Here is a 57671-nt window from a genome sequence, read left to right as displayed (position 1 = left end):
TTGGTACTCCAGATACATTCACAATCGAGGTTCCAAGAGATACAGGTTCTTTATTGATTCGCGCTATAATTAACTGATTAAAGTGTTTTTCCTCTATGAAGTTAATCCCCTCTATATTCTCTACTTGAATTAATTCAGAAAACTTTGCAATATTCTTTGAAATTTTTGTATCTCCATTGGCTTCGTACCACACATGTATTTCAAATTGGCCATTTACGCTTACATTAATGTTTTTTCTATTGAAATTTTCAAATTTACTATCTATAATTTTAGCATTCGTAATGGTACAACCTAAAACACGACTAGGGTCTGCATTTTCATCGCCTGTAATATGAATGGTTGTTTGATATATATGACTGGCATTTCCACAAACAGCAGTAGTTATAATTGTTCGCATACTTCCTGCATTTTTTTTGTCCATCATTACCCTCCTTTACATCAAAACATTTTCTTTTATGTTCATTATATTCACCATTTTGTTAGATGTGCTATTTCATATCATTTATTTTATTAAAAAACAAAATTCTTCATCTTATCAAGAAGGTACACTTTAAAATCATCTCTTATATCATCTCTTTTTAAAGCAAATTCAACAGTTGCTTTGATAAATCCTAACTTATCTCCCACATCATATCTTTTTCCTTCAAAATGAAAAGCATACATATCCTCATAACGAACTAGCTCTCTTAATCCATCTGTAAGTTGTATTTCTCCACCTCGACCCGGTGGTGTATGTTCTAAAATATCAAATATTCTAGGTACAAGGATATACCTTCCCATAATTGCAATATTTGACGGTGTTGTCTTTACCTTTGGTTTTTCTACTAAATCTTCTATCTTTACAAGATCCTTTGTTATCTTTTTCCCCTTAACGATACCATATTTATTGACGTCCTCTCTATTAATTTCTTGCACACCTAAAATCGTTGAATCATATTCTTCATACAATTTAACCAGTTGACTTAAACAAGGGATTTTAGAATCGATGATATCATCACCCAACAACACTGCAAAGGGTTCATTTCCGATAAAGGTTTTTGCACAGCAAATCGCATGACCTAATCCCTTAGGTTCTTGTTGCCGTACATAGTGAATTTTTGCCATACTTGAAATTCTTTTGATTTCTTTCAGCATTTCTATTTTTCCTGTTTTTTCTAACTGTAGTTCCAATTCAACTGCTTTATCGAAATGATCTTCTATTGATTTTTTATTTCTTCCTGTAATAATTAAAATTTCATCTATTCCGGAGGCTACAGCTTCTTCAACAATATACTGCAGCGCCGGCTTGTCAATTATAGGAAGCATTTCTTTGGGTTGTGCCTTTGTAGCAGGTAATAGTCTTATTCCAAGTCCCGCTGCCGGAATGATTGCTTTACGTATTTTCATTTTATTTCCCCACCCAACTCTTATTATTTATTAGTTCATTATATGAAAAAATGAATATTATGTATTAGGTCAAAACATGAAAACTTTATATTGACTTTAATTCATAATCAAAGGGAGATAGCTTATGCGAAAAATAGCTGTGATAGGTTCAGGATATGTAGGTTTGGTGACAGGCACATGCTTAGCAGAATTTGGAATGCAGGTTACTTGCGTCGATAGAAACATCGATAAGATAGCTGCATTAAATCAGGGAAAGCTTCCAATTTATGAGCCTGGGTTGGATCAGTTGGTGGAAAAAAATAATCATTATAAAAGATTAGAGTTTACCACAGATATAAAAACCGCTGTTGAAAAAAGTGAAGTTATTTTTATTGCAGTGGGTACACCGGCAAAAGATGATGGTGGTGCTGATGTGAAGTCAGTTTTACAGGTGGCTGAAGACATTGCTAAGTATATCAATGGTTATAAAGTTATAGTAACCAAATCCACCGTTCCGGTAGGAACAGGTCAAAAAGTGAAACAAATCATCCGTGATATATTATTCAGTAAAAACAATCATAGCAACTTTGATGTAGTATCAAATCCGGAATTTTTAAGAGAAGGCTCTGCTATTCAAGATTTTTTTAAACCGGACCGTATCGTGTTAGGGGTGGAGTCAAAAATGGCTGAGAAAGTAATGCGGGAGGTATATAGCGTACCTGATGGCCATGGAATACCCTTTATCATCACCAATTTGGAGACTGCAGAAATGATAAAATATGCTGCAAATGCCTTCCTAGCCATTAAGATTACCTATATTAATGAGGTAGCAAATTTATGTGAAAAAGTAGGAGCAGATGTTAAAATCGTTGCTGTGGGTATGGGAATGGATCATCGAATCGGTCCTAAGTTTCTCCAACCTGGACCGGGCTATGGTGGCAGTTGCTTTCCTAAAGATACAAAGGCCTTGGCAAAAACCGGACGGGATAATAGCGTTCCACTTACCCTTGTAGAGCAAACAATTATAGCAAATGAAATTCAAAAGCATCGAATGATTGAAAAAATCAACAGTATTATGGATAATTTAAAAGGTAAAACCTTGGGTGTACTGGGAATTACCTTTAAACCGGAAACAGATGACATGAGAGAAGCTCCTTCACTGGTTATTTTAGAGGGTTTAGTGCAAAAAGGCGCTTATATAAAGGTTTATGACCCCGCTGGAGAAAAAGAAGGGAAATGGCGATTTAACCATATTAAGGATCATTTAGTTTTTTGTCATAATGCGTATGATGCGATAAAAGAAGCAGATGCAATCTTGATTTTAACAGATTGGCCTCAGTTTAAGCAGCTGAATCTAAATGATATCAAAAATCAGATGAGAGGGAACTATTTCTTTGATTTTAGGAACATATTTGAAAGGCATGTGATAGAAGCAAAGGGATTTCAATACTACTGTGTGGGGAGATAATATAGATGAGTACGATATTGGTAACTGGAGGTGCCGGGTTTATCGGTTCAAGTCTGATAGATGAGCTTTTAAGAGCCAATAAAAAAGTAGTTGCAGTGGATAATTTTAATAACTATTATAATCCAAAAATAAAAGAAAATTATATTAAAGAAATACTGTATAATATGACTAGATTAAGTATTGAACCGGATAATTTCACACTGTATCGAGAAGATATTCGAAACAGAAATAAAATGGAAGAAATATTTAAGAAGCATGAAATTTCAATCATCATCCATCTGGCTGCCATGGCAGGAGTAAGATCCTCAATAGAGAATCCGGACCTATACTATGATATAAATATTAATGGAACCCTTACTCTTTTGGAAGCAGCTAGGAAAAATGGAGTAGATAAGTTTATATTTGCTTCTAGTTCCTCTGTCTATGGAAATAATAAAAAAGTACCATTTCGTGAAGATGATCCTGTAGATCAACCTATTTCCCCCTATGCTGCTTCGAAAAAAGCAGGAGAATTAATCTGTTATACCTATCATCATCTTTATGAAATGAGTATTGCTTGCTTGCGTTTTTTTACGGTATACGGACCAAGACAGCGGCCCGATCTGGCCATTAATAAATTTACCCAGTTGATCATGACCGGGCAACCTATTCCTGTCTATGGCAATGGCTCTACCCAAAGGGATTATACCTTTATTGGAGATATTATTGACGGCATTATGAAAACAATAGATTGGATCAATAAAGAAGAGAAACAATATGAAATATTTAATCTAGGGGAATCAAAGACGATAACATTGAATGAAATGATAGCAACCATAGAAAGAGCATTGGATATTCAAGCCGTGGTCAATCGACTGCCGATTCAGCCCGGCGATGTGGATAAGACTTTTGCTGATATTTTAAAGGCTAAAGCGGTACTCGGCTATCAGCCCGGTAAAACCTTTGAAGATGGAATAAACGATTATATCAAATGGCTAATGAGGTATAAAGGAGATCAGAAAGGCCTATTCCTTTGTTAGGAATTATACGGCAAAATGAAGCAAGGCTATTGAAATTTCAATAGCCTTGCTTCATTTATCTATCTTTAAGAGGATATTCCTTCTAGTTTTCTTAGTTACTATATGATTTAACTTGATTAAACAACTCTAGTAGTTGTTGTGCAACGCGATTCCAGTTATATTTTTCTTCAGCAAGTTTTCTGCTCATTCCTCCCATTTTTTCTGCTATATCAGGATGCTCTAAAAGATACATTATTTTATCAGCCATCACTTCGGAATTATTGTATTCATGAATAACGAAACCATTTACATTTTCTTCTATCACTTCAGCATTTCCTCCTCGCGCTGTAGTAATAATAGGCAAGCCTGACGCCATTGCTTCATAATGGACTCGAGCAAGGGGTTCTCGCCACTGCGAAGCGCAAACAAAAATATCGGCCGCTTGAAAGTATTTTGGAACTTCTGAAGGAGGTAAGAATCCGGTAAATATGACTTTTCCATTTAGATTACTCGATATTTGATGAAGCTCTCTACCAAAATCATCGGTTATATTACCGCCATACCATTTGCTTCCTACCATAATCACGGCTGTATTTGAGTAAACTTCCATAACTTTTTGAACAGCCTTCAATAGGATATGAGGACCTTTTTTAGGGCTAAATCTTCCTACAAATAAGATTATCTTTGAGTCTGTAAGATCTAGTGCTTCACGCATTTTCCTGCTGTTTTCTTTTGCTTCATTAAACCAAGGAGGTATAAATTCCTTTAAATCTGCTGCTGAATAAACCGTGTGTAGTTTTTCTTCTGATTCAGGATACATTCTTTTTAACTCATCTGCTATGAACTGACTGACAGTAGTAATAAATTCACAGTAGTTAATACATTTCTTTGCACGTTCTTTATTTATTTTTTTAGTTGTAAACATTTCGTTATGAAGACTGAGACTGAATTTTGCGTTTGGAAAAGCCGATTTTAATCTTAAAATCCATAGAGGTCTGTTAAATACATGAATCAAATCATATTCATCTGCAATTGTATTTATAATATTTTTGATATATTCATCTGCTGTTTTTCCTTTGACGCGTAAGTATTGTACATTTCCCACCTTTTCATTGTCTGACATTTTATTATTTTTTAAACTAATGACTGTAATTTCATGATGTTCAGACAAAATTGGTACTATATTGTTAATATAGATTTGAATCGCTCCTCCTGAAACAGGAGGAACAGGAAGCTTCTCTGTACAGATGAGGGCAATTTTCATATTAATCCACCTTTTGTAATAAATTTTTTAATAATTGTAGCTTTTTTCTTTCAAATGTTGCAGCTCCCTTAATTTTACTTGAGCTGATGGCTTTACTCTTTTTAAAAATATCTTTAACAGCTCCGAAAAACCCGTGAGGATACATTAAGTCAATGATCAGGATTTTTTTGTATTCCTGAGACAGTGGGTTAACTTCTTCATACCATTTTAGTATTGACATGATTTTTTCTTCATTGCAGCTGCTAAGATTTTGCATTTGTTTTCCAATGATCTTCCGCAAATCACGAAGGGGTAAATCATAGGTAGTACTATCAAGATCAATTACATATAAAATATCATTACTATAGATAACATTTCCTTCTCCATAATCTTGATGACAGAGAGTACACTCTTGAAGGGGTATACCTGTCAGCTTTTCGTAGGAGGATTTTTTTATCTCTTCAATAGCCATATTTGCAATTTCCAGCATTTCATCAATACAACTTAAGTAGGCCTGAAAAGAGGGCATTTGCTGCTTCGATACAGCTTCTTCTCTCCATTTTTCAAGTCTTTTAGCCATAGACTCATATTGATTCGGCCAATTTTCCAGCTTAGAAGATATTCTTGCATGATCAGGGGCAGTATAACCTTTAGAAGCTAAGTGAAAGTTTGCCAATCCCTTTATTGCAATAGCCAAATCTGAGGGTAAACTAAAATTTAAGTCCCTGCCCTCAATCCATTCATATAGCACAAAAAGCTGTTCTTCGTGCTCTGTAATGGGTTCATTATCTTTATTAAGGTAGATTTTGGGTACTTTACCCTGATTATTATATATATGAATTTGTGCATTCACAGTAAAGGCTGCTTTATCTATTGAATGTCTTAATCTTTTCAAGCAAAAGGTCTGCTCTTTATCTTTAAATTTCCAAAGAGTTTTTAAACCCTCGTTTTGTATGATTACTAAATGCGCTGGTGCAAGCCAGTAATTCAAAAGAACTTTTTTAGCTAACACATTTAAGTCGCTAGAGGCAAGCTTTGAATTCATTTGTAAAGCTCCTTTCTTTATATTGGTAGCAGTTTTTCAAAATTTTCCAAAAGAGGTATTAAAGATTTTTCAATTTTTAACATTTCTTCTAAACGTTTTAGATATTTTGATTGTGTCCAGCTTTTGTCACGACCCTCATAATACTTACTCATAATCCCTGCAAATAAGTGAGGATATCGTAGGGTTGCTTTTAAAACTTGCCATTGGTAAGGCGTTAGGGGATTCATTTCATGATAGCAAGCCAGTATATACTTTAAAGTTTCTTGATCCCATCCGCCTTTTTTCTTCATAATCTTATTTAATATTTTTCGAATATCTCTTATGGGGATATCCATCGTAATTGAGTCAATATCCAGTACAAATAGTTTTTTTGATTCCGTATAAATTAAATTACCTGCAGCAAAGTCCTGGTGACACAGACACCCTTTATCCCCAGCCTCTTTAGACCATTGATAATAATTGCTTTTTTCCAGCTCGTTTACCGCCATTTCCATCTGTCTATAAAAGTTTTTATATTCTTTTAGAATTAGTTTTCCAAATTCTGTTGATTGTTGCGTAAGGCTTTCAGTTTTATAATAGCCTTCTAATTTATGCATTTCTTCTCGGTATTTGACAATCCATTCACCCAAATGACTTCTCATTTTTGTATTTGATGAAGGGAAAAAGCCTTCCGAAGCTTTATGAAACTTAGCCAGTTCCTGAATAATTAATTTAATATTGCTGTCATTGGAATAAGTTAATGTTTTGCCGCTAATTGCTTCACTCAATACATAACAGGTGTTATTTATTATTGCAATACGCTTGTCTTCTTTGGTTTTTATAACGTCAGGTATATAAATACCTTTTTGTTTTAAATGTTCAACAGCATCTAAGATAAAATTTAGTGTATCAATGGACTGAGACTGTTTCTTTAATATTTTATATCCTGCAGGGGTCTGAATCCACCAAACTCCCTTTTTATCTTTATAGGATTCGTTTTTAATACTAACAACAGTAATATCATATTGTTGCAAGGCTTCTTTAATTTCTTCATTAACGTTAGCCATGTTTTTCCTCCTTACCAATGAAAGGATATAAATTTAAATGCATTGATAGCTGATAAAAATCACTAAAAATATTTTAATAGGGGGAAATCTCCCCCTATTAATTATATTTTCTTAAGTTCTTACTCTTCCTCTTCTTCTTCCTCTTCTTCCTCCTCTTCTTCCACTTCTTTGTTAACCCAACCAATTTTGATAGAAAAAGTTCCTTCATACTCATCATTTTCGTATTTAATTTTATACTCTAAATCTTTATCATCGGGAATAACTACTTCCACGCCTTCCACTTCTAACTCTTCCTTCATTAATTCACCAATCATTGTTTTAACATGTTTTAAACATTCTGATTTTGAACTTTCATATTTTTCTCTATAGCTCATTTTTACACCCCCCTTTTTCTTTTAGTTCATTATATTCTCATTGCCAGAAAAGGGTATAATAAATTTATTAGTTTTTAAAAACAGCTGCAGTATATTTTACTCCTTTTGCAGTTTCTCCAAAATTTCTTTTACTGCCTTATACGCATGCTGGGGCAGCGCCACGCTTCAAGTGCAGTCGGCGTACAGCCGACCTAATAATGAATTAGAAATTGAAATTAGCTATTCCTTGTATTATCATTATTCTACAGACAGAATTTGAAGTACACAGGGAAGCGCAAATGGCGATTTCCATAAAGAAGGGTAAAATTGGATTAAAGGCGAAGGGGGGATAAGTTATGAAACAATTACTAATTGTCGAAGATGACCGCAATCTCAGTCGCGGCTTGTGCCTTGCTTTAAAAGACCAGGAACTTCAAATTGTTCCGTGTTTTGATTTAAAATCTGCTCGTGAACAGCTTGCCTGTGGTGTGACGGAGTTGATTTTGCTGGACATCAATCTTCCCGATGGCAGTGGATTGGAGCTGCTTCACGAAATTAAAACCGTGAGCAATCCTATTCCAGTGATCCTGTTAACTGCCAACGACACTGAAATAGATGTGGTCATGGGGTTGGAGCACGGTGCAGATGATTACATCACAAAGCCCTTTAGTCTTGCGATTCTTCGTGCGAGAGTAAAGGCTCAGCTGCGCCGCAGCATAGCCCATCCATCAAAGCCGTTTGTCATTGACAGCTATCGGTTTGATTTTGAGCATATGAAGTTCTTTAAGGCGGATACTGCGGTGGAGTTAAGTAAAACAGAACAAAAGCTCCTTCGATTGCTGGTGGAAAATCAGGGCGTAACCATAAGCCGGGCGGTTCTCCTGGATCGTATTTGGACAGATGGCGCCGATTTTGTAGATGAAAATGCACTTTCGGTAACCGTTAAGCGCCTGCGGGACAAACTGGATGCGGCGCAGTATGTCAAAACCGTCTACGGTTTGGGCTATGTATGGGCGGTGAAACAGGATGAATGAATGGAATCTTGTCCCGTTTGTCGTTGCGTTGGCAGCTATTCTGCTATGCTTTGCAATCATGCTGCTTCAACACCGTAAAACCAGAAAAATTATGAAAACACTTAACCAAATGCTGGATTGCGCCATGGACGGAAGTTTTGCGGAAAATACTTTTGATGAAAGCCTGCTTTCGGCGGTGGAAAGCAGATTGAATCGCTATCTGGCTGCTTCGGCGGTATCGGCGCGCAATTTAAAAACTGAGAAAGAAAAAATCAAGGAGCTGTTGGCAGATATCTCTCATCAGACCAAAACACCGATTGCCAATATTCTGCTCTATGCACAGCTGTTGGAGGAACAGGAACTACCGGAAGAAAGTATAGATTGTGTAGCTGCACTGCGGGGACAAGCAGAAAAGCTGAACTTTTTGATTGCCTCATTGGTGAAACTATCACGACTGGAAACAGGCGTTTTCACACTTCATCCGGTTTCAAATGCCATTGCCCCTATGCTGGATGAAATAGCCGGACAGTTTGCGCCGAAAGCAGCGCAAAAAGAGATTCAGCTGACTATGAATGCCACTGATGCTCGTATGGTATTTGACTATAAATGGACGACAGAAGCGTTATGCAATCTGGTGGATAACGCCATTAAATACACGCCTGCAGGCGGCAGCATACAAATTTCAGTCAAGGAATACGATCTGTTTTGCCGCATTGATGTGGCAGATAGCGGAATCGGGATTTCGGAAGCAGAACAACCAAAAATATTTGCGCGCTTTTACCGTTCCCATTCCGTCAGCGAACAGGAAGGTGTAGGGATTGGTCTGTACCTAACCCGCCAAATTTTAGCTGAGCAAGGCGGATATATCAAAGTGGCATCATCTTTGGGTGATGGAGCGGTATTTTCAATGTTTCTGCCCCGAAAGACTTAAATTCTTACAAAACTGTTAGAATTGTTTGTCCACCGGAAAGATTCTGGAAAGAAACGTATGATAAAGTCTGTATTGTAGGGATACAATACAGACTTTATATTTGGAGGTATTTATGATGATTATTTTGCAGACACATGATATAAAAAAGGTTTACGGCGCCGGGGAAAATACCGTTCATGCCTTGGCGGGCGTAAATCTGCAGGTTGAAAAAGGAGAACTTGTAGCTATTGTCGGCACATCCGGCAGCGGCAAAAGCACGCTCCTTCACATGCTGGGCGGGCTGGATCGCCCCAGTAGCGGCACGGTCACAGTGGACGGCAAAGATATCTTCTCCCTGAAGGACGAAGAGTTAACCATCTTCCGTCGCCGCAAGATTGGCTTTGTGTTTCAGAATTATAATTTGGTTCCTGTGCTCAACGTCTATGAAAATATCGTTTTGCCCATCCAGCTGGACGGCAACATGCCCGATTCTGCATATGCAGACAGCATTATCGAAACACTGGGCCTGCAGTCAAAACTGCGTAATCTGCCCAACAACCTCTCCGGCGGACAGCAGCAACGTGTTGCTATTGCACGTGCTTTGGCCACAAAGCCAGCCATCGTTTTGGCAGATGAACCCACCGGCAATCTGGATTCCAAAACTAGTCAGGATGTGTTGGGGCTTTTAAAGGTCACAAGCCAAAAATTTGCCCAAACCATTGTAATGATTACTCACAATGAAGAAATAGCCCAGCTTGCCGACCGTATCGTCCGCATCGAGGACGGCTTGATCGTCACTCGATAAGGAGGTGCAAAGCATGAATGTAGCCAACCGAAAATGTATTCGCCAGCTGAGTATAAAAAGCATGAAAGCGGCGAAAACAAGAAATATTATAGCAATAATTGCCATTGCGCTGACCACTGTGCTGTTTACCTCCCTATTCACGGTGGCACTTTCCATCAACCGTTCAATCCAGGAGGCCAACTTCCGTCAGGTCGGTGGCTGGAGCCATGGTACGTTCAAATATATGACCGAAGAACAGTTCAACGAATTAAAAACCGATCCTCTCATCAAGCGGTACGGTTTGCGACGCTTTGTGGGTATGTCCAGTGATGCGCCGTTCAATAAATCTCATGTCGAGGTAGGACACAGCGATGCAAATCAGGCGCATTGGATGTACTGCGACCCCGTCGAAGGCCATCTGCCCGCCGAAGACACCAACGAAGCCGCTACCGATACCCGGATGTTGGAACTATTGGGCGTCGAGCCTGTACTGGGCAATCAATTTACCTTGACCTTTAACGTGGACGGAACGAAAATCACTGAAACCTTTACCCTTTGCGGATGGTGGGAATATGACGAAGCAATCGTTGCCAATCATGTGCTGATTCCTAACAGCCGCGCACAGGCCATCTATAATCAAGTTGGCATCGGAAACGGTATCGGCACAGACGGCATGACCGGCTCATGGAACCTGGACGTGATGGTGGGCAGCTCGCTGCATATTGAGCGGGATATGGACAAAATTCTGGAAAATCACGGCTACCAGCGGGAAAGCCGTTCTGCGGGAAGCAATTACGTCTCAATTGGTATCAATTGGGGCTATACTGGCTCACAGCTCTCGGATAATATCGACCCTATAACCACTATTGCCATTGTGGGGCTGCTGCTGATTATCATCTTTACAGGCTATCTTATTATCTATAACGTATTTCAGATCTCCGTTTCGAACGATATTCGTTTTTACGGACTGCTCAAGACTATTGGGACTACGGGACGGCAGCTGCGGCGTATTATCCGGCAGCAGGCACTACTGTTGTCATTGGTTGGCATCCCTCTGGGCTTGCTGATCGGCTATGGCATCGGCATCAAACTAACTCCTGTGCTACTCTCCCGCCTCAACGGCGTAGTGCAGGACACTGTATCGGCAAGTCCGCTGATTTTCATTGGCTCGGCAGCCTTTGCTCTGATCACTGTAATGATCTCCTGTCGAAGGCCGGGGCACATGGCGGCAAGAGTGTCTCCTGTGGAAGCTGTGCGCTACACCGAGGGAACGGGTAATAAGAAGTCCATACGCAAAGCACAATCCGGTGCATCACTGCCTAAAATGGCATGGGCGAATTTGGGTCGTAGCCGCAGCAAGACAACGGTAACGGTGATTTCTCTGTCTCTGGCAGTGGTGCTGTTCAACATGACGATTACCTTTACCAACGGCTTTGATATGGATAAATATTTATCAAAGATGGCTTCAGACTTTATTTTAGCGGATGCAGTCTACTTTCAGGTGGGAAGTTTTTGGGACAGCGATCATGCCCTGCCCGAGGGTGTCGTCTCCATGATGAAAACCCAGCCCGGAATTGAAGCAGGCGGACGGGTCTATGGCAAATGCAGCACCGTGGAGGAATTTGTCACCGAAGACTATTATCGTGCGATGAACAGCAAGTGGAATGATAAAGAAACTTTAGATCACGCTGTTGCCTTTATGGAGAAGAATGAGGAAGGTCTGCTTGCCGATCGGGTACAGCTTTACGGTATGGAACGCTACGCCATCGACAAACTCCGGGTGCTGGAGGGCGATTTGTCCAAACTCTACGAACCGGGTGGACGGTATGTCGCCGCTGTGTACAGCGAAAATGACTATGGCAACCCTAATTTAAACTCCCATTGGGCGAAACTTGGTGATACCGTTACACTGCGCTTTGTGACGGAATACGAATATTATGCTCCCAACACGGGCGAGATTCTTGATCCCAATAACATACCTGACGATCAAGCTTACCGATATCGTGCAAAGACTTATCAGGATATTGATTACGAAGTGGCGGCCCTGATTTGTGTGCCGCACTCCCTCAGCTACCGCTATTATGGTGCCGATGAGTTCGTCATGAACGACCAGACGTTTATTCGTGATACAGGCACCAATTCCGTAATGTATTACGCCTGCGATACAAAGGATGAAAGCACTGCTGCTATGGAAGCTTTTCTGTCCGATTTGACGAATGAGCAGATGCCGCAGTTCGACTACGAGAGCAAGGCAACCTACGCCGAGGAATTTGACTCCTTCCGCAATATGTTCCTGATGCTGGGCGGCGTGTTGAGCTTTATCATCGGACTTGTGGGCGTGCTTAATTTCCTTAACGCTATTCTAACGGGTATTCTGATCCGCCGCAGGGAATTTGCAGTGCTCCAATCCATCGGCATGACCGGCAAACAACTGAAAACAATGCTGATCTGTGAAGGGCTTTATTACGCGCTCGGTGCAGTGGTGGTATCGTTGATGCTCAGTGTTGTTTTCGGACCGCTGTTGTCCAATGTGCTGGGCAGTATGTTCTGGTTCTTTACTTATCGCTTCACAGTTCTGCCCATACTCTGCGTTGCGCCGATTTTTGTTATACTCGGTATTACACTGCCGCTGACAGTCTACCGTGCTGTTTCCAAGTATTCCATCGTTGAGCGCCTGAGGGAAACAGAATAATAGGAAAAATCAATCAATTGACAAAGTTAACCATATGCATATAGAAAACAGTAGGAGGAATGTATCAGCATTCCTCCTACTGTTTTTCGTATCCGTTTTACCCTTGGGGTCGGTTTACAATTTGTCTTTGTGACTACCCGTCATATTACAGCAGTTCTTTTTTATTATGTTTCTATTATATTACAGACACACTAAAGTAGCTTAATCATCATCTTCTCCATATTCTTCTCCGGAAAAAACCGGCTCGGGGATATCGGTTTCATCTCCCTCTCTTGGAGGATTATCGAGATACGTTAAAACTTTTAATCTTACTTCTCCCACTACTTCTACTCCTAGTTCATATTCTACCTGAATAGCAAGGGTTGGTACTCCAGATATATTTACAACCGAGGTTCCAAGAGATATGGATTTTTTATTGATTTTGGCTATTATTAACTGATTAAAGCATTTTTCTTCAATAAAGCTAATCCCCTCTATATTCTCTACTTGAATTAATTCAGAAAATTTTGCAATATTTTTTGAAATTTTTGTATCTCCATTGACTTCGTACCATATATGTATTTCAAATTGGCCATTTACTCTTACATTAATGTTTTCTATATTGGAATTTTCAAATTTACTATCAACAATTTTAGCATTCGTGATGGTACAACCTAAAACACGACTGGGATCTGCATTTTCATTTCCTGTAATATGAATGGTTGTTTGATATACATCACTGGCATTTCCACAAACAGCAGTAGTTATAATTGTCCGCATTCTTCCTGCATTTTCTTTGTCCATCATTACCCTCCTTTACATCAAAACATTTTCTTTTTATGTTCATTATATTCACCATTTTCTTAGATGTGTTATTTAGTTCATTTATTTTATAACAAAACACTACTCCTTTAAAAGAGTAGTGTCTACTATGAAAGGATATTCATCTAAATGTATTGATCGCCGATATAATAGTCAATAAAAAATAGTAAATAGGGAAAATCTCTCACTATTTACTATTTTTTTAAGGTTTTACACTTCTTCCTCTTCCTCTTCTTCTTCTACTATTTCTTTGTTAACCCAACCAATTTTAATAGAAAAACTTCCTTCATACTCATCATTTTCGTATTTAATTTTATACTCTAAATCTTTATCATCGGGAATAACTACTTCCATGCCTTCCACTTCTAACTCTTCCTTCATTAATTCGCCAATGATCGTTTTAACATGTTTTAAACATTCTGATTTTGAACTTTCATATTTTTCTCTATAGTTCATTTTTACACCCCCCTTTTTCTTTTAGTTCATTATATTCTCATTGCCAGAAAAGGGTATAATAAATTTTATTTTTTTATGATTATAAATATGCCCAGAAATTGATGAAAGAAAAATACTGGCTCCTGAAAAAAATATAGATCAAAAAAAGATCTGCCGTTTTATCCCAGCAGTTCTTTTTCATTATATTTCTATTATATTGCAGACACACTAAAGTAGCTTAATCATCATCTTCTCCATATTCTTCTCCGGAAAAAATCGTCTCGGATATATGGGTTTCATCTTCCTCTTGTTGGGGATTATTTGGATACGTTAAAACTTCTAATCTTACTTCTCCCACTACTTCTACTCCTAGTTCATATTCTACTTGAATGGCGATGGTTGGTACTCCAGATATATTTACAACCGAAGTTCCAAGAGATACAGGGTCTTTATTGATTTTGGTTATAATTGAACTTTTATGATCCGTTTCCGTACTTAGGCTAATTCCTTCTATATTCTCTACTTGAATTAATTCAGAAAACTTTGCAATATTTTTTGAAATTTTTGTATCTCCATTAGCTTCGTACCACACATGTATTTCAAATTGGCCATTTACTCTTACATTAATGTTTTTTATATTGGAATTTTCAAATTTACTATCAACAATTTTAGCATTCGTAATGGTACAACCTAAAACACGACTGGGATCTGCATTTTCATTTCCTGTAATATGAATGGTTGTTTGATATATATGACTGGCGTTTCCACAAACAGCAGTAGTTATAATTGTCCGCATTCTTCCTTCATTTTTTTTATCCATCATTGCCCCTCCTTTACATCAAAAAGTTTTCTTTTAATACTCATTGTATTCACTATTTTCTAAGATGTGCTATTTAATATCATTTATTTTATTAAAAACGCCCACACCTTAACAAAGATATGGGCGCAATAATCATTTTTGCCACAACAATAAAAGCAGTAAATGCATAAAAATATTGAATAGCAATCCTATTGCTTCTTTATACCTACTCCACTCTCCATTTTCACGTCTGGCGAAAGAATGACCTCTTCTCCCTCTTGGAGGCCCGTAATTACCTCTATCTGCTTTTTACTCTCGATACCTTTTTGAATTTCTCTTAATACGGCTATGTTATTTTCGTTAACCAAAACATACGCCTTACCTTCCTGTTGAAATACTGCGTTTTCTGAAATCAACAGTACATTTTCCCTACTGATTGAACTGCACTCCGAGCTAAAGATAGCACACGCTCATTCATTAACGATGCTTGTGACACTCCTATTTCATCTCTTCTGTTAAAAGCATCTTATCTAAGGGAGAGCCTGAAGGCACCATTGGCAAAACATCTGCTTCATATTCTACTAAAAAGTCTATTAGCACTGGTGTTTTTAAAGACGCCTTTGCTTTTTTAAGAGCTGGAAGTATTTCTTCTTGCTTTGATACACGGATACCAATAGCACCATAAGCTTCAGCTAGTTTAACAAAATCTGGTGTATAGGAAGGACAATTTTCACTAGGGGTATTGCACATTTTCGGACAAGTGATAGTTTTTTTAAGACAGGTTCCAGAGTACTTTCTATCATGAAATAGCCCTTGCCACTGTCTTACCATACCTAGAAAGTTATTGTTAATGACAGCTATAATTAAAGGCAGTTCCTGTTGTACTGCTATAGCGAGCTCTTGGATATTCATTTGTAATCCGCCGTCACCAGAAATAACCAGTACTCTTTTTTCTCTATTTCCTATTTGTGCCCCTATGGCAGCAGGAAGACCGTAGCCCATAGTGCCTAAGCCACCGGAACTCAAAAATGTCCTTGTTTTATAAATTCTATAAAATTGTGACGTCCACATTTGGTGCTGACCAACATCGGTGGTAGTTATAGCTTCAGGGAATTGCTCATTCATACATTGAATAACCTCTGTAGGTGAAAGTCGCTCTTTTCCTGGAATAACTTTAAGTGAATGCTCTTTTTCCCAAGTTTTGATCTCTTTTATCCAATGAATGATATCCACTTTTCTGACCAGAGGCAAAAGCTGCTCTAATATTGCTTTAGCATCTCCAACGATGGAAATTTCTACAGGCACGTTCTTTCCAATATTCGTTGGGTCAATATCAATATGAATGATTTCAGCATTTGGTGCAAAATAGTCAAGATTGCCTGTCATTCTATCATTTAATCTTGTTCCTATGGTAAAAAGCAAATCGCAATCAGTGATTGCCTTATTGGCAGCGTAGACACCGTGCATACCGACCATTCCAATATATAAAGGATGGTCCCCGGGAATTGTACCTTTTCCTAATAGAGAGGATACAACAGGAGCACCAATCTTTTCTGCAAACTCTCTAAAAATATCACAGCCATTGGAAACGTGAAGACCTCCACCCGCTAGGAGAAGGGGTTTGCTAGCCTTTGAAAGTTTTTCCGCGACCATTGCTATTTGCCTTGGGTCTCCTTTTATCAACGGACAATATCCACTCACATTTGTAGTTTCAGGATAGTAATCATCACCCATAGCCTTTAGTATATCAACGGATAAATCAACAACTACAGGACCAGGACGACCGGTAGAAGCTATATAAAAAGCTTCTTTTATTATATAGCCTAAGTCTTTTCTGTCATTTACTATATAATTACGTTTACACACTGATTTGGTTAGTTCGACCACATCAGCCTCCTGAAATGCAGACTTGCCAATAAGCTTCAATGGCACTTGACCCGTAAAGCAGACAATCGGAACGGAATCAAAGTTCGCTGTTGCTAATCCTGTAATGGTATTGGTAGCACCTGGTCCGCTGGTTACTAAGCAGACACCTACCCGGCCTGTGGAGCGTGCATATCCGTCTGCGGCATGGATAAGCCCTTGCTCGTGCCTTGGCAAAATAAGTTCTATGGATTCTTCACCATAAAGCTCATCAAATGCAGGAATAATATATCCTCCAGGATATCCAAAGACTACTTCTACATTTTCTTTTTTAAGTGCTTCTACTAATAATCTAGCTCCTGTAACTTTCACAATATACTCCCTCTTTCTTCTTATATTATTGATTAGAAAATGAAATAAGGTTTAATAGTGTTTAATTTTTTATAATTAACCATGTCTAGATTCTTTTTTGCAAAATAAAAAATCTTCCGTTCTTATAAATACACAAATGTGCATTCATAAGGACGAAAGATTGCTTCCGCGGTACCACCTTATCTTATAACTAAAAAGTTATCACTCATTCAGATCGACTTTAACAAATTATTGTCATTAGTGAATCCTAAACATTTATCGTAGTTACACGTCTTTGCTTACTAGATTTCCATTTTTCAGCGCAGAAGCTAAGAGTGATTATTACATATTTCTATTAACACCAACTCTCAGCAAATATTGGTTCTCTGTAGTTAATTCAAAAATATCTTTCTCTCTATTATCGCTTAATTTATTTAATTTAAATATGTTAGATAGTATTATAACTATATTTTATAAACTTGTCAACAATATTATACAAATATAGCATTTATTTCTAGAAATTATTCTATAGGTGAACCTAGTAGTGTTTTAATTCCTTTTGCTAAAGTATGATAACGAATCATAATAAAATTTGGTGAAAACTACCCGCCAATCTAAACTTTAAACTTCATAATGATAGACTGAAGATTCTGTGCCAATTCTGATAAACCTTCACTGGCACTTGCGATTTCTTCTATTGAAGCAGTTTGTTCTTCCATGGAGGCTGTTGCCTGCTGCGTTGCAGCAGCGTTTTCCTCTGCAATAGCAGAAAGATTTTGCAAAGTATCTAATATTTCATCTTTCATCTTCTCCATTTCTTCCCCTGAAGCATTTAACTGTTCAACCGCCTGCTCCGCATCCTTCATTGCTTGGTCTATCAATAGGTATTTGTCTTTATTTTGCACTACACTTCTTGTCTGTTCTTTCGAAATAGCAGATACCCTTTCCATAGTTTTCACTGCATTCTGAACATTATTCTGCAATTCATTAACAATTTCATCAATAGCCTTTGTAGAGGCTGAAGATTGTTCTGCGAGTTTTCTAATTTCTTCTGCAACTACTGCAAATCCCCTTCCGGCCTCCCCTGCTCTGGCAGCTTCTATAGCGGCATTTAATGCTAGGAGGTTCGTTTGCTCTGCTATGGAAGCGATTACATTACTGGCTTGTCCAATTTTATTAGAACTATCATTGGTTTTCACTATTACTTCGTAAATTTCTTTTGTCGCACCGTTACTTTCTTCTGTTATTCTAGACAGATTGTCTATTTCTTTTAAGCCTCCACTAACAACTTCTGTTACCTTATTTGAAGCAGTATTTAAATTTTTTATATAATCCTGGTCTTTTCCAATGGTCTCTCCTAATAAAATAGCCTTTGAAGAGCCCTCCTCTGTGTTTCGTGCTTGTCCGGAAGCACCTCTGGCTATCTCCTCTACGGTTTTTGATACCTCTTCGGCAGCAGTTGCTGATTGTTGCGAAGTAGTCGTCAGTTCCTCAGAAGCAACAGCCACTTGTTTAGAAAAATTACTGATTTCCCGGATAATCTCTCTAAGGTTATTCGTTATACTTTGTAGTGCTTTTGATAATGCTCCAATTTCATCTTTCTTTTTTAGAAAGCTTTCAGGAACATCATGGGTAATATCCAGATTAGCTATTTTTTTGGAATGATCTGCTATTCTAATAATAGGCTTTGTAATTGAGTTACCAATTAAATATGTAATTGCAATACTTACTAGCAAAATTACAGACGCAAATATAATAATTCTTTTCTGTATTTCTGGAATTGCCGATAATACTTCTCTCTCATTAGCGGTAATAACCAATATCCAATTGGTATTTTGAATAGATGCATACGCAGCATACAAATCATTGCCTTGAAAAGAATAGTTACGAATTCCTGTTTTTTCCTCTAGCATTTTTTCAAATAATTCTGCCACTGGAGATAGACTTTCATCATTCTTTGCTTCTTCAATTGGAGTGGATTGTTTAAATACCTTTTCTCTGTCAGGATGTCCAATGATTATTCCATTATTATTAATAATATAGCCATATCCGTCATCACCATATCCTATATCATCTGCAATCTCACTTAGGACATTTCCATCCCTACGACCTAGTAGTGCTCCAACTACTTTACCATCTCTTTCAATAGGAATCGCATACGCTAATACAATATCCTGCGTTGAAGGGCTGATTCCAAAATTATGTGCATGCTTATCGCCTTCCAAAGCTTTTCTAGTAGGATCCTTCTCACCTAATTGTATCGTCCTCCCACTTGAATAGTAAACAGTTCCATCGGGCTGCATAACTCCAAGTTCAATAAAATCTGTTCTTTCTACTTGTCTTTGTAATATAGGCTGTTGTATTTCCCAATCCATACTCCCAATATCATCTCTCAATGCTATCATTTCCAAGGTTCGCCTATGCGTTGCAATTCTCCCCTCTATTACTTCTGCTCCTTTAAGGGCTAGTGAACTAAGTGTCTTTTCTGCTTCTTTAGTAAGCGTTTTACTGACGCTTTGTAAAGAAATCGTGCCCAAAATAACAGATGATAATAAAATCAAGATACAAAAAGAAATAATTAGTTTTGTTTTGATGCTTTTCATTTGTATTCTCCCCTCTTTGTATTTTTTATAGAATATTCCGACTAATCCTGCATGATAAAAATAGGCAACCCAGCTATCCTATCATAAAATGACTTAGACTCACGACTTTGTGTTACCACCTTTCAATGGCTTTACTTTTACAATTTTTAGAATATATTTTTTAAATATCTATTGTTCATATTTTAAAGTATAAAAACTCAGTAATATTGTTTTTTTCTACTATTTAATTGTATATCGTCACAATTTTTAAACAATTTAATCATATTTTTTATTACAACATATCTCAATATAAGAAGATAACAAGGCATCAGATAGCTGCTTCTCAGATAAAACTGTACAAAAGAAAACAATATGATTTGCCTATCCGATTTTCCATAAGGCGTATTTTCCCATTTTACATGTTTATTTTCATAATATTTGAGGTTATTCGAAGTACAAATGGACGGTTGACACCGTCACTTCTGATTATCTGAAATGGCCTATGGAATGCTGGCAATAATGCTATTTTCTTTGTGAAGGTGGTACCGTTGGAGGCTTCGGTTTACTTGGAGGTGGATTTTTGCCTCCTTTAACGATCTTCCCATTGGTTTTGTCCATTATTTTCTACCTCCTCACAATTTGATCCCAGGATAGATTCTCTTTCATAAGCATTTATCTCAATAGATAAATCGTCATCATCCCTGCACAAATATACAACATCTGCATCATAAAGGTATTCACTATCAATGTTATAAACAGAAACCTGTGTTAATATGAGCTGTTTTTTCGATCCTAGATCGGAGAAGCGGTCTATATGGCCAAAGTATGTTAAATTTAGTTTATGGTCCCTTATATATACCCATTCATTATATGTATTATGGAATTTGTCCCATAGATCTATGTCTCCGTCCCTTCGGGTTACCTTCAGCTTTTGTCCGATAAGATTTATAATGTTTTTTTGACTAATGAATGCGAAAATATAGGCTAAAATGGCGGATATCCCTGAAGCGTAGATTACGATTACCAAATTAAAGTTCAATTCATTTTTAGTAAAAATTTCGTTTAATAAATTATTAAAGTCGTAGGATTCCCTCGTTTTAACAAAGGGAACATATGAGCCTAGGGAGGATATTATTAAATTTAAGAAACTGTAGGAAAAAACTGAAAAAATGAGTATTTCAGTTAGCTCCTCCCATTCTCTATGCGGATATCTTCCAACAAGTTTCTTATATACTTTTAGCCCTATAATTCCCGGAAGCATTAGTAATGACAATCTAATCGCTGCAATATCCATGCGCATAGGTTCTCCCCACCATTACATGTATTTACTCTAACTATATTTGAAGCTCAATTTCAGGAAGGATTCCCAAGAGCTTTGACCCTGTAATTTGTCTTGCTGATCTATTTATTTTTCTTACTCTATCTTATTAATTTACTTCCCAATTTTTGCTCTTTTCTTTCCCCTGAAACTCAAATTATTTAAAAGTTGATGCCGTAACCAATTGTTTTTTTCAGAAAGTTCTTACTTCATTTATAGTCTCTTTTGATGCTTAAAGATAATCTATATAAAGAAGCCGTAAATGTATGCATTTTTATCATGCAGATCATTTACGGCTTTTTCCCGTCTTAATGCTCCCAAAGCTTATTGTCTGATATGTTTCAAATACACGACATCATCACTTCCGATTACCTGGAAATTTAAATTATCCTCTAAATTAAGTATCCTAGCAACACCTTTACAATCCTTTCCTTAGAATGGTGAGGCTCCCTTTCCATTTTACTGTTTCGATCCATTAAATTCAATATTGACAAGAATTCCCTCTCTGAATATAATCTATACACCTTAAGGGTACATGCAAAGTGATTAGCTAATCAGTTAATTAGATTTTAGAAAGGGGCTTTTTATGGAATTTAAAACGCTTAAAGCTACAATGAAGAGAAATTTTATCATTCAATTAAGAGCGTATCCCAAGCATTTCTTCATCGGTAATTTGTTAACCGGTCTATATACAGCGATTTCAGCATACTTCATGTATCATTTGTTCTTCAAGGGCAATATGAACCGCTCTTTTGCCTATTATGCAGGAACAGGAGATTATATGAGCTTCGTTATTGTTGGAACTGCAGTATATCTATATGTTGTAAGAACATGCCTGAATGTAAGCAGAAGCCTTATTACAGAGCTGCGGGAAGGAACATTGGACAGTATAATGATTGCGCCCTTTAAACGGATACAGTATTTTTTAGGAAATATGCTGCAGCAGGTAGTTACGACAAGTGGAGAAATACTCATTTTGATGCTTTTCAGCATTCCTTTTGGAGTAAACTTTGCAAACTTTAATGCTTTATCTTTTATATTCTCATTTATCATCGCTTTATTTTCTTTTTTTTCCCTTTCAATGGTTCTAGCTTGTATTATGCTGTATTTTCGGGATACATATATCTCACAAAATACATTGTTTGCTCTGTTGTTCTTCTTATGCGGAATTACTTTTCCCCATCAGTACTTACCGAGAAATATTCAATGGATATCAAAGCTTATTCCTGTAACCGATGCAGTTATATTGATTAGAAATACAACCCTTTTAGGGTTGGGAATAGGGGAGCAAATCGGCCGGATTGCTCATTTACTCATTTTGAGCACAGTCTATTGCTGCATAGGATTTAAACTGATGAAAAAGATAGAGGGAATTGCCCTTGAAAAAATTCATGGATAGGAGGTTAAAAAATGATTGTTGTTGAAAGCTTGAAAAAAACATACGAAACAAAAGCAAAAATAGGTTTCTTAAAATCAGAAAAAAGATGTGTTGAAGCAGTAAAAAAGCTGGATATGGAAATTGAAAAAGGAAAAATTGTTGGACTGCTAGGAATAAACGGTGCCGGAAAGACGACCAGTATCAAGATGCTGTCCACACTACTGCTGCCCACAGCTGGAAGGATCACAATGGATGGAATTGATGCGGTAAAGGACTCCATGCAGGTAAAAAAGAAAATAAATATGATTGCCGGCGGCGAACGAATGATTTACTGGAGACTTACAGGCAGAGAAAATCTTTGGTACTTCGGTCAGCTCTATGGCATTGAGAACAGGGTTCTTTCCGAACGGATTGATTATCTTTTAAAGCTCGTTGGAATTGAAGAAAAGCAAGATGTACCGGTAGAGAACTATTCAAAGGGAATGAAACAAAGGTTGCAGATAGCGCGGGGACTGATCAACAACCCGGACTATATTTTCATGGATGAACCAACCTTAGGGCTAGATTCAGTGATTTCAAGGGAACTGAGAACCCATATTCAAAGTATTGCTTCCGAAGAGGGAAAGGGAATCCTGCTGACATCCCATTATATGGCTGAAATTGAAGAACTTTGTGATTATGTATACATATTAAATAAAGGTGAAGTTATAGCAAAAGGAACACCAAAGGAATTGGCCATGATTGGCATGAATAAAAAGACATTGTATCTCAACCTTGAGAGAAGCAAAGGGAATATCCATCAGATCCTCTGTGAAGCATGTACTTCTGCTGATAAAACAGCCACTGTGCAGGCGGAAGATAGAGAAGGTGGATTTATTATTACTTCATCCTTAGATTTAAAAGGTATCATTTCAAAGGCCTGTATAGACCACCGGTTGGTAATACATAAACTTTTTGAGGAAGAGCCAAAACTTGAAGATGCAATCATAAAACTTTCAAAGGGGGCTTGATAAAATGGAAAATTTTTTAAAAACCGTCAAGGCAGAAATGATCAAACAGCACAAAAATTATTTTCACAGTAAAATCATCTATGTGTCATTATTTATCTGGCCCATTATTAGTTTCTTATCTTCTTATTACAGTTTTAAACCCTTTAGGATTGAAAATACACCCATCGCCTACCTCCATCAGGAAAATTTAATTATCTTTATTCTTTTAGGGTATATCTGTATGAACTTTTTTCGATCCCTTGTTCAATCGGCGTGGTTTTTCTCCTTTGAACGGCAGTTCGGAACGCTGGAACTTATCTATCTTTCGCCAGCCAGCAGATTTAGCGTAATTCTTGGTAATGCCATATCTTCTGTTTTTGAAAGCGTATGGGTTATGGTCGTATTTTCCGGGTGCATTCTATTAGCGAAGTATAAGTATTTTCATATCAATCTTCCTGCAGCACTGCTGGTAACGATTCTTATGATGATCATAGCAGTGGCTTGGGGAATGCTGCTAAATGCTTTGTTCTTATTCTCCCGGGATACCGGATTCCTATTTACTGTATTGGAGGAGCCAATGGAAGTATTCTCAGGGGTTAAAGTTCCTACGATCGTATTTCCTCTCTGGGCAAAAATAATTAGTTTTATCTTTCCACTGACCTATGTAGTTGAAGCCATGCGGAGGGCTTTTTTAAATGGGGAGAGTCTCTATGAACTAAAGGGATTTTTTCAAGCAAGCATATGGATTATCCTGGTTACTTTTATTCTTATTTGCACCTGTTTGCGGGCAGGAGAACGATATGCAAAAAAAACCGGCAATATGGCCTTGTTTTAAATTGTGGTATAATGGGAGGAAATGGAATAGGGGGATGGAATGAAAGTTTATTCAGGAAGATATGGGAATTGGAGCATTGAATTCGTTTATTCTCCACTATTTGAAATGTTATGTAGTATTCATGTCCTTATAAAGCCGGAACATCATCTGGAACGTCTTATGTGGGCTGAAGAAATGAAAAAAAGTATCCCAGATAAACTATTTGGACGTTTAAGGGAGCTTGGAAAAAGTACATTTGACTGGTGCACCATAATGGATCTTTGCAACATTCATGAACCTTGCAATGATTTTAATGTAATAGCAGCATTAAACTATATGGAAGACTTACCCTTGGATGATTTTCAATATGTGCTTCTGAAATATAAGGCTCAGGGAGATATCCCATTTACCGAAAATACTAAGCGGGAAGTGATCAGCGGACTGAAAGAATATTATCTTGGCTACTTTGAGAGAGAATTACGGTTTATTGAACCGCTGCTGGTACGATGCCTTAAAAGAAATTCTGAAATGTATGAAAAAATGGGTATTATTAATTATGTAAAAAAGCTTCACAGCAGGATTGAAGTGACCGAGGAGGCCTTTCTATTTCACAAATATACACTATTTACCATACCCTTTAACAGTCTTAAGCAAATCATCATAAGAGTAAGCTCCTTTATCGATCCCCATCTGTTAATGGATTATGGAAATCAGATGGTACAGTTTACGATAAGAGCCCACTTAGACAGGGGCTCCGATGTAGTGCCCGGCGATTTGCTAAGAATTACGAAGGCATTGGCCGATGAAACCAGGCTTAAAATATTGAGGTGTATACATGGGGGTAAATCTTCAACCCAAAGCCTGGCACAGGAGTTAAATCTTACTGAAGCATGTATTTCAAAGCACCTGAAGCTGCTTTATGATGCTGAGCTCTTGTATAAAGAGAGAAAGGGCAGTTTCATTTATTACTATATGAATACTTTTATACTGGATAAGATACCGCTGGAAATATATGAATACTTGAATTTCTCCCTCAGAAAATAACAGGATTATTATTCTATTTCAAAAGTTTGGCAGGCTTACTTCGCCGGCGGATTGTAAATTTTATAATTGCCTTTTATATAAGTAGACGTCCATGCGTCCACCATATGATCCAAAGCGTTGATCGCTATCATCCTATATTTCCCCCCAAGCGTAAGCCACTCCCACGTCAGCTGCGAACATACAAATGGTGGTAGGCATCTTGAAGTAAGATAAGACCTAAACTCCGATTATATTTTTAAGGAGGAGATAAAATGATACAAAAAATTGAGGAGTTATCTATGAACGCACTTCCTGCCCTCTCTACAGTATTTTTAAATGGATGGATACTCAGATTTGCCAATGGTTATTCAAAACGGGCAAATTCTGTGAATCCAATCTATCCATGCAGCACGGATACAGAAAAAAACATAGAAATTTGTGAGAGCCTGTTTAGAAAAAATCATTTGGCCACCGTTTTTAAACTTACGGAGTGTACAGAGGCATATAAAATTGATGAAATATTACAGGGAAAGGGGTATGTCTATGAGGCAAAAACCAACGTTATGTTAAAAAATATATCCAAGTTTCAGATAAAGGAGCAGAGTAAAAAGAATGCTGTCATATATAAAGGATTCAAAGATGACTGGTTTGAAGCCTTTGTTCACATGAATCAGATTAGTTACCCGAATGCAGTTACCCTACATAAAATGCTGCAATGCATCGTGCCGGACACCTATTATGGATATATCCTGGAGGATGGGAAAATTGCTGCTGTAGCTCTTGGCGTAGCAGAAAGAGGCTATGTAGGAGTGTATGATGTAGGTGTTCATAAGGAAAAACGGCGTAGAGGGTTAGGAATGAAGATAATGGAAGATCTCATTTATACGGCTCTTCAGGATGGATGTACACATTCCTATCTTCAGGTTGTAGATAGCAATGAAGAAGCGAAAGCACTCTATGAAAAACTAGGCTACGAAAAGCAGTACAGCTATTGGTATAGGGTAAAAAATTTGGGAAAATAAGAACATAATCCGGGGAGGAATTATGATGAGCTATGACTATAACGAAATATGTAAAATATATGATGATGTACTGGAAGAAAGATAAGTAAAAAATCCCGATCTTTTTATTCATCGGGATTTCTTACTATTTGTTATGGGAGATATAATATATAAGATTATTTACATTGAACAATTACTTATTTTTTTTTATAATCTCAACAATGCCATTGTCTCCATCTACTTTAACAATATCTCCGGTTTCAATTACCGCTGTTGGATCTTGATCTAAATCTGTAACGGCCGGTACCCTTGTCACCACTGCCCCTAAAGCAATTTTTGTAGTCGTTTCATTAAAGACCATGGCAGCGGGAGCAACACCATTCAATCTTGCTTCATGAAACTGTCCCGACCAGCCGGAGGATCCCTTCGCCCCTTGGTATACTAATACCTTTCCGGCAAAGCATTCTCCTGCTAATTCATGTCTTAAGTCGATGATAACGCCTGTTTTAGGGTCAATTCCGCCCCATCCCGATATGGTTTCTTTCGTAACCAACGCTTCTGCTTCTACACATCCCCCGCATACTTTTCTTCCCTTTAGGATTATCTTTTTCATTTCAATTCACCTCTCCATTTGCCGGTAAGCGCGGCATCGACACATTCTTCTGTAGAACCATACCATGCTTCTATCCCGGTTATGTTTGGCAGATAGTGGGCCTGTTTTGCAGAATCCGTTGCAAGAACCTTTGTTCCTTTCGGCTTAAAACGTCCTAAAGCAGGACAAGTATCTCTCATTAGAACTGCACCTGAATCTTCAATGATTTTTCTGAATCCATTTCTCTCCGCTACATTTTTAATGGCTTGGGGTACAAATACCCACATGTTTACGCCCTCTTTGATTTTTTTTCCTTCCAGCAGACGGCAGAGATGCCATAATTGGTCCATGGAGTAATGCGGGCATCCCAGCATGACAAAATCCACATTGTCGTCATTCCCTATGGCATTAAGCATATCATAGGCATATTTCTTTTCTTCAGTCCCGAATTTTAACTCCATTACCGGTTTCTTTTTCCCGAAGGCATCCGCTACGCTATTGGCCTCTGCCGTAATCCCTGGAATATGATACATTTCAACTCCACCGGCCGAAGCTGCTGCTGCACCAAAATGCTTAAGCATGTCTCTAACCGGTACAGTAAGGATGTTGCTTATTACAGGTACTTTTTCTTGAACAATTTTACCACTATAGTATCCTAACAAACCCCAGTCCTCCGGTGTAACTACGCTGTCCTCAACATGAATTAGATGCGTACCCAGCCTGTTTTCCGGCACATGATACCCCCAATAGGGGATTTTTCCCGTCAGCATGGCGGAGGTGGTGCTTTCCCGGCCCTCGCAGTTTGTCCTGGCACCCAAAACTCCATTGATATAGGCAACTGCCGAGGATTCCATCCACGCACAATGCTCTCCCTTCACGGGCACATTTCCAACGAGATAAGGGGTACAAGTACACATTAATTGAATGCCCAAACTTGCCAGATACCTGATGTTTTCCTGATACAGCTCATATTCCTCTCTCGTTCTTCCTATGAGCTCGTAATGATCGGGATCCATAGATGTTTCAAACTGGCAGGAAGGCACAGCTACCTTCGGAAAAACCACTCTTTCATCACTATCCAGACTTAAATCTGAAAAGATACTGTCAAAATCACCAACCCGTTGTTTTTGTTTTAAGTCTGCTATCATATAACCGCCAACATTTGTAGTATTTACAAATGTTTCGGCGCCTAATGCCTCTCCATAACGTACCAACATCTCCATTGCTTTCTGAACAGCCAACCCTTTTTCTCCACTAAGCATGGCTTTTTCATCATCTTTTAACTTCATAAATATCATCTCGCTCTCTTTATTCTAATCATTTCTCAAAAGGATAAAAATGAATTTAATCCATCCCAGTAAGGTTATCTGACAGTCTTTCCTGCAACTTTTTAATGTCAATGTCATGAACACTGCCTTTTCCTGCCATATCCAGAGCATGAGCTGCAGAAACGCCTGTAGCCATACATGGTCCCATAACTCTTATACTTGATAAGGCAGCTACGTCTCCATCAATACATCTTCCGGCAGCAGCATAATTATCGAGCTCTGGTGACAGCTGGCTTCCGAGGGGAATATAATGAACATGGTCCACGGGAAACACTTCCCAAACATATCCATCACTATTGTCGTGCAGTTCTACCGGCCAAGCTGTTCTTCCTATTGCATCCTCATACTTTACAGCACTTCTAACATCTTCTAAAGAAATTTGTTTTCTACTCTTTAACCATCGTGTTTGTCTGATTCCTGTATGTCCATAACTTCTTACCCTGGAATTCTTAAAGTTTTCCGGAAATTCGCTTTTTAGGAATTCAACCACATGATCCACTTGGTCCTTTCCGGTAATGGTAATTTTTGATGCCCCAATAGTATCTAATGGTGTCAAAACATGTGTCATGTTACCATAAGCGGTATCTCTACGTTGTAATGTATAAAACATTAATCCTCTTTTTCTTTTTAGTCCGTATTTGTCTCCCTTTTCAGAAAGTCTTTTTACCATTTCTTTTTCTGAAGGCGTGGGTACAGAATAATCTATTCCTTCTAAGATAAACATTTGTGTCCCATAAATATTTCCATGCTCGGATATATTGCAGGGTACCTCCGCTAACCATGCCAATACGGCATCACCGCTTGCATCGATATAACCATCTGCAATGATTTCTATCGTCTCATATCTAGATGCAGCTGTTATAGATTGAAGCCTCCTACCTTCTTTGTTCACTTTGAATACTGAAGACCCTAATAAAAAATTTATCTGATTTTCTAAAAACTTTTTCTCTACCCATCTTAGAAATATCGTTTCATTATACATAGGCACGATTGTATGAGAACCCATCCCTTCATACAACCCGCCCATTTCATTTAATTCTTTAAACATCTCGTCAGCCTGAATATGGGTTAATTGATAGCTATTCACTTCATCATTTCTATTTGAGTAAAAACCGCAAAATGTACCGATATTCGAATTATAGGTTTGGCCTCCAAGCTGATTTTGACTATCTATCACAATCACATTCTTGCCTAGCTTTGCAGCTTCTAAGACTGCAGCTATTCCCGATATGCCAGCACCTACAACACAAATATCTGCTTTGATAATTCTTTTTGCCTTTTCTTTATTCAATTTGATTTCCCTGGTCTTGGTAATGATCTTATTTTCAATCAATATACTTCCCCCTTACATTCCGCCGCTTAAGATCAAGCTTGGTAAAAATGTACTAACCGCCGGTACAAAAGTAACCAGTATCAATATGGGTATCGCTGCAAACAACAGGAATGGTAACAATGGTTTCATCATATCCATCATCTCTACACCTGTAATCTTCCCTGTTATAAATAAGTTCATCGCCATGGGCGGTGTAATCGTGCCAACGCCAACCGCCACAAACATCATAACCCCCAATTGTATTTCTCCTATGCCAATGATAGCTGCCGTTGGCAGCAACAACGGTGTAAAAACCAATAAAAGTACCCCCGCATCCAAGAAACAGCCTGCCAGGATGAGCACCAAATCTATAATTAGAATAATCACATATTTATTTGACGAAATCCCTGTGATAAATTGTGTTACCATACCCGGGACCCCATTTAGTACCAATATTCTGGTAAAGATCAATGTCATAGGAAACATAATTAGAATAGATCCCAGTGATGATCCTGTTTTTATAAAGCTTGAAAATGCTTCTTTCAGCGACATCTTTTTAAAAATAAGAACCCCTACGATTAAACCATAAACACATCCTACCGCTCCTGCCTCGGTTGCTGTAAATATCCCTGAGTAAATGCCTCCCATGATGATTACCGGCATTAAAAACGCTACACCGGCTCTTTTTATAATCGTTAATTTATCTGCTGCTTGTTCTTCAACAATGATACTTTTCGCAGTTGCACCGTTTTCCGCTGTCTGCTCTCCAGCCATACCAATTTTCGCAGTTACACTGTTTTCTGGATTGTACCAATGATGATACGTGTATCTATTAATGATTAAGTATAAAATCGTCCATAGAATCCCTGGAATAATCGTTGCCAAAAAAAGTGCTGCAACAGATGCGGATGATACCCTGGTGTAGATGATTGCATTCATATTCGGTGGTATCATATACCCTAAAGGACCGCATGCAGCAATAAAAGCAGCCAGATATCTCTTATCCCAACCTAATTCAGTAAGTCTCGGTGCCATCATGGAACCCAATGTAGTTACAGTTGCTGTACCTGATCCACTTAAAGCCCCGAAAAAACAAGAAACTAAAGGAATCGTAGCACCCATTCCGCCTTTTGTTTTTTTCAATATCATTTCTGCTAAATCTATCAAAGTACGTGCAATTCCACTCTTCTCCATTAATGTGCCGGCAATCATAAATAGCGGTATTGCCAAAGTAGAAAAGGAATCCAAAGCATAATAGGATGTCGACACAAAGGTTCCAGTACTGGCTCCTGTCATAAATATATAGATTAATGAACCGCTTAAGAAACAAAAGGGAACACTCATCCCTATAAAGATTAATATTAATATTGCACTTATTGATGCTATTAACGCCATTCCCATACCTCCTTTATGGCCTTTATGCTGTTAATCAGATAGTACAGCGTCATAAAAAAGGCACTTATAAATACAAAGGAATGCATCGTCCAAACAGGTATTCCCAGTCCGGGAGTAGTATCACCCAACCGCATACTGCTGATTAAATAATCTAGGGCAAACTTTGCATATATGCCTAATACCACTGTAGTTAGACATCTTAATACGGTTTTGAGTATATACAATATTTTCTTATTTTTAATCATAAGATCAATCAAATCAATTTTTACATGTCCATCTTCACGGGCAACGATGATTGCAGACAGCCAAACACTAATCATCATTAAGAAAATGGGGGTTTCTTCTATTCCTCCAATTGAAACTTTAAAAACATATCTGGCCAATATTTGGATAATGATTACTGCAGTCAGTAAAACCATAGCAATCCCGGCAAATGTTCGAATTGCTTTAAAAGCTAAGGCATCAAGCTTTTTTAGTATCTCCATCCAATAACCATCCCCTGACGATTTCATATTTATAGATATATTTTGTGTATTCGTATTTATTTCGCTAATTTAACAGCTTCTACAACCGCATCGTATGTTTCAGGGCCTATTGCTTCTCTAATTCGACTATCTAGTGAACGGGCATAGTCAATCCAGCCTTGTCTCTCTTCGTCAGACAATTCATATATCTCCACTCCACACTCTCTTAATGTGCTGTAGGCGGATTCTTTGTTCTTTTTTTCTTCTATTCCTTGATATTCCATAGCTTCCCAAGCACATTCCCTTACGATTTCCTTTAAATCCTCCGGCAGTTGATCCCAGAATTTTTTACCTATAATAATGTTGCCGCCAGAGGTCCACTGCCAATTAATATCCGTAAAATAATTTCCAAGTTCATAATATTTACTTGATACAACGGAAGTATCAGCAAACTCCAGCCCGTCAATTGTCTTTGTTTGCAATCCTGTATAGACTTCACTGTAAGGCATGGAAGTAGCATTGCAAATGTCTTTCCAGAATAAGTTTACAATAGGGTCTTCATAAATTCTCACCTTAAGATCTCTTAAATCTTGAACTGTAGCAACAGGATGCTTAACATTGAAAAATCCTCTAAATACAGAAGGGCCTACGGCTATCAGCTCTGCATTATTCTCCCTGACCCATTCCTGAGACAGCTTGAATAGTGGTGCATCCGGACTTGCTATAGCCTTTGTAACTGCATCGTAATCTGAAAACAAATATGGAATACTCCATGCCCCAAATCTCGAATCAACATTGGCCATGGGTTGTCCATAGAACACCTCAAGTTCCCCTCTTCTTAGTTGTTCAAAAAGTTCCTGGCTTGCTCCTAAGATAGAGTTATAATAAGGCTCTATCACTATACGGCCTTCACTTTTTTCATTCACTAATTCTACAAACTTCTTCATGGATAAACCAAAACTGTTATAATCAGGTCTTGATGCAGGATCGTTGTAGATTGTTCCCATTTTCCATGTGTATGTAACCTCTTCAGAATTACTGCCGGCTGGATTCCCTCCACCTCCGCAAGCGCTACTTATAAACATCATACAGACCACTAGAGATAGTGCAATCGTTTTCTTTGCAGTTGACATTTGACATACCTCCTACTTTTTAATAGTCTAGAATATACTCGCCAGAATGTCGTAATATTCACAATAATGTTTAATTGTGATATAATCAAATTACGGTATATACGAGTGTATTCCTGTTATTCTTGAGTTTAGCACATTTGGAAATTCTTGTGAAATACACTTATAGAATGTTGCTATTCCAATATGGAATAGCCCTTTGAAATTATCATTACATGTAGGAGTGGTGCTGATGAATTTGGCACAAATCAGGTGTTTCGTCACTTGTGCACAAACACTAAACTTTACAAGAACTGCTGAAATATTGTATACGACACAACCCAATATCAGTAAAAAAATTGTTCTTCTTGAGGATGAGCTTGGAATAAAGCTTTTTGAGCGGAATAATCAATATGTATCTTTGACCCCTCATGGAAAAATACTCTATGATGATTTTGTTGATATACTTAATAAAATTGATTGCCTTATGCAAAAAGCTTCAAATATTAATTCGGATATAGAAGCACACTTAAACATTGGCTTACACGGTTTGATCAATCTCAACAGACTCGCTCCCAGAATCTTCACAGATTTCATAGAAAAATATCCGAATATAAATCTCATCATAAATAGTTATTCTTATAAAGAATTGAGAACCGGTTTGATGAATGGAAATCTTGATTTAATCATTACATATTCTCTAGAACTGTATGATAGCAATATCGCATCCAGATATGTCCTATCCAGGTCAAATCCCAAATTGTATTATTCTTCTACACTGGATTTTACTGATAAAAAAGGTCTTCAGTTAATTGATTTTAGAGATACAACCTTTTTACTGCTTGATGAAAATGAATCTCCTCAGGGTAAAAAATATATCTTCTCGGTCTGCCAGCAGCATGGATTCTTGCCCCATAAAATCAAATACGTCAACAATATTGCTTCGATGATTGTTTGTGTAGAACAGGGAATCGGCGTTGCCATGCTTGGATCGAGTTATAAAATTCAAGATAATAACTTAATTAATTGTTTTGAAGTTGCATCTGAGAGCGGGATGGTTGGTACCGATATCATTTGGCTTAAAGATAATAATAATTTAGCAGTTAAAGTTTTCGAAAATTATATACTCAAAACTTTTATCTAATAAAAAATCCCAATCACTACTGTAATTGGGGAGTGTATGAAGGGATTTTAACATTATTAAATTAGGCTTTATCTTAATTCTACACTTTCTTTTAAAGGTGCTTGTCCACGTTGGAACTTACGGATATTAAGGGATTTTACACTGCGCTTTATAGGCTTCCATTTCAAAAGCCATATACCGATAAATCATAAGATCTAATTTCCTGCTTAAGGCTAATATATCTTCGCTTAGATGATTCTGCTTTACAGCCGCTAAATCATTCAATTTCTCTCTGGTTTCTTCTATCGTCTCTTTCAGCTCTACCATTTCATATTTCTTTTCCTTGAGATTCTGCAGCTTTTTGGATTGCTTCTCTTCATACAATTTACGATCTGCTTTCTGGAATGCCAGCTGTAGTTCCGATAAATCTTTAAAGCTAGTCGCACCAATGCTTACGTGAATTTTATCTTCATTGGAATTCTTGTAGATCTTCCGCTTTATCCTTTTAATCAGTTTATCTAGATTATTATTTTTTAAATTATTTAATAGAATAATAAACTCATCCCCTCCATACCGGAAAGCAATGTCTTTTGATCTGATAGATTTTTTAATCGACTGGCCTACGGTTCTAATGACCCGGTCTCCAACAGCATGTCCTTCCTGATCATTGACTTCTTTCAGATTATCGATATCAATAATTATCAAGGTATTAAATTGATAGCAGGATTCCTGGCATCTGTTCTTTATCAGGTGTTCCCACATATTGCGATTATATAATCCGCTCATCAGGTCTTTATATGCAATATGGGAAAAACTGTCCTGCTGGGAAGTATCCATAAATTCTACCACATATATGGCTTGATTGCTTATACGCATCCTCTCAATGAATACCCTGTAATTCCCGCACATTTCCATACCAAAACTTTCTGTTCTTATCCTTTCAAAGACACTTATCTTGTTCAAAAAATGATTGGTTTCATATCTATCATTTCTACTGGCATATAAAATTTCACTACTATCTGCTATCAATATAACGCCCCACTTCTCCTCACATGCACTTTCAATCATAAAAATATCCCCCATCAAACGCTATATTTTTCTTTTTTTAGAAGATGATTATATAATAAATGTCATGACTTGCGGATATTGTTCCTTATGTTATATCTTCATCACTTTTTGAAAAGTTCGTATGTAAGAAGATTTCATCTAATGACTTTGACAATGCATGGGCAATTTTCATCCCATAGTCGATCGTCATCTTTCGTTTTCCTCCTTCCAGCTGACAATAAAAGCTCTCGGAAATCCCCAGCTTATCAGCCATATCCTTTTGCGTCAGTCCGGTGGATTCTCTTATCTGCTTAATTCTCTTCAGCGCAAACTTTATTTCACATTTTTTAACATTTGCCAAATTCACCACCTCATTTCTTTGCATTTTGTTAAGTTATATTATAATACTAATTTTTTCTTTGCGTTTTGTCAAGTATATTTATAGATAAACTTTCTTTTTTGCAAAGTTATTTATTATTTGCTTTACTTTGCATATTGCAATGTTACAATATAACCAGGGAGGTTGATCATATGAATTTTGGACTTAGATTTAAGCAACTTCGAAAGGAAAAAAATCTGACTCAGGCAGAAATTGCAAATATATTCTCCCTCGGAGAATCAACCATATCATTTTATGAAAGCAATAAAAGAACACCGGATTATGCACTTTTACAAAAAATTGCTGATTTTTTTGATGTTACTACCGACTACCTCCTTGGAAGATCTGAAATAAAAAACCCTTATGGGAGGGATGCATCTGCAGTAATGGAAACTAACCTCGGAAGTAAGTATTATCTTTTGGATAAATCCGGCTTACCTGAAGAGGCCGTTGAGCAAATCGATGAATATGTAGAGTTTATTAAACAAAAATATGATTCAAGTGAAAATTCGAGAAAAAAAGGCACAAAAAAATAGAACATAGTTAAAATGTTCTATTTTTTGTTAAACATAAAGCTATTACAACTCTGTGTGAGATAGCATTTATATTGCCGCATCCGCTCATTAATACCAGCACCAGCACAAATATAAAAAATCTTGGTTTCCCCATTTGAAAACTTCCTTTCGGCTTTTTAGTTTTCTTTTATTGCATCGGTCACAGCATTCCCATTTTGCAATAAAGGCGCATAAAGACTTATTCTATCATCATTTTCGCCATGATTAACGAATCTCTGTAGCTGCCGTCTGACATTTTTTTATCGTTTTTCAAATATCCTTCTTGTTCAAATCCATATTTTTTATATAATTCTATTGCTCGTTCATTATTTGCATCTACTTCCAAGGTTATTTTCTCTATGCCTATTTGTTCACACCATTCAAGCAGGGTTTCCATCAGTGCTTTTCCGATTCCCTTCCCCCAGCAGGCTTTTTGTATTGCAATGCCGAATTGCCCCCTGTGTCTATACCGCTTATTCGTTAACACAGCAAACCCAAGGGTTCCTACGATTTGACCATGATAGGTTGCCTTTAAAAACAAATCCCTTTCAGACTCCAGTTTGCTTTGTATGAATTTCTGCTCATCTTCCAATCCAAACTTGAACTCATCAGGTTCTCTAATCAAGAAATCCGTTTCAATATCTACTGTCTTAATAAATCTTATAAGTTCTTCAGCATCTTCAATCTTTGGACTTTCGATTTCAATGATTCCATCCTTTAATGTGATTGCCCGTTTATCCATTTTGGCCATGTGTATCATTCCTTTCTCTTTACAGCTTATTAAACTTTCAATAAGCAAATCTATAAACCAGCCGGGGGATTTTACGTCCTTTTTTAACCAGTGATTCCACTTCACCGGTTTGTTCGGCACCCATTCTTGTGTAAAATTCCTTTGCCTGGGGACTTGTCACAAATACAATTTCTTTAATGCCGTAGTTTTTACAGCTTTCCACCATATGATTCCATAATAATTTTCCATATCCCTTGCCTATAAACGCCGGTTCAATATAGAAATATTCCAAAGAAGTCCCCTGGTTATTGATTAGGATACTGTAGAATCCAACAATATTCCCCTTTTCTTCCATAACAAAGGTTGGATGAATGTTTATAAACGCCTCCGTTACTCCATAAATAGACTCAAAGGTTTCCATAAAATCCGAATCATAGCCCCAATGGGCCTCAGATCTCATCGCTAGTTTTGTTAAAATCTCATGTTCCCCCGCTTTAGCCTGTCGTACGGTCAGCATACCCCCGCAAACCCCCCTTATAAAAATTCCCGTTATTATAGAATCTAATCAATAAGATTCAAAAGCATGGCATCCATCACTTCACTTCTATATTTTACCATTAAAACAGGATTTGTGCTTGACAAGAATACTGCTGAGATTGAAAAAATTAATCAAAACAGAAAGCAGGCGTAGCCGTTTAAGAATTGGAATATCCTATGATCCATAAAGTGATCAGCCAGCTGTTCTCCTATATTTTCTATCGATGTATCCCTTGACATAAAAATATAATAGTTTTATAATAAAACTATTATATTATATAACATTTTTGTTTTAAAACTAATTTCCAACAGAGGAAGGAGTATCCGCCATGGATTCTATAAAAACCAGCCATTCAGAACAGATTCAAGACTTGTTAAAGCAGATCAATATGGATATACGCCACATCATGCTCAAAGAGTTTCATAAATATCCCCTAACCTTTCATCAATTTCATATTATGAAACTTATCAAAAGGAATCCTCAAATCAATTTAACTTCACTGTGCGGTGATCTCAGCTTAACTAAAGGATCTCTCAGTTTAACAATCAACAAGTTGGTGGAGGAAGGTTATGTTTTAAGAAAAGAAAACGCCTCTGACAGGAGAAACATAGACATTCTCCTTACGGAAAAAGGAGAGAAAATATTGGCTGAAACGAAAGATAAAAGCAGAGAAATATTTAACCTGCTAACCTCCGCCTTATCAGATGAAGACCTGAAAGACATCACAAAAAGTCTTGCAAAGCTGAGTGCTTCTATTGAAAAAGCGGTTCGCAAAAATTATGTCGTCGAAAAGGAGTAAACAAAATGAATAAACAACATAGCAATGATTTAACTTCCGGAAGTGTGCTAAAACACTTGATTACATTCTCCATTCCCTTGCTGCTCGGAAATCTGTTACAAGCATTATACAACACGGTAGATAGTATATGGGTTGGAAGATTTATTGGCGCTAAAGCATTAGGTGCTGTTTCTGTAAGCTTTCCAATCATAATGATATTGGTATCTCTTGTCCTGGGGATCACGATGGCAACAACCGTATTGGTCTCCCAATATGCCGGTGCAAAGAACCAGCAGATGATTTCTAAGACCATTAATAATTCCCTCTTGCTGTTAGGGGGTGGCGCAATTATCGTTACCCTTGTAGGGTTAGCCTTTAGTGAAAAAATTCTCATTTTAATGAATACTCCAAAGGATATTTTAGACTATGCCACTGACTATTTGAACATCTTCTTTATCGGATTGATCTTTATGTTTGGATACAATGTCATCAGTTCTATCCTGCGGGGACTGGGCGACTCGAAAACACCATTGAAGTTTCTAATAATCTCTACTGTAACAAACCTAATCCTTGATCCAATATTTATTTTAGGAATAGGGCCTTTTCCTCAAATGGGCATTCAAGGAGCAGCCTTAGCGACAATGCTATCACAATCCCTCTCCTTCTTCCTTGCTCTAAGACATTTAAATAAAACAAACCATGTGATTAGCTTTAAACTGAAGGACCTTAAGTATGACGCTGAATTAACTGCTAAGATATTTAAAATCGGTCTGCCATCAGGTATTCAGCAGATTGTAGTTTCCTTGGGCATGGTGGTAATGACCGGCATCATCAATACTTTTGGTTCAGAGACTGTGGCCGCTTTTGGTGCCGCCTCGAGACTTGATCAATTTGCTTTCATGCCCGCCATGTCCTTAGGATTAGCTGTATCAACCCTTGCAGGACAGAGTATTGGCGCTGGTAAAAATGATCGGCTAAAAGAAGTATATAAGTGGGGGAGTATTGCTGCGATCCTTGTAACCGGTGTGACTACAATTTTTGTCATGGCTGCTCCAACTTTTGTGCTAAAGCTTTTTACTACCGATATACAGGTTTTAGAAACAGGAAGCCGCTACTTACGTATTGTTGGGATCTCTTACGTCCCCTTCGCCCTATCCTTTGTGATAAATGGCATGCTAAGAGGAGCTGGCGATACTGTATCCACAATGATCTTCTCTATTGCGTCCCTATGGCTGATCCGCGTACCCTTGGCCAAATTCTTATCCTCTTACGATTCACTAGGCTCAAATGGTATCTGGATTGCAATGGCAGTGAGCTCTATACTTTCTCTTGTTATGAGTCAGGTGTATTATTCTACCGGCAGATGGAAAAATAAAAGCCTTATTAAAAAACCGGCACTGCAAGAAACTGCATAGAAGAGAAAATAATGGTGTTAGACAAGGGGACGGTTCTCCTGTCTTTTAGGATATGTATTTATTTTTTAAAGAATTTGTTATAATCAGGCAGATGTTATTTTTGAAAATGGACAAAATTCTAATATCCAGGCTAATGGTAATATAGTAATCATTGCTAAGGGGTGTTACCAGGCCAATTTGATAGCAAAGAACGCTATATTGTTTAAAAAACCATCGAGCATTGTACGTGGAGGGGTGCTGATTGCAAGAAAATGTATAGAGATGGGAATAGTAGGAGCACCATCCGGTGTTTCAACATACTGCAGAGTTATGGATAAAGATGGCAGGATTGATGCTCACTACTATTATAATAACACTGTTATAAATATAAATGATAAAGTTACAGTAACTGGGCCGTGCACTACATCGCCATTGAAATAGCGCGCTTCGTATTCTTAATGAAGCGGTGCCCGTTTCACCGATACATTATTTTTTCTCATATGTCCTTTAATTTCTTATTCAAAATCTGCCTTTCAATCTTTTCCGGTTTAGAATTTAAACTTGTCATCTTTCGTATACCAGAAAAATTCAGTAATTTTATTATCATCGTACGCCTCTGATCCTGTAGCACTTTTAAAGTTTCGCCATGTTAAAAAGCTAAAACTCGTATACTCTGTTATTTTTGAAGCATCTCTTGAGTCAGTTTGACGAAGTACAGAGGAAAACTCTTCAAAGCTCTTAGCCTTACGCAGCTCCGTTAGTGTGCTCTTTGAATATGTAGATACTGTATAGAATCCTCCTTGTATTTTTTTATTCGGAAAAGCATTGATGGCAATATCCGCTACTTTTTTCTGAAAATCTCTCAACATGTCTTTGGTTTGCTGCTTCTGTTCAGCCGTTAAATTTACTGCATCATCTATGCTTCCCGGCGATTGATTGAACCAATCAGTGTTAACTAAAAAATCATATGGAGAAATCTTTTTGCCATTCTTATCGTAAGCGGCTATAGCACTTACATGGAATTTAAAAAACCACTCTCCCTGAGGAGTCTCCAGTTCACTAAAGTGTTTGTTCAGGTACTTTTCCAAATCTTCCAGCGTTTGTATACCGTTGGTTTCCTTATAGGCTTCTACGCTATTAAACCCCTTATTTTTTGCGTCTTGTAAAGCCGCATTATATTCGCTTACGGTATCATATCCATGTTGATTTGCTGCAATCAGTGCTTGGTAATATTCTTCTATGGTACTGTATCCAAGCGCTTTTGCTTCTTCATAGTCTTTTTCCTGTATTTCACGGACTGTTTGAGCAACATTTTTGTTGATATCTTTTGCTTCCGATTCTATTTTTGCAAAAACCGTATTTAATTCATTTAGTTTTGTCTTATAAGAATCTAATGCTGAGACAAATTTATCGTCGCTACTTGTTGAAGCAGAAATAACATCAATAAAATAGCTTTCCAGTTCTATAAGTGCCTCATTTCCTAGATTAGTGAGTTCATTCAAAATGATCATTACATTTCTGTTTTTTTGGGTCTTCAAATTTTGAAAAGATATGCCATTCAGTTTACTGAATGTTTCCTTCATTAATTCAGTCGGATTTTCATTCTCTTTTACCATTTCATACGCGCTATTTAAATTCTTGTATATGTCATTCAATGCTTGGTGATGTCCCTTTAAATAATTGTAGAAAGCTTGTTCAGTTTCATTTAGATTACTGGGAACGGTTTTTCCCCCTTTTACCATGCTAAAGTAATTGAAGGCTTCCGTATAATTTTCGTTATATTTTTTAATATCTTCATCAATCTTTTTCATCGTATCATTAGCTGCGTTTAGATCGTTGATGACTATATATAAGTCATACATATCCAGATTATTTATTGCATTTTTTAGGTTTCTGTAGCTATCCGTTAAATATGTTTTGCTATAGGCATATTTCGGTTCCGGCTCCAGGTTATTTGAAGCTTCCGCTAGTGTCTTATCTACGCTGGTCATCAGGCTATAACATTTTCCGCTAATACTTTCCTCAGAGCCAGCTTCAGCAGTTTTCTTTAATTCAACAAACGCATTATAAAAACCCATCAAAATAGTAATATATTCACCATATGTTTTGTTGTATTTTTCCTCGCGTGTTAGCTCTTTCGAACTATCTGCCGATGCCATTTGAATTCTTTTTCCAGTAACACCTTTTTCATAATCTGCATTTTCGCCGAATGAAACAATAAAAGAATTAGAAAAGCAGATAACAACAGAAAGAATCATGAAGACTCTTTTTCTTAATAAATTTTGCATTCCCTATGTTCCTCCTTCTCAATCTACATTCTTGTTTTCTAGGTAGTTACCTCCTTAAGAATGAATATTCCACATGTTTATAGGATTTCCTATATATAACATTCGCAAGTTTCGACATATAGTCATAATAGAAGGATATTTCCTTTGTCTTGCTTTATAGCCCTTCTGGTTATAGGCTTTCCTATTCCTTTATTTCATTGAGATTCCCTTAATCTCTCATAAGACAACAGAACCGTCAGACTGCGTCCAGGAAAAATAGAACATTTTCAATATGTTCTATTTTTTATATTCTGGTGTTGAAAATAGGCTAAATAAGAGATTCTTTCTTTGCCACAATTCCTATCCACTCACTATTCTCTTTGTATGGCTTGCCCGTTAAATCGCTCCATGCTGACTGTACAGAAAAACTCCCCGCCTCCAATACCTCCCGGATCTCTCCCAGAGAGTAGTCATGAAACCAATTCCTATAGACACTAATCTTTCCACATTTTTCGATAACAAGATACTGGTCAAGATAAAGATTTTCTTCCGGATAGTCAAAGCCGTTTTCAAGTACCAAATGAGGCTCTGGTTTCCAGAAACCATTTTCTGCGGCATACCAGCGGTTTTTCAGCCCGTTTTTCTTCCGATGAATTTTTGTAGATACATCCAAGGCAAAGTATCCATCCGGTTTTAATGCCTTATGGATCTTCCTCAAGAGCAAATCCCTTTTCTTATCGGAAATCACACAAAAATCCCCATAGATTAAAAGCACTGCATCAAATGTGTCACAATAGTTCATATCCAGATAATCCATATATTTATATTCAATATCCAGAGAATGATCGGTTGCTGCCTGTTCTGCATACTCGATAGACCTTTGGGAATAATCTACCCCCGTTACCGAAAACCCCTGTTGGGCAAAATGCTTGCAGTATAATCCCGGACCACATCCCAAGTCTAATATTTTATCCCCTGCCTTGAGATTCATGGAGCGAATCATATGATTAACGGTTTTTTCAATGGTCTCAGGCCTCCTGCTGGCAGCATCAATGGCAGGATTTAAATGGGCCGCAAGCATCCCTTTAGAAATATGCGGGTCATTCCAAAATAATTTTTCACCGGATGCAAAGGGCTCCGGCCTCTGGAGAAATCTCTCCAACACATTAAAATTCAAGTGGTCGCCATCTATTATGTTTTGCACTCCTACGCTTTTCATAAATACTCTCCTTCCCCTTACAAAATAACGCCATAACCATTGGCGCAGTCAGTCACTATTTCATTGAATTCTTAGGAATGGTTCCTCGAACAACCGGAATGTCCGAGGAACCCCTGTCTATATCAGATGAAAATATTCAGCAGCAGAGATATTCTTTGCTGCTCTTTTAATAAGGTACTTGGCTTTACTTTCTCTCCATCCAGCAATACTGCTCCTTTCTTAATATATTTTTCTATTTGTGAGCGGCTCAGATCATGCACCTGCTGTCCTAAAAGCTTGTCAATTCTCCATTTGCCCCTCACCTGTTTTATTACAATCTCAATCTCTTCTACGTCTAATTCTCTATAGGCTCCAATTTTTAATATTTCCAGTTTGCTGCCTTGCCAAGTTTGTACAGGTGCTGCTTCCTCTATTTCCGCAGTAGATTTATAAACTGCAAGCTTGTGGTTCCATGTGTGACCATTCTCACACTTATAGATGGCATATTCATAGATATTCTTGCCATTAGCATTTTTTCTCCTTTTTAGAGAATCCTCAAATGCAACTTTTTTCCCACAATTATGACAATATCTTTCAATTTTTTGATGCTCTGGATTTTCAATCAATTGCCATTCCAGTATTACTTTTTCCATGTTCCTCTCCTTTATTTTTAGGGAGGAACAATGCTTTGTGCTTTCATGCTTATCCGATTATTTTTGTCACCCATCAAGTGAAATCCATGCATTGTCCTTCCCCTTATTTCTTTGAGTGCATGGTTTTTTGACTTGGCATAGGCTCACCTCCTTTCAAAAACATAAAAAGGCCGCAAATGAACAATAGCGCTCATTTGCAGCCTGAATTAAAAAATCATCAATAAATCCACGAAGCTTCCATTGGGAAAAATCAGAGCCCAAGCTTCGCTCACTATAAACCAGATCATTCATTTATACCAAATAAATTAAACTGCCAAATCATTACATAGATTTATACCTTTAAAGAAAAGCAAGGTCTTGCCCTATCAAGGACATTCCATGGTAATGAATTCAAGCATATATCGAACTCGCGTTCAAAATTGGCATAAAAATACCGTGTGTTTAGGACACGGCAAAATCATCCATTTATTGACAGAAAGGTTGCAGATGTACCGTTATTCTTAACATTCTTCTATGGCACCTTAAAGAATCGCATTAAAAACAAGCCTCCACTTGCAGGCACAGCGTCTATTCTTTGAGGTCAATATTCAATTGAAGAATTATTTAAGAATAACTTCCATACAGAATCCTCACTTTCCATTATTATCAAAATTATTATATGATGAATTTTTTTTCACGTCAACCCTCTTTTATTCTATGGAGCCTTATAACCCCTCTATAAAAATTCTTATTGGTTTTATTCTCTCCATTTTAAGAATTTCCAAAAGATCAACTTTCATATCCTCCTCCAAAATCAATAGTAATCTCTAAAGCCTGTCTTTAGAATCCTTTTTTTCAATTCTACTTTTTCTTTTTACTTTTTATATGGGAAAGTTTCTTTAAACCAGCCTCTTCTCCCACACTCTGGACATTTTAAATACTTTCCTTTCTTCCAACCATTCGGCGAGAACATGTCTCTAAAAAAACTGATGGTAAATTTAGTGCTACAATATTCACATATATATGCATTTACCTGATGATGGTAATAGATTATACCCAGCAGTAGAACCACTGCTGCTGTGATCAGGATAGAAGGTGCAAACCCTCCGACAAACAATGCAATTCGAAATCCTGCAATCAAAAGCAAAAAATAGCATGCTATAAATATATAGGTCATGATATCCGTTTTTCGATGGATTTTCTTCTTATTAAGAAGAAAATCTACTTCTTCAATACTCTGAACTTTAATCTGACCAGTTTCATTAAGTTCTTGCAAAATAGCATCAAGTTTCTCTTTCGTCCGCTGTAAACTATGGATTTTTTCATTGATATTTGTGGATTGTTTGGACAATACTTCTGAAAGCAGCTGATAGCTATTTTTTTCGTTTATTATATTCCTTATTTCTTCAAGCGAGAAACCCAAAGCCTTATAAAGGCACACGAGATGAAGTTCCTTCAACTCTTTTTCCGTGTATAAACGTTTACCTCCCTCACTATAATCTGAAGGTTTAACAATCCCTTCTTTGTCATAGAACTGAACCGTACGGATACTTACACTACACATTTTTGCAAGTTCTCCTGTTGTAAAAGTTTTTTTCATAATCATCACCTCAGTTGCATTTTACAGCATTACGTAACGTTACAAGCAATACCTTACGTAACGTTATGCAGGCAAGTGGGGCCGGTCCCCACTTGCCTATTCTATTGAGCCGTTAAGAATTACCATATGAATATGGTCTTCCCACCGCCCGTTTATATTTAAGTATTTCGCAGCCAGTCCTTCGTTGATAAAGCCGAGCTTCTCTACAACCTTAATAGATGCTGTATTTTCAGGCATTATATTTGCCTCAATCCTATGCAATTTCAATGTATTAAAGGCATAATGAATTATAGCCTTAACAGCTTCGGTCGTATAGCCTCGATTATTTTTTTGTTCATCCATTCGATAACCTAAAAAACAGGATTGGAAACATCCACGAATAATCTCACTTAACGAAACAGAACCAATAACTGTCTTAAAGTCTTGATCTGCCTTTTCAAAAATCCAAACCTTAAATAAGCTGCCCTCGTCTATCTTCTTTAGCTCATTCGTTAATTGTTCTTTTTGAAAATCCAGGGAATAGAATATATCTTCTCTAGCACTTTCCCACTGTCTGAAGAACTCCTTGTTTCGTATAAAAAAATCCAAAACCCTAGGTGCAAATGAATCATCTAAAACTTTAAGCATCAATCGATCTGTTTGTATACCAGTATGGTTTACCATAATTTGCTTGCCTCCTTATAAACTTCTAGAAAGACAACGATTCTTACTTGCGTCCACTGCATTATTTATCCTCTTTAGCATATGATTTCGGGAAATTTTATTGTATAATATTGAATAGGTGATTAACTGCATATTTTTGTCTTTAAGCATGGAGAAACCCCCAAATTTAATATGATATTGCCTCGACAACTCTATCATATCAAATTTGGGGGTTTTTCTCTATTGTTTAAGCTTTTTAGATTTATTTTTCCAATATTTAGGGTGTGTTTTTCCGTGGTTTCGAACCGTCTTCTTGTCTTAAAGCATCATTATGAAGGTTAATCCGTTTAAAAATCCTTCCTTTACATTATTGTCATCTGGCAAGAAATTCAGTTCTTCCTTTATTTCTTCAAATAATTCTTCCATTGATAGTTCTTTGGTCATTGACATCACCCCCTTATTTATACGCGCCATACTGGTGTACAAATTCATTTACTGCTTTAAAATTTTCTACATTTATATCGCCGCCTGAAAGCAGTACCATATTTGTAGAGAATATATATCCCCCACCGGGAGCACAATGATCTACGATCATTTTTGCATGGTCAATACATTCCTGTTTCGTCCCATATTTCAATTTATCTATTGGCATTCCCCCTGAAATTGTTACGGTATCACCGATCAGCTTTTTAGCTTTCATAACATCATCCCTTTCAAATGCAGCAATCAGGAGCGACTTGGGAAGTTCTTGCAAATATTCATAGTAGTTTTCCCAGTTTCCCTCTAAAAACGCAAAAACCTTTCCTCCCCTTTCGTGTATTGCCATCAAAACCTTTTTATAAGCCGGCCAATAAAACTCTCCAAACTTTTTCGCCCCTAGGAAAGTGGGTATGTGCAAAGGTGTGAATGTCCAGGGGAATGGATCTATCTGGGATTTGCCTTGTGTCCCGAGGCCGATACAAAAATCTATCAGTTTTTCTGTAGCAGCTTTTAACTTATCCGGATTTCTCCGCATATCTACCGTTGTTCCAGTAAATCCCCTTAAGTAGTCAAATATCATGTCTAAAGGAGATATTACCATATTGCCGCTCGCCACTGGAACCCCATGTTTCTCTTTTAGATATGCGGCTCCATCCTCCATTTTTTTCCCAAATGCAGCTAGTTCTAATGCCGCACTTTTCAAAGCCTCTTTATTTTCAGGATAAGGCTTGTTTAGATTAGGATATTTTCTTGGAAATATCCTATTGCGTAAAAATTTTACCGGATCAGCTATAAGTTCATCATACTCTTCCACCTTCATTGGAGACACTTCAATGTGCTGTAAGGTAGTTCCGTCATTAGAAACAAAATATGCATTTGTGCCTAACCCTGAATATACCTTCATAGCACGGTTCAAACCAAATCCTAGGGTAGCATCAAAATAGATATCTTCAAAAGCCCTTCCAAATATTTCAAACTCTCTTTCATTGCTTTCCAGACATTCACTAATGGTCCCATTTCCATAGGACACCGCCCAGGTTTCAACTAATCCTAAAACTGGAACCCGATCTGGTTCCTGATGATTCGCCGTGGTAATCAATCTCTTTACTCTTCCTTCATATAACTTTGCTTTGTCCACTTATTTAGTCCCCCTTCGACCCATACCTTTTAGTATATCCATGTATATCCCAGCATGTGCAAGCATGTTTAGATGTTTTCCGTTGCCTTTAATCAATTTTTAATTTTTATGACCCCTGCTTTACATCGTTAGATACATAGAAAAAGCAAAAACTAGTTCCTCATACACCTGGGCATTTGGTGCGATAAATTCTTCCTCTTCCGCAGCAACATTGTTTTCCTCTACATACGCTGGCCATGAAGTGTAATATTCTGATTTGAATTCCATCTCAGATTCCTCCTTTAATAAACTGCATATTCCCTTACAAATTCATTTACAGCAATGATGTTTTCTGGTTTTGCATCCTTTATATTTAAAGCTACCTTATCAAAACTAAATATGTAATTACCGCCCGGGGCAAGAATATCAATCAACGCTTTCGCTTTATCAATACATTGTTGTTTTGTTCCTTGCGCTAATAATGTTAATGGATAAAGCCCTGAAATGATATGTTTCTTCCCTACTTTTTCTTTAATCGTCTTCGGATCACCGTATTCAAACATCATTTGTGTTCCCTTGGGTAATTCATTTAAGTAATCTAAAAATCTAGTCCAATCATGCTCAACAAATAATAATACACCTGCTCCAGCCGCCCATAACCCATCCACTAATTTTTTAAAAGTGGGCCAATAGAATTTTTCAAAATCCTTTTCTCTCATATAAGGTGCCATATGAAGAGGAATAAAGGTTTTCCTGCTAACTGATGAATTAGATTTCACTCCGGCTTTCAACATCATCGGCAATACTGCTTCACATGCTGCAAATACTTTTTCCGGGTGCCTTCTAATGTCTGCACTTATTCCGCTAAAGCTTCTGAATTGGTCAGCTATCTGATCAAAGGGCGCAATCGATTGACAAACCACCCGATCGTCAGCGAGGCCATATTTTGCATTCATCTCAGCGTCTGCAGCAGCGATGTGTCCCATGATGTCAAAAAAAGCTTTTTGTGCTTTTGCAAATACCATAGCTTTTCTCGCTGGCGTTGTATCTAAATTTGTGTATAATCGTGGAAATATTTTGTCATGCATGAATTTATACGGATCTTTAATCATTTCATCATACTCATCAGTACCCATGCCAGTAATCTCTGGATGTTGAATTTGCCCTTCAGAACTCATTATAAAATTTTTAGCTCCTAATATTCTATAGACCGGATATAGCCGCGTAAATGTAGCCGGATTAATATCCGATGCAAATGATTTTGCACCAACTTCAATCATGTCTCTAAACCCACAAACATCCCATTGTGCTTTTTTTAAATCAACACCTGCATATTGCATGATATAGGTTATATCCATCCAGGTGTATACAGGCACTCTTTTAGGTATCTTCCCCTCATCAATATCTTGGAAAAGTTGATTTCTTTCTTTTGCTTGCGCTGACATCTCGCTCATCTATTTCACCCACCCTTTATGAATGATTTTATGCTTTACACTTTTGTACTGTTGTAAACTGCAGCCAGACCACGGCTGCAAGTACACTGATTTTGGAAAATCGGAACATACTGCCGTTCTAAAAAATTCTATTTTATGCCCATCTCTGACAGATTTTTACCCCTTCCGCAGCATTCGTTGTGAAGGCATCTGCGCCTATATGTTCACAGGCTTCCTTCGTAACAGGGTTTCCTCCAATGATAATCTTTACGCCATCTCTTAGACCTGCTTCCTTTAATACTTCTACAGTATCCTTCATCGCATCAAGAGCTAAGGTTAAAACACCGCTCATTCCTACGATTTGTGGTTTTATTGCTTTTACCTTATCAGCAAATACACGGGCAGGTACATCGATCCCGATATCATGTACCTCAAAGCCTGCCGCCTCTGACATACTTTTAAAGATGTTTTTGCCAATATCGTGCAGGTCTCCCTGTACGGTCCCTAGAACAATAACTCCTGCCTTAGCCGTACTTCCACCACCCATAACAGGCTTTAATACATCAATTGCACCCGTTAGTAATTCTCCAGCGAAAATCAGATCTCCGACAAAGTATTCTCCCTTGTCAAATAAATCCCCTACCAAAGCCATCCCCTGCTGACATGCAGTCACTACTTTTTGTGCTTCTTCTTCACTTGGATTGGTTGATACAAACTCATTTAACATGTCTAATACTGTGCCTTCATCAAGGTCTCCTACTGCATCTGTCAATGTCTTTAAATCCAGCATTTAAAAACTCCTCCTTATTTATTCTTTTTGCTTATTTCGTTAAATTAGGTCTATTTAGTCTGGCAGCAATAACTTCTGCTCCAGCTATATTCATGTAATTTACATACCGGTTTAGGAGGGACACTTCGTATTTTGCTCATAAAAAACTATTAAAAGCTTAAGTGTATGCATCGTTCATATTGAGCTTTTTCAATCATTGCTTTAAAATATCTTATTATATTATGTACAAGCTTCATCGGATCAGCTAAAAGTTCATCATGCACTTCTGCTTTCATTCGCACCACTTCCGTATGTTTTAAGGCACACTGCCCATTAGCCGTAAAATATATATTTGTACCTTATCATTTAACATACTGGAGTATGTTTGTATATACATTAACATACTCCAGTATGTTAAGTCAATTCTTTATTTTCTGATACTTTGTTGTTATACTAATAATATTGAGAGAAAGGATAGGATAGGATATGGAAAGTTTAAACAAGAAGTCCCGGGTCGAACAGGCAGTTCATACAAAAAAGATTTTATTGAATAAGGCTTTTTATCTAATTGAAAAGAATGGGTATGATAACGTAACAATAGATCAAATTTGTAATGAGCTTGGATTGACAAAAGGAGCATTTTATCATCATTTCAAATCTAAAGCGGATATTCTTAAAAAGAGATTTAAAATTGCTGAAGGTGATATACTGGAACGATATAACAGCAACCTATCGTTACCGCCTAATGAGCAGCTTCGCTGCATATTTGATTTCTATGTGGAGTACTTTCAACTGGACCGGCTAGATGAAGTGAAGGTTTTTCATAAAATCCAATTAGATAACCATTACAAAAATTTTGCAGTTACAAGCGTTTTTCAAAGAAGTGTTCTAACAAATATTATCCGGGCAGGGCAAAGGGACGGATACTTTAATAAAGACTTAGATTGTGTAGAAACTGCAAAATTTATTATGACCTATCTGTATGGTCTTTTAATGGAATGGTGTGCATATGATGGTAAATTGAATTTTGCTGCTTCTTTAAATAACTTTTATGATAACTATCTGACAAAATTACTAATCCCAAAATAACCTCTTAAAAATTGAGTAAGACTTATACAATAGCTTTATCTACTTCAGGTAGATATTGGGTTTCATTTTGTGATGCAAACTCACCTACAGACTTAAGCTTTCAATGTAGTTCGTATACCTCAAGCCAGAGGACATCCTTGTTTTAGGCTAATGGTTCCATGTTGGGCATACGACAAACAAAAAAGCCTTGCATTACAGCAAGACTTTTTCTTACATTTTAGCTATTTATTCCACTTGTTGAATAATTGAAGTTTAAGCGTCCTAGGGTATAATGCCATACAACATGAATCATTGGAATCTGTATGGGAATCATGATGAGACATTTTATCACTCTAGCGGGCAGCAACACCATTATGGCTTTTCCTGTAATCATCCAAAGCCATAATGTATCCAATCCTAAATTTATAATTACTGAAATCACAATAACTGCCATACTGATACGTAATAGGTTTTTTGGTTTTCTGTAAAGAAAAATTCCATAGATTGACCCCGTTAGGAAAGCGGTCAAGGTAAACCCTGGAAAATATGCTCCTCCTGCGGGAAAAATCATCATTCCCAAAATATCCGCCAAGGCTGCTGCTATCCCGCCAAACCATGGACCAAACATCATGGACGATAGTGCTATTGGCAGAAAAGTAAACCCGATTCTTACGATCGGTGTTTGAATCGATAGAAAGCGGGTGAGTACAACTTCTAAGGCGATAAACAAAGCAAGGAAAACCAGTTTTCTTGTATTCCTCATAAAAGCACCTCCTCTCTGGCTTAGATATGCCACATAAAGAGAAAGATGCCCTTTTGCGGCAGCGGACGCAGAAATAGTACCGCAAACCTTTCATGGTTTTTCGTCCGGCGGCAACTTCCCATCCATCCGGCACTTTACGCACTATTTCCTACTCTGACTTTTACGTATATTTAATTTTCTTCTATGAAAATATTTTAGCATATACGGATAAATATATCATTGAAAAATAATTAGACAAATATGTAATTTTCTTTGAAATTCCATCCTTTTTTTTCAAAACAAGTACCTAATACCACAATAATATAATTCTGAAAAAAACGCAACATATTAGATGAAATAATGTGTTTCACTCTTCTCTAGTTGAGTAAGTTTCTTGTTTTCTGTAATCTATTATGACTTTTTCACAAGACAAGAGAACCGTCCCCTCGTCTTATTGAAAGCAAATTGAAAGCATTGGCTAAGGTTAGCCAATGCTTTCAAAATCTTAATCTATTGGTATACAATAACTACATGGTGTAATAAATACCCGCATCAGGACCTAGCGGAATATTGAAAATCATAAAGATAACAAGCAATATGGTCCACACAATTGCAAATACAATAGAGTAAGGCAGCATATTGGCAATCATTGTTCCAATGCCGGCTTTCTTATCGTATTTACGGGCAAAAGCCAATAGAATTGGGAAGTACGGGAACAATGGGCTCAAAGGATTTGTCAATGAATCTCCAATTCTGTAAGCCATCTGTGTTAAAGCCGGGTTGTAGCCTAACAACAAGAACATTGGAACAAATATAGGTGCCATAATGGCCCATTTTGCTGACGCACTTCCAATAAAGATGTTAATAAAAGATGAAAAAATAATGAATCCAATAATTAATCCGATTCCTGTAAAACCTGCATTTTTTAAAAATTCTGCTCCTTTTACAGACATGATCACGCCAATATTACTCCAGTTAAAATATGCTAAAAATTGAGATGCTACAAAAGCAAGGATAATATATGGTCCCATATCACGCATGGAATCCCCCATCATTGTAACCGCTTCCTTGTCATTCTTAATACTTCCGGTAATTTTTCCATACACTAAGCCTGGAGCTAAAAATATTAGCGTAACAATCGGTACCAGCCCCTTCATCAGCGGTGAGCTAGCAGCCAGGATAGAACCGGTTTCCGGATCCTTCATAAAGGCATTTTCTCCAACACTTAGAGATATGAGCACAATAATAAGAAAAAGTACAGATGCTCCGGCCCATTTTAATGCCTTTCTCTCCTGTAGACTTATTTCCGCTTTCGTTGCTTCTTCAAGGACCCCCTCATAGGCCCCAAAGCGAGGTGCAATAATTCTCTCTGTGACAAATACGGCCGCTGCAACTAAAAAGAGAGTAGAAGCCATAATGAAGTACCAGTTCATAGCTGGAGTCCCTTGATAATTAGCGTCAATCACCTGAGCTGCCGGTATCGTAAAGCTGGCAGCTAAAATATCCGCCATATTAATCATCAAGTTAGCGGCAAATCCGCCGGCTACCCCTGCATAAGCAGCAAATATACCCACAACCGGATGACGTCCGATACTCAAAAAGATAACTGCTGCTAAAGGCGGGAGTACGATAAATCCTGCGTCTCCGGCAGCATTTGCCAAAATACCCACCAAGACAATTGTAGCTGTAACAAGATTCGCAGGAACCTTACTGATGGAATTTTTCATCGCTGTTTGCATTAATCCTGACTTCTCAGCAACTCCAGCTCCAATCATAACCACCAATACCAGTCCTAGCGGCGGGAAGGATTGAAAATTGGAAACAAATCCGGTCAGTATCCGAGTCATCCCCTCCCGGCTCATTAAGTTTACAACCGTAACCGTTTCACCGGATGCAGGGTGGATAATAGATATCCCAGAAGAGGAAGCTATCCATGAGATTAGGATAATTGCGGAACAAAAAATCACAAATAGTGTTACAGGATCAGGAAGCCTGTTTCCTGCAACCTCTATTGATGTTAATACTTTTCCAAACCAACTTTTCTTCTCTTGTGCTTTAACAGAATTAGTCATAAAATTCCTCCTTGTTTGTATTTATGTATCATGCAAGTTGTCTACTTGTGTGTAGCAATTCCATAAGACTACTGCTTATCCTCACATAAAAAATCAACTGCAACCTGTGCCATCGATTGGGCCACCGTTAGCAGGTTTTTATCATCCCATTGGAATTCCGGGTGATGGTGGCATACTGGATTTTTAAGATCCTTTGATATTCCCACAAAGAAGAAAGAAGCAGGCACTTTCTGACAGAAGTAAGCAAAATCCTCTCCGCCCATATTGGGTTCCGGTGCTTCTGATACTCTTTCATCACCAACAATCTTTCCTACGGCTTTACTGACTAAATCAGTCATTTGATAATCATTTATCAACGGTGGGAAACGCTCAATATATTCAAATGTATAATTAGCTCCCTGAGATTTTGTTACACCCTCTAAGATCTCTTCCATGGCTTTCGGAATCCATTGTCTCAAATCTTCATCAAATATACGAACGGTTCCGACCACCTCTACTTCATTGGGGAGAATATTATGGCTTTCTCCGCCATGAATAGAACAGAAGGAAATCACTACCGGAGTAAGAGGGTTAATACGACGGCTTACAATCGTCTGCATATTGTTAATAGCTTGTACAGCAATACTGATAGAATCAACCGCCAGATGTGGCATAGCCCCATGCCCTCCCTTACCGATTATTCTAAAAGTAAACTTATCCGGAGCCGCCATGACTGCTCCATGCTTCACGTGAATATGCCCCTCCTGAGTCCCTCCCCACAAATGACAGCCAAAAGCTGCATCTACCGTTGGATTTTCTAAAATCCCTTCCTCAATCATGGGTTTTGCTCCACCGTCATTTTCTTCCGCTGGTTGAAACACCAATTTGATATTTCCTTTCAGTTCGTCCTTTAGCTCATTCAAAATCATAGCAGCCCCTAAAAGACCGGCGGTATGCCCATCATGACCACAAGCATGCATCCGGCCCGGGATCCGGGATTTATAAGGTACATTAGCCTCTTCCTGCAGAACTAAAGCATCCATGTCGGCTCTAAGTAAAACCGTTTTTCCCGGACACTTTCCTTTAATTATCCCTACTACACCTGTTTTAGCTACATTTGCAGTAAATTCGATTCCCAATTTCTTCAATACTTTTACAATGGTCTCTGACGTTCGTTTCTCCTCAAATCCAATTTCAGGATACATGTGAAATTGATGTCGCAGCTCAACCATTTCATCGTAATACTTTTTAGAAAGTTCTATAATCCTTTCTGTATGCATTGCTACCACTCCTTTAGGTAATCAAAAAATTTTAAACATCATAAATATTTGTTCGCCATATAGAGAAATATGTTTTTCTACGGCAAACTTTTTGATGTTTTGAATATGATACACTATTTCGACATATTGTGTCAATATTTCTTTACACATTCTTACCGATATCCCCAAGTAATTTCCCCCCAAAAATCCCAGGGATGTTTCGATCGTCTCCTTGTTTATTTTCATGCTATTGTAGAAGCTATATAAGTTGCAATAAACATCCGCTACGCCAAGGGGACGGTTCCTCAGGCACATAAAAAACACATCTACCAGACGAAGAACGAAATCGCTACCGAGATGGTTATTAAAAATAAAAACTGCATAAAAAATATATAAAAAAAGTGAAAAGTATGTGCTTTTGTGATATTGTTTAATCGCCAAAGAAAACAAACCACAGAAAGGAGACATACTTTTCACTTTTATGATTATATCATGAACCATACAGACACAATTCTTTTATACTATTACTAGAGCGCCGCCTGCCTTCTGATTGATTCATAGCAAATCAATTAGAAGGAGGTAGTTTCATGAATTACTATGAACAACAAATCGATCTATATTTTGAACTTAAGGGGACACCCGATTCTTCAAAAGAATCATATTTGAGAAGGATGAATACCTTTATTAAGTTTATACAAGATCGTCAAATATCCATGGACGATATCACCATAAATGATATTCAACAATACATTCTTTTTCTTAAGAGAGAAAGATCCCTTTGTGCTGGAACGATCAATAATTATATTTCTGCTATCAAATTTTTCTATACCTATGTACTCGGTAGAGAATGGGATGCCAAGAAGATCCCGCGAATGAAAAGGCCTCACAAATTACCCTTAATCCCTTCTAAAGAAGATGTGTTGGCAATCTTACAGGCAACTACTAATCTTAAGCATAAAGCCATTTTAATGTTGATTTATGGAAGTGGTTTGCGCGTCAGCGAAGTGGCCAAATTAAAAATTAGTGATATTTTTGCAGTAAAACCATGAGAATTAGAGTAGAGTAAGATAAAGTGAGTACGGTACAGGAAGTATTCCTTAGATTTTATTCTCAGTACAAACAAAGCTATACCTCATCTGCACAGCAAGCAAAGGCTGCAAAAGATATCATGAGCTGTAGAACTGCAGCTTTGGGTGGACATTTTTATGAATGCCTAAACACTAGAGAGTAACCAATGTTTAGGTCTTATTTTAGGGGCAAAACTTCCGATTGAACCCTTCAAGAACCGCCCCCTCGTCTTATTCCTTCCTTAATTCTCTTTATGCCCTCTGCAATCTCCGCAGTACTAAGATGCCCATAACCTATAATCAGTTTATTGCTATGTTTGCCTTTGTGGATCGTATACTTCTCCACGGGATATACCTTTACCTTTTGCTGCATGATTTTTTCCAATACCGCTTCTGTAAATGAAACATTTTGAAATTCTGCAACCAAATGCAATCCTGCAGCATGCCCTTTTACGACATATTTATCTGGAAAATTACTATTTAAGCTGTTTATTGCTGCTTGCCGTTTCTTATAATATTCTTTTTTCATTTTCCAAATATGTTTTTCAAGCTTTCCATCATGAATAAATTGCGCAAGCACAAGCTGTGATAAAGATTCCGTATGTACATCGGTATACTTTTTTAACCTCAAGTACTTGGGTATCAATACATCGGGCAATATCACATACCCCAGTCTAAGGGCAGGTGCCAGAATTTTGCTGAAAGAACCCACATAAATTACCCGATTGGGTTCCAATTCATAAAGGGAACTTATTGGCTGACCCTCATAACGAAACTCGCTGTCATAATCGTCTTCAACAATATAGCAGTCTTTTTCTTCTGCAAACCGAATAAGCTCAATACGCCTCTGAATAGGCAGTACGCCACCCAGTGGAAACTGATGAGAGGGTGTCACATAAACAAATCCCACATCATTGTCTGTTTTAAGCATATCTGTTCTTATCCCCTTGTAATCAACTGGAATCGGTTTTATGGAATACCCATAAGATGCGATAACATTGAGTAAGCCATAATGAACAGGGTCCTCCACAATAATTTCTATATCAGGATTGTATAACAGCTTTGATATTAAAGACAATCCCTGGGTAGAGCCGGAAGTAATCATTATCTGTTCCGGACTGCAGCGGATCCCCCTGACTCTGAACAGATAATCCGAAAGCGCTTCTCTTAATTCCATAATTCCTTCGGAATCACCATATCTAAAAGCTGAATAAGATACCTGACTGCATATCTTATGGAACAACCTTCCCCACTCTTTTTGAGGAAACAGATCAAGGGCAGGAATCCCTGAACGGAAGTCAATCAACCCGCTGTCCTCCTCTTTATAACCAGTACTGGAGAGACGTTTTTCTACTTTCGCCTCACTTCTCCTAAAATAAAGACCTTCTGCTACCATTGTACCGGAACCCCGTCTGCTTTCAATATATCCTTCTGCCTCAAGCTGGGCATAGGCTTCCAATACAACATTCCTGGATACTTTCAAATCTTCAGAAAGCCATCTGGTTGATGGAAGCTTATGACCTGCCGGCAACTCTCCTTCTAATATCATGGATTTAATCTGTCCGTAAATCTGCCTTATAAGTGAAGTATTGATACGCTTATCAATAGCCAACCACATGATGCTAACACCTCCTCATTAAAGTGGCCCTATTGTCCCTGGATTTAAGTGGACCTACTGAAACCACGCTTTATGTGTTAACATTATAAAATAAATGCCACAAATTTACAATCAATCGATAAGGAGTGTTATAATTTGATAAAAATCGCTGAAGATTTTAAAAAAATTTACCCTGATGCAAAATTAGGAATTCTTATAATGAAGAATGTCAAAAACCCACCATCAAATGCAGAATTTAATGCAACAAAGACTTTAGTAGAAAAGCAGCTGTTAGCCCAGTACCAGAACTACAACAGGAAAGAATTTATTCAATCGGAACCTATTTGTTTTTATGCAAATTATTATAAAAAGTTCAAAAAGACTTACCCGGTTCTCCTTCAACTGGAATCCGTTGTATTAAAATCGACTCCATTACCAAATGTTGCTGCATTAGTTGAAGCGATGTTCATGGCCGAATTAAAAAATTTGCTGTTAACTGCAGGACATGACCTTGATAAAATAGCGTTTCCTCTCAAATTGGAATTGGCACAAGGCAGTGAAAGCTTCACAGGTATCTCCGGAAAGCAGCAGTTTCTTACCGGCAATGACATGATGCTGTCAGATGAAAAAGATATTCTCTCCAGTATTTTAAACGGTCCCGATCATCGAACCCGGATTACAGGCAATACGAAAAACGTAATTTTCTACGCTTATACACCCGGTGGCATTCATGAG

Annotated in this window: 56 protein-coding genes, 1 pseudogene, 2 riboswitches and 1 other annotated feature (2 of these 60 only partly in view); of the genes and pseudogenes, 20 read left to right on the top strand and 37 right to left on the bottom strand. The window is 37.6% G+C overall.

Going from position 1 to position 57671, the window contains the following annotated elements:
• Window positions 1–424: the 5' portion of an outer spore coat protein CotE gene (cotE, locus tag Gferi_RS19560; protein ID WP_083273653.1), read on the bottom strand. 173 nt of this gene lie to the left of the window's left edge; 424 of the gene's 597 nt are visible here — the first part of the coding sequence; it begins with the start codon at window positions 422–424; its stop codon lies off the left edge, out of view.
• Between the two features lie 86 nt (window positions 425–510).
• Window positions 511–1386, bottom strand: a complete 876-nt coding sequence (gene galU / locus Gferi_RS19555) for a UTP--glucose-1-phosphate uridylyltransferase GalU (RefSeq protein ID WP_069979481.1) — start codon at window positions 1384–1386, stop codon at window positions 511–513.
• Between the two features lie 124 nt (window positions 1387–1510).
• Between galU and Gferi_RS19550 the strand changes: the two genes are divergently transcribed.
• Entirely contained in the window at window positions 1511–2833 is a 1323-nt protein-coding gene (locus Gferi_RS19550) for a UDP-glucose dehydrogenase family protein (protein ID WP_069979480.1), read from the top strand.
• A 5-nt stretch (window positions 2834–2838) separates the two neighbouring features.
• Window positions 2839–3852: a GDP-mannose 4,6-dehydratase gene (locus Gferi_RS19545; RefSeq protein WP_069979479.1), complete on the top strand. Its 1014-nt coding sequence runs from the start codon at window positions 2839–2841 to the stop codon at window positions 3850–3852.
• Window positions 3853–3943: 91 nt separating this feature from the next.
• On the opposite strand, the gene Gferi_RS19540 is transcribed toward Gferi_RS19545, so the two are convergent.
• The 4 genes from Gferi_RS19540 to Gferi_RS19525 all read right to left on the bottom strand — a co-directional run bounded on the left by Gferi_RS19540 (window position 3944) and on the right by Gferi_RS19525 (window position 7539).
• Window positions 3944–5095, bottom strand: a complete 1152-nt coding sequence (locus Gferi_RS19540) for a glycosyltransferase family 4 protein (RefSeq protein WP_069979478.1) — start codon at window positions 5093–5095, stop codon at window positions 3944–3946.
• Between the two features lies 1 nt (window position 5096).
• Window positions 5097–6119, bottom strand: a complete 1023-nt coding sequence (locus Gferi_RS19535) for a CotS family spore coat protein (RefSeq protein WP_069979477.1) — start codon at window positions 6117–6119, stop codon at window positions 5097–5099.
• A 17-nt stretch (window positions 6120–6136) separates the two neighbouring features.
• On the bottom strand, window positions 6137–7165 hold the full coding sequence (locus Gferi_RS19530; RefSeq protein ID WP_069979476.1) for a CotS family spore coat protein: 1029 nt from the start codon (window positions 7163–7165) through the stop codon (window positions 6137–6139).
• 119 nt (window positions 7166–7284) lie between these two features.
• A complete protein-coding gene (locus Gferi_RS19525; protein WP_069979466.1) occupies window positions 7285–7539 on the bottom strand; it encodes a hypothetical protein in 255 nt (84 codons plus the stop codon).
• Window positions 7540–7874: 335 nt separating this feature from the next.
• Between Gferi_RS19525 and Gferi_RS19520 the strand changes: the two genes are divergently transcribed.
• From Gferi_RS19520 to Gferi_RS19505, 4 genes are all read left to right on the top strand, one after another.
• Window positions 7875–8552: a response regulator transcription factor gene (locus tag Gferi_RS19520; RefSeq protein WP_069979465.1), complete on the top strand. Its 678-nt coding sequence runs from the start codon at window positions 7875–7877 to the stop codon at window positions 8550–8552.
• Window positions 8545–9462 carry a sensor histidine kinase gene (locus Gferi_RS19515; protein ID WP_069979464.1) on the top strand — a complete coding sequence of 306 codons (918 nt, stop codon included), beginning with the start codon at window positions 8545–8547 and terminating at the stop codon, window positions 9460–9462. The genes Gferi_RS19520 and Gferi_RS19515 overlap by 8 nt, the downstream gene beginning before the upstream one ends.
• A 115-nt stretch (window positions 9463–9577) precedes the next feature.
• Window positions 9578–10246: an ABC transporter ATP-binding protein gene (locus tag Gferi_RS19510; protein WP_069979463.1), complete on the top strand. Its 669-nt coding sequence runs from the start codon at window positions 9578–9580 to the stop codon at window positions 10244–10246.
• A gap of 13 nt (window positions 10247–10259) precedes the next feature.
• A complete protein-coding gene (locus Gferi_RS19505; RefSeq protein ID WP_069979461.1) occupies window positions 10260–12917 on the top strand; it encodes an ABC transporter permease in 2658 nt (885 codons plus the stop codon).
• Window positions 12918–13118: 201 nt separating this feature from the next.
• Here the strand turns inward: Gferi_RS19505 and cotE (Gferi_RS19500) are convergent, their stop codons facing one another.
• From cotE (Gferi_RS19500) to Gferi_RS19470, 7 genes are all read right to left on the bottom strand, one after another.
• A complete protein-coding gene (gene cotE, locus Gferi_RS19500) occupies window positions 13119–13703 on the bottom strand; it encodes an outer spore coat protein CotE (RefSeq protein ID WP_083273652.1) in 585 nt (194 codons plus the stop codon).
• Window positions 13704–13928: 225 nt separating this feature from the next.
• Window positions 13929–14174, bottom strand: coding sequence for a hypothetical protein (locus Gferi_RS19495; RefSeq protein WP_069979457.1), 246 nt, complete (start codon window positions 14172–14174; stop codon window positions 13929–13931).
• 217 nt (window positions 14175–14391) lie between these two features.
• Window positions 14392–14976: an outer spore coat protein CotE gene (cotE, locus tag Gferi_RS19490; RefSeq protein ID WP_083273651.1), complete on the bottom strand. Its 585-nt coding sequence runs from the start codon at window positions 14974–14976 to the stop codon at window positions 14392–14394.
• Window positions 14977–15161: 185 nt separating this feature from the next.
• On the bottom strand, window positions 15162–15368 hold the full coding sequence (locus Gferi_RS19485; RefSeq protein ID WP_069979453.1) for an efflux RND transporter periplasmic adaptor subunit: 207 nt from the start codon (window positions 15366–15368) through the stop codon (window positions 15162–15164).
• 82 nt (window positions 15369–15450) lie between these two features.
• Window positions 15451–17187 (bottom strand): biosynthetic-type acetolactate synthase large subunit, encoded by a 1737-nt coding sequence (ilvB, locus tag Gferi_RS19480; RefSeq protein ID WP_069979452.1) that lies wholly within the window; start codon window positions 17185–17187, stop codon window positions 15451–15453.
• Between the two features lie 145 nt (window positions 17188–17332).
• Window positions 17333–17597 (bottom strand) — a binding site (T-box leader).
• A 183-nt stretch (window positions 17598–17780) separates the two neighbouring features.
• Window positions 17781–19769, bottom strand: a complete 1989-nt coding sequence (locus Gferi_RS19475) for a methyl-accepting chemotaxis protein (RefSeq protein ID WP_069981524.1) — start codon at window positions 19767–19769, stop codon at window positions 17781–17783.
• A 60-nt stretch (window positions 19770–19829) separates the two neighbouring features.
• A riboswitch (cyclic di-GMP riboswitch) is annotated at window positions 19830–19915 on the bottom strand.
• Between the two features lie 422 nt (window positions 19916–20337).
• Entirely contained in the window at window positions 20338–21042 is a 705-nt protein-coding gene (locus Gferi_RS19470; protein WP_156782440.1) for a hypothetical protein, read from the bottom strand.
• A gap of 610 nt (window positions 21043–21652) precedes the next feature.
• On the opposite strand from Gferi_RS19470, the gene Gferi_RS19465 reads away from it, so the two are divergent.
• The 5 genes from Gferi_RS19465 to Gferi_RS19445 all read left to right on the top strand — a co-directional run bounded on the left by Gferi_RS19465 (window position 21653) and on the right by Gferi_RS19445 (window position 26292).
• The gene (locus Gferi_RS19465; RefSeq protein ID WP_069979450.1) at window positions 21653–22465 is read left to right on the top strand and encodes an ABC transporter permease; all 813 of its coding nucleotides are present in this window, start codon (window positions 21653–21655) and stop codon (window positions 22463–22465) included.
• An 11-nt stretch (window positions 22466–22476) separates the two neighbouring features.
• The gene (locus tag Gferi_RS19460; RefSeq protein ID WP_069979448.1) at window positions 22477–23454 is read left to right on the top strand and encodes an ABC transporter ATP-binding protein; all 978 of its coding nucleotides are present in this window, start codon (window positions 22477–22479) and stop codon (window positions 23452–23454) included.
• A 4-nt stretch (window positions 23455–23458) separates the two neighbouring features.
• A complete protein-coding gene (locus Gferi_RS19455) occupies window positions 23459–24268 on the top strand; it encodes an ABC transporter permease (RefSeq protein WP_069979446.1) in 810 nt (269 codons plus the stop codon).
• A gap of 39 nt (window positions 24269–24307) precedes the next feature.
• Window positions 24308–25291 carry an ArsR/SmtB family transcription factor gene (locus Gferi_RS19450; protein WP_069979444.1) on the top strand — a complete coding sequence of 328 codons (984 nt, stop codon included), beginning with the start codon at window positions 24308–24310 and terminating at the stop codon, window positions 25289–25291.
• A gap of 251 nt (window positions 25292–25542) precedes the next feature.
• Window positions 25543–26292 (top strand): GNAT family N-acetyltransferase, encoded by a 750-nt coding sequence (locus Gferi_RS19445; RefSeq protein WP_069979442.1) that lies wholly within the window; start codon window positions 25543–25545, stop codon window positions 26290–26292.
• 172 nt (window positions 26293–26464) lie between these two features.
• On the opposite strand, the gene Gferi_RS19440 is transcribed toward Gferi_RS19445, so the two are convergent.
• Genes Gferi_RS19440 through Gferi_RS19415 form a run of 6 tightly spaced genes read right to left on the bottom strand, consistent with a single transcriptional unit; the run spans window position 26465 to window position 32495 of the window.
• The gene (locus Gferi_RS19440; protein ID WP_069979440.1) at window positions 26465–26884 is read right to left on the bottom strand and encodes an aconitase X swivel domain-containing protein; all 420 of its coding nucleotides are present in this window, start codon (window positions 26882–26884) and stop codon (window positions 26465–26467) included.
• Entirely contained in the window at window positions 26881–28152 is a 1272-nt protein-coding gene (locus Gferi_RS19435; RefSeq protein WP_069981523.1) for an aconitase X, read from the bottom strand. Before Gferi_RS19435 ends, Gferi_RS19440 begins: the two co-directional genes overlap by 4 nt.
• A 55-nt stretch (window positions 28153–28207) precedes the next feature.
• The gene (locus Gferi_RS19430; protein ID WP_069979438.1) at window positions 28208–29524 is read right to left on the bottom strand and encodes an FAD-dependent oxidoreductase; all 1317 of its coding nucleotides are present in this window, start codon (window positions 29522–29524) and stop codon (window positions 28208–28210) included.
• A 12-nt stretch (window positions 29525–29536) separates the two neighbouring features.
• Window positions 29537–30898, bottom strand: a complete 1362-nt coding sequence (locus Gferi_RS19425; RefSeq protein ID WP_069979432.1) for a TRAP transporter large permease — start codon at window positions 30896–30898, stop codon at window positions 29537–29539.
• Complete coding sequence (locus tag Gferi_RS19420) at window positions 30889–31383, bottom strand: TRAP transporter small permease (protein WP_069979430.1); 495 nt, start codon at window positions 31381–31383, stop codon at window positions 30889–30891. Before Gferi_RS19420 ends, Gferi_RS19425 begins: the two co-directional genes overlap by 10 nt.
• A 56-nt stretch (window positions 31384–31439) precedes the next feature.
• Window positions 31440–32495: a TRAP transporter substrate-binding protein gene (locus tag Gferi_RS19415; RefSeq protein ID WP_069979428.1), complete on the bottom strand. Its 1056-nt coding sequence runs from the start codon at window positions 32493–32495 to the stop codon at window positions 31440–31442.
• 229 nt (window positions 32496–32724) lie between these two features.
• On the opposite strand from Gferi_RS19415, the gene Gferi_RS19410 reads away from it, so the two are divergent.
• Window positions 32725–33615: a LysR family transcriptional regulator gene (locus Gferi_RS19410; protein ID WP_069979426.1), complete on the top strand. Its 891-nt coding sequence runs from the start codon at window positions 32725–32727 to the stop codon at window positions 33613–33615.
• Window positions 33616–33741: 126 nt separating this feature from the next.
• On the opposite strand, the gene Gferi_RS19405 is transcribed toward Gferi_RS19410, so the two are convergent.
• Together Gferi_RS19405 and Gferi_RS19400 are read right to left on the bottom strand one after the other, a co-directional pair.
• Window positions 33742–34662 (bottom strand): diguanylate cyclase, encoded by a 921-nt coding sequence (locus Gferi_RS19405; protein ID WP_069979424.1) that lies wholly within the window; start codon window positions 34660–34662, stop codon window positions 33742–33744.
• Between the two features lie 85 nt (window positions 34663–34747).
• Complete coding sequence (locus Gferi_RS19400; protein WP_069979422.1) at window positions 34748–35002, bottom strand: helix-turn-helix transcriptional regulator; 255 nt, start codon at window positions 35000–35002, stop codon at window positions 34748–34750.
• Window positions 35003–35172: 170 nt separating this feature from the next.
• Here Gferi_RS19400 and Gferi_RS19395 point away from each other — a divergent pair, with 170 nt between their 5' ends.
• Window positions 35173–35556, top strand: a complete 384-nt coding sequence (locus Gferi_RS19395) for a helix-turn-helix domain-containing protein (protein ID WP_069979420.1) — start codon at window positions 35173–35175, stop codon at window positions 35554–35556.
• A gap of 217 nt (window positions 35557–35773) precedes the next feature.
• On the opposite strand, the gene Gferi_RS19390 is transcribed toward Gferi_RS19395, so the two are convergent.
• Both Gferi_RS19390 and Gferi_RS19385 read right to left on the bottom strand, forming a co-directional pair.
• The gene (locus tag Gferi_RS19390; RefSeq protein WP_069979418.1) at window positions 35774–36325 is read right to left on the bottom strand and encodes a GNAT family N-acetyltransferase; all 552 of its coding nucleotides are present in this window, start codon (window positions 36323–36325) and stop codon (window positions 35774–35776) included.
• A 37-nt stretch (window positions 36326–36362) separates the two neighbouring features.
• Window positions 36363–36821 carry a GNAT family N-acetyltransferase gene (locus Gferi_RS19385; RefSeq protein ID WP_069979416.1) on the bottom strand — a complete coding sequence of 153 codons (459 nt, stop codon included), beginning with the start codon at window positions 36819–36821 and terminating at the stop codon, window positions 36363–36365.
• 349 nt (window positions 36822–37170) lie between these two features.
• On the opposite strand from Gferi_RS19385, the gene Gferi_RS19380 reads away from it, so the two are divergent.
• The 3 genes from Gferi_RS19380 (at window position 37171) to Gferi_RS28245 (ending at window position 39455) form a co-directional block, all read left to right on the top strand.
• Window positions 37171–37641, top strand: coding sequence for a MarR family winged helix-turn-helix transcriptional regulator (locus Gferi_RS19380; RefSeq protein ID WP_069979414.1), 471 nt, complete (start codon window positions 37171–37173; stop codon window positions 37639–37641).
• Between the two features lie 5 nt (window positions 37642–37646).
• Window positions 37647–39035, top strand: coding sequence for an MATE family efflux transporter (locus tag Gferi_RS19375; RefSeq protein ID WP_069979412.1), 1389 nt, complete (start codon window positions 37647–37649; stop codon window positions 39033–39035).
• A 177-nt stretch (window positions 39036–39212) separates the two neighbouring features.
• On the top strand, window positions 39213–39455 hold the full coding sequence (locus Gferi_RS28245; RefSeq protein WP_156782438.1) for a hypothetical protein: 243 nt from the start codon (window positions 39213–39215) through the stop codon (window positions 39453–39455).
• A 107-nt stretch (window positions 39456–39562) separates the two neighbouring features.
• Here Gferi_RS28245 and Gferi_RS19370 read toward each other — a convergent pair whose 3' ends face one another.
• The 10 genes from Gferi_RS19370 to Gferi_RS19335 form a co-directional block, all read right to left on the bottom strand.
• Window positions 39563–41302, bottom strand: coding sequence for a hypothetical protein (locus Gferi_RS19370; protein ID WP_069979409.1), 1740 nt, complete (start codon window positions 41300–41302; stop codon window positions 39563–39565).
• Between the two features lie 307 nt (window positions 41303–41609).
• Complete coding sequence (locus tag Gferi_RS19365) at window positions 41610–42500, bottom strand: class I SAM-dependent methyltransferase (protein ID WP_083273645.1); 891 nt, start codon at window positions 42498–42500, stop codon at window positions 41610–41612.
• A gap of 122 nt (window positions 42501–42622) precedes the next feature.
• Window positions 42623–43132: a S4 domain-containing protein gene (locus tag Gferi_RS19360; RefSeq protein WP_069979407.1), complete on the bottom strand. Its 510-nt coding sequence runs from the start codon at window positions 43130–43132 to the stop codon at window positions 42623–42625.
• 853 nt (window positions 43133–43985) lie between these two features.
• Window positions 43986–44711, bottom strand: coding sequence for a MerR family transcriptional regulator (locus Gferi_RS19355; RefSeq protein WP_069979405.1), 726 nt, complete (start codon window positions 44709–44711; stop codon window positions 43986–43988).
• 96 nt (window positions 44712–44807) lie between these two features.
• A complete protein-coding gene (locus tag Gferi_RS19350) occupies window positions 44808–45374 on the bottom strand; it encodes a GNAT family N-acetyltransferase (protein ID WP_069979403.1) in 567 nt (188 codons plus the stop codon).
• A gap of 297 nt (window positions 45375–45671) precedes the next feature.
• Window positions 45672–45797 (bottom strand): hypothetical protein, encoded by a 126-nt coding sequence (locus Gferi_RS29045; protein ID WP_257785948.1) that lies wholly within the window; start codon window positions 45795–45797, stop codon window positions 45672–45674.
• Between the two features lie 13 nt (window positions 45798–45810).
• The gene (locus Gferi_RS19345) at window positions 45811–46971 is read right to left on the bottom strand and encodes a uroporphyrinogen decarboxylase family protein (protein WP_069979401.1); all 1161 of its coding nucleotides are present in this window, start codon (window positions 46969–46971) and stop codon (window positions 45811–45813) included.
• Between the two features lie 120 nt (window positions 46972–47091).
• Window positions 47092–47238 (bottom strand): hypothetical protein, encoded by a 147-nt coding sequence (locus Gferi_RS28240; RefSeq protein WP_156782437.1) that lies wholly within the window; start codon window positions 47236–47238, stop codon window positions 47092–47094.
• Window positions 47239–47252: 14 nt separating this feature from the next.
• Window positions 47253–48404 (bottom strand): uroporphyrinogen decarboxylase family protein, encoded by a 1152-nt coding sequence (locus tag Gferi_RS19340; protein WP_069979399.1) that lies wholly within the window; start codon window positions 48402–48404, stop codon window positions 47253–47255.
• Between the two features lie 133 nt (window positions 48405–48537).
• On the bottom strand, window positions 48538–49173 hold the full coding sequence (locus Gferi_RS19335) for a cobalamin B12-binding domain-containing protein (RefSeq protein ID WP_069979397.1): 636 nt from the start codon (window positions 49171–49173) through the stop codon (window positions 48538–48540).
• 465 nt (window positions 49174–49638) lie between these two features.
• Here Gferi_RS19335 and Gferi_RS19330 point away from each other — a divergent pair, with 465 nt between their 5' ends.
• Complete coding sequence (locus tag Gferi_RS19330; protein WP_069979395.1) at window positions 49639–50241, top strand: TetR/AcrR family transcriptional regulator; 603 nt, start codon at window positions 49639–49641, stop codon at window positions 50239–50241.
• A 217-nt stretch (window positions 50242–50458) separates the two neighbouring features.
• Here the strand turns inward: Gferi_RS19330 and Gferi_RS19325 are convergent, their stop codons facing one another.
• The 3 genes from Gferi_RS19325 to Gferi_RS19315 all read right to left on the bottom strand — a co-directional run bounded on the left by Gferi_RS19325 (window position 50459) and on the right by Gferi_RS19315 (window position 54293).
• Window positions 50459–50983, bottom strand: a complete 525-nt coding sequence (locus Gferi_RS19325; protein WP_069979393.1) for a folate family ECF transporter S component — start codon at window positions 50981–50983, stop codon at window positions 50459–50461.
• A 57-nt stretch (window positions 50984–51040) separates the two neighbouring features.
• Window positions 51041–51141, bottom strand: a riboswitch (THF riboswitch).
• Window positions 51142–51489: 348 nt separating this feature from the next.
• Window positions 51490–53034, bottom strand: coding sequence for an AbgT family transporter (locus Gferi_RS19320; protein WP_069979382.1), 1545 nt, complete (start codon window positions 53032–53034; stop codon window positions 51490–51492).
• A gap of 68 nt (window positions 53035–53102) precedes the next feature.
• Window positions 53103–54293 carry a M20 metallopeptidase family protein gene (locus Gferi_RS19315; RefSeq protein ID WP_069979380.1) on the bottom strand — a complete coding sequence of 397 codons (1191 nt, stop codon included), beginning with the start codon at window positions 54291–54293 and terminating at the stop codon, window positions 53103–53105.
• 566 nt (window positions 54294–54859) lie between these two features.
• Here Gferi_RS19315 and Gferi_RS19305 point away from each other — a divergent pair.
• Together Gferi_RS19305 and Gferi_RS29520 are read left to right on the top strand one after the other, a co-directional pair.
• Window positions 54860–55321, top strand: coding sequence for a tyrosine-type recombinase/integrase (locus Gferi_RS19305; protein WP_069979376.1), 462 nt, complete (start codon window positions 54860–54862; stop codon window positions 55319–55321).
• Window positions 55322–55344: 23 nt separating this feature from the next.
• Window positions 55345–55485 (top strand): annotated as a pseudogene (locus Gferi_RS29520) (transposase zinc-binding domain-containing protein); the annotation flags it as partial.
• A gap of 65 nt (window positions 55486–55550) precedes the next feature.
• Here the strand turns inward: Gferi_RS29520 and pdxR are convergent.
• Window positions 55551–56957: a MocR-like pyridoxine biosynthesis transcription factor PdxR gene (pdxR, locus tag Gferi_RS19300; protein ID WP_069979375.1), complete on the bottom strand. Its 1407-nt coding sequence runs from the start codon at window positions 56955–56957 to the stop codon at window positions 55551–55553.
• 135 nt (window positions 56958–57092) lie between these two features.
• On the opposite strand from pdxR, the gene Gferi_RS19295 reads away from it, so the two are divergent.
• A protein-coding gene (locus Gferi_RS19295; RefSeq protein WP_069979372.1) for a phenylalanine--tRNA ligase beta subunit-related protein crosses the window boundary here: on the top strand, window positions 57093–57671 show its 5' portion. Its footprint extends 90 nt past the window's final position; only the first 579 of its 669 coding nucleotides appear in the window; the start codon lies at window positions 57093–57095; its stop codon lies off the right edge, out of view.

It is taken from the genome of Geosporobacter ferrireducens (assembly GCF_001750685.1).
Lineage (GTDB): Bacteria > Bacillota > Clostridia > Peptostreptococcales > Thermotaleaceae > Geosporobacter > Geosporobacter ferrireducens.
The sequence above is the reverse complement of the archived record's forward strand: the minus strand, read 5'-3'. Positions and strand labels throughout refer to the sequence as shown.

Bases quoted from the DNA above. Each gene is read 5' to 3' on its own strand.
- galU (WP_069979481.1), bottom strand. From the start codon at position 1,386: ATGAAAATACGTAAAGCAATCATTCCGGCAGCGGGACTTGGAATAAGA.
- Gferi_RS19550 (WP_069979480.1), top strand. From the start codon at position 1,511: ATGCGAAAAATAGCTGTGATAGGTTCAGGATATGTAGGTTTGGTGACA.
- Gferi_RS19545 (WP_069979479.1), top strand. From the start codon at position 2,839: ATGAGTACGATATTGGTAACTGGAGGTGCCGGGTTTATCGGTTCAAGT.
- Gferi_RS19540 (WP_069979478.1), bottom strand. From the start codon at position 5,095: ATGAAAATTGCCCTCATCTGTACAGAGAAGCTTCCTGTTCCTCCTGTT.
- Gferi_RS19535 (WP_069979477.1), bottom strand. From the start codon at position 6,119: ATGAATTCAAAGCTTGCCTCTAGCGACTTAAATGTGTTAGCTAAAAAA.
- Gferi_RS19530 (WP_069979476.1), bottom strand. From the start codon at position 7,165: ATGGCTAACGTTAATGAAGAAATTAAAGAAGCCTTGCAACAATATGAT.
- Gferi_RS19525 (WP_069979466.1), bottom strand. From the start codon at position 7,539: ATGAGCTATAGAGAAAAATATGAAAGTTCAAAATCAGAATGTTTAAAA.
- Gferi_RS19520 (WP_069979465.1), top strand. From the start codon at position 7,875: ATGAAACAATTACTAATTGTCGAAGATGACCGCAATCTCAGTCGCGGC.
- Gferi_RS19515 (WP_069979464.1), top strand. From the start codon at position 8,545: ATGAATGAATGGAATCTTGTCCCGTTTGTCGTTGCGTTGGCAGCTATT.
- Gferi_RS19510 (WP_069979463.1), top strand. From the start codon at position 9,578: ATGATTATTTTGCAGACACATGATATAAAAAAGGTTTACGGCGCCGGG.
- Gferi_RS19505 (WP_069979461.1), top strand. From the start codon at position 10,260: ATGAATGTAGCCAACCGAAAATGTATTCGCCAGCTGAGTATAAAAAGC.
- cotE (WP_083273652.1), bottom strand. From the start codon at position 13,703: ATGATGGACAAAGAAAATGCAGGAAGAATGCGGACAATTATAACTACT.
- Gferi_RS19495 (WP_069979457.1), bottom strand. From the start codon at position 14,174: ATGAACTATAGAGAAAAATATGAAAGTTCAAAATCAGAATGTTTAAAA.
- cotE (WP_083273651.1), bottom strand. From the start codon at position 14,976: ATGATGGATAAAAAAAATGAAGGAAGAATGCGGACAATTATAACTACT.
- Gferi_RS19475 (WP_069981524.1), bottom strand. From the start codon at position 19,769: ATGAAAAGCATCAAAACAAAACTAATTATTTCTTTTTGTATCTTGATT.
- Gferi_RS19470 (WP_156782440.1), bottom strand. From the start codon at position 21,042: ATGGATATTGCAGCGATTAGATTGTCATTACTAATGCTTCCGGGAATT.
- Gferi_RS19465 (WP_069979450.1), top strand. From the start codon at position 21,653: ATGGAATTTAAAACGCTTAAAGCTACAATGAAGAGAAATTTTATCATT.
- Gferi_RS19460 (WP_069979448.1), top strand. From the start codon at position 22,477: ATGATTGTTGTTGAAAGCTTGAAAAAAACATACGAAACAAAAGCAAAA.
- Gferi_RS19455 (WP_069979446.1), top strand. From the start codon at position 23,459: ATGGAAAATTTTTTAAAAACCGTCAAGGCAGAAATGATCAAACAGCAC.
- Gferi_RS19450 (WP_069979444.1), top strand. From the start codon at position 24,308: ATGAAAGTTTATTCAGGAAGATATGGGAATTGGAGCATTGAATTCGTT.
- Gferi_RS19445 (WP_069979442.1), top strand. From the start codon at position 25,543: ATGATACAAAAAATTGAGGAGTTATCTATGAACGCACTTCCTGCCCTC.
- Gferi_RS19440 (WP_069979440.1), bottom strand. From the start codon at position 26,884: ATGAAAAAGATAATCCTAAAGGGAAGAAAAGTATGCGGGGGATGTGTA.
- Gferi_RS19435 (WP_069981523.1), bottom strand. From the start codon at position 28,152: ATGAAGTTAAAAGATGATGAAAAAGCCATGCTTAGTGGAGAAAAAGGG.
- Gferi_RS19425 (WP_069979432.1), bottom strand. From the start codon at position 30,898: ATGGCGTTAATAGCATCAATAAGTGCAATATTAATATTAATCTTTATA.
- Gferi_RS19420 (WP_069979430.1), bottom strand. From the start codon at position 31,383: ATGGAGATACTAAAAAAGCTTGATGCCTTAGCTTTTAAAGCAATTCGA.
- Gferi_RS19415 (WP_069979428.1), bottom strand. From the start codon at position 32,495: ATGTCAACTGCAAAGAAAACGATTGCACTATCTCTAGTGGTCTGTATG.
- Gferi_RS19410 (WP_069979426.1), top strand. From the start codon at position 32,725: ATGAATTTGGCACAAATCAGGTGTTTCGTCACTTGTGCACAAACACTA.
- Gferi_RS19405 (WP_069979424.1), bottom strand. From the start codon at position 34,662: ATGATTGAAAGTGCATGTGAGGAGAAGTGGGGCGTTATATTGATAGCA.
- Gferi_RS19395 (WP_069979420.1), top strand. From the start codon at position 35,173: ATGAATTTTGGACTTAGATTTAAGCAACTTCGAAAGGAAAAAAATCTG.
- Gferi_RS19390 (WP_069979418.1), bottom strand. From the start codon at position 36,325: ATGGCCAAAATGGATAAACGGGCAATCACATTAAAGGATGGAATCATT.
- Gferi_RS19385 (WP_069979416.1), bottom strand. From the start codon at position 36,821: ATGCTGACCGTACGACAGGCTAAAGCGGGGGAACATGAGATTTTAACA.
- Gferi_RS19380 (WP_069979414.1), top strand. From the start codon at position 37,171: ATGGATTCTATAAAAACCAGCCATTCAGAACAGATTCAAGACTTGTTA.
- Gferi_RS19375 (WP_069979412.1), top strand. From the start codon at position 37,647: ATGAATAAACAACATAGCAATGATTTAACTTCCGGAAGTGTGCTAAAA.
- Gferi_RS19370 (WP_069979409.1), bottom strand. From the start codon at position 41,302: ATGCAAAATTTATTAAGAAAAAGAGTCTTCATGATTCTTTCTGTTGTT.
- Gferi_RS19365 (WP_083273645.1), bottom strand. From the start codon at position 42,500: ATGAAAAGCGTAGGAGTGCAAAACATAATAGATGGCGACCACTTGAAT.
- Gferi_RS19360 (WP_069979407.1), bottom strand. From the start codon at position 43,132: ATGGAAAAAGTAATACTGGAATGGCAATTGATTGAAAATCCAGAGCAT.
- Gferi_RS19355 (WP_069979405.1), bottom strand. From the start codon at position 44,711: ATGAAAAAAACTTTTACAACAGGAGAACTTGCAAAAATGTGTAGTGTA.
- Gferi_RS19350 (WP_069979403.1), bottom strand. From the start codon at position 45,374: ATGGTAAACCATACTGGTATACAAACAGATCGATTGATGCTTAAAGTT.
- Gferi_RS29045 (WP_257785948.1), bottom strand. From the start codon at position 45,797: ATGACCAAAGAACTATCAATGGAAGAATTATTTGAAGAAATAAAGGAA.
- Gferi_RS28240 (WP_156782437.1), bottom strand. From the start codon at position 47,238: ATGGAATTCAAATCAGAATATTACACTTCATGGCCAGCGTATGTAGAG.
- Gferi_RS19340 (WP_069979399.1), bottom strand. From the start codon at position 48,404: ATGAGCGAGATGTCAGCGCAAGCAAAAGAAAGAAATCAACTTTTCCAA.
- Gferi_RS19335 (WP_069979397.1), bottom strand. From the start codon at position 49,173: ATGCTGGATTTAAAGACATTGACAGATGCAGTAGGAGACCTTGATGAA.
- Gferi_RS19330 (WP_069979395.1), top strand. From the start codon at position 49,639: ATGGAAAGTTTAAACAAGAAGTCCCGGGTCGAACAGGCAGTTCATACA.
- Gferi_RS19325 (WP_069979393.1), bottom strand. From the start codon at position 50,983: ATGAGGAATACAAGAAAACTGGTTTTCCTTGCTTTGTTTATCGCCTTA.
- Gferi_RS19320 (WP_069979382.1), bottom strand. From the start codon at position 53,034: ATGACTAATTCTGTTAAAGCACAAGAGAAGAAAAGTTGGTTTGGAAAA.
- Gferi_RS19315 (WP_069979380.1), bottom strand. From the start codon at position 54,293: ATGCATACAGAAAGGATTATAGAACTTTCTAAAAAGTATTACGATGAA.
- Gferi_RS19305 (WP_069979376.1), top strand. From the start codon at position 54,860: ATGAATTACTATGAACAACAAATCGATCTATATTTTGAACTTAAGGGG.
- pdxR (WP_069979375.1), bottom strand. From the start codon at position 56,957: ATGTGGTTGGCTATTGATAAGCGTATCAATACTTCACTTATAAGGCAG.